We start from the raw sequence: 57,671 nt of genomic DNA, 5'->3' as shown, positions 1-57,671 counted from the left end.
GCCGGGCAGCGGGTCGGCCCGCCGGGCGGCGGTCTCCTCGTTCGGCATCTCCGGCACCAACGCCCACGTCATCCTGGAACTGCCCGCCGAGGCGGTCGCCGAGGCGGACACCGCCCGGCCCGGCCTGCTCGCCGCCGGCGTGACCGCCTGGCCGGTGTCGGCGCGGACCCGCGACGGGCTCGCCCGGCAGGCCCAGCGGCTGTCCCGGCACCTGCACGCCGACCCGGCCGACCCGGCCGTGGTGGCGTGGTCCCTCGCGACCACCCGGTCGGCGTTCGACCAGCGGGCGGTCGTGGTCGGCTCGTCGGTCGAGGAGCTGCTGTCGGGTCTGGACGCGCTCACGTCCGGCGCGCCCGCCGGCAACGCGGTGTCCGGCGCGGTCGCGTCACACGGCGCCGGTCCGGTGTTCGTCTTCCCGGGTCAGGGTGCGCAGTCGGCGCGGATGGCTTCTGGTCTGGTGGGTCGGTCGCCGGTGTTCGACGCGGCGCTGACCGAGTGCCAGACCGCGCTAGCGCCGTATCTGGACGTGGATCTGGTGTCGGTGTTGACCGGTGACGACGAGTCGTGGTTGGAGCGGGTGGAGGTGGTGCAGCCGGTCCTGTGGGCGGTCGGTGTCGCCTTGGCCGCGGTGTGGCGGCACGTGGGTGTCAATCCGCAGGCGGTGATCGGGCATTCGCAGGGTGAGATCGGCGCGGCGTGTGTGGCCGGGATCCTGTCCCTCGACGACGCCGCGAAGACGGTAGCCCTGCGGTCGCGGGCGTTGTCGGCGTTGCGGGGGACCGGGACGATGGCGTCGGTCGATCTGTCGGCTGATGAGGTCGCCGCGCGGCTGGCGCTGGCGACGTCGGCCGGCTGCGGGCCGGCGAGCGACGGGACCGCGCCGGTCCCGGCCGGCGGCGACACCGGTCCGGCCGCGGACGGATCACGGTTCGCGGGTGTGGGGATCGCGGCGGTCAATGGTCCGGCGACCGTGGTCGTCTCCGGTCCGCCGCAGGCGGTCGCCGATCTGGTGCAGGCGTGTCAGGCCGAGGGCATCCGGGCCCGGTTGATTCCGGTGGACTACGCCTCCCACTCGGTGGCCGTGGAGGAGGTCGCGCAGCAGTTGCGCACCGACCTGGCGGATGTGACGCCGCAGCCGGGGCATACCCGGCTGGTGTCGACGTTGACCGGTGACTGGGTGGACCCGGCGACCATGACGGCCGACTACTGGTACGACAACCTCCGGCAGACCGTCCGCTTCGACACGGCGGTGCGTACGGCGATCGAGGCGGGTCACACGACGTTCGTGGAGATCAGTCCGCATCCGGTGCTGGCGATGCCGGTGACGGCGATCCTGGACGACACCGGCACCGCCGGGCACACGCTGTCCACGCTGCGTCGGGGTGAGGACGACCCGACCCGGCTGCTGACCAACCTCGCCACCGCGCACACCATCGGCCTGCCCGTCGACCTCACCACCGTGCTCGCCGAGACCGACACCATCGCGCTGCCCACCTACGCGTTCGACCGGGCCCGCTACTGGCCCCGCGCCGGCGCCGCCACGCCCGCCGCCGCCGACGGCCCGACCGGCGTCGACGCCGCCTTCTGGGCCGCCGTCGACAACGAGGACCTCGCCGCGCTCGCCGACCTCACCGCCGCCGACGCCGCCGAATCCCTCGACCGGCTCGGCGCGGCGCTGCCGCTGCTCGCCGACTGGCGGCGCCGGCACCGCGACCGGTCCACCCTCGACGACCTGCGCTACCGGGCCGTCTGGCAGCCGTACGGCGGCGTCCCGGTCGGGTACCTCACCGGCCTCTGGTGGGTCGTCGCCGACGAGGCCGTCCGCGCCGAGGCGGAGACGGCGGTGGCCGAACTGACCCGACGCGGCGCGGACGCCCGGCTGGTGCTGCTGCCCGCCGACGCCACCGACCGCGCCGCCGTCGCCGCCCGGCTCACCGCCGCCGGCCCCGACCCGGCCGACCGGGTGCTCTCCCTGCTCGCGCTCGCCGACGGCCCGGTCGACGCCACCGAGCCGGTGCCGCCGTTCCTGGCCCGCTCGCTCGCCCTGGTGCAGGCGCTCGGTGACCTCGACGTCGCCGCGCCGCTGTGGTGCCTCACCCGGGGCGCCGCCGGCACCACCCGCGACGGCGGCGCCGGGCGGCCCGAGCAGGCCCTGCTCTGGGGTCTCGGCCGGGTCGTCGCGCTGGAACACCCGGAACGCTGGGGTGGCCTGGTCGACGTGCCGGCCACGCTCGACGACCACGGCTGGGACCTGCTCTGCGCCGCGCTCACCGGGCCCGACGGGGAGGACCAGCTCGCCGTCGACGGCGTCACGCTGCTGGTCCGCCGGCTCGTCCGCGCCCCCGGCGGCGGCACCGACCCGGACCCCGACCACCCCGGCACCACGCTGGTCACCGGTGGCACCGGCGCGCTCGGCGGGCAGGTGGCCCGCTGGCTCGCCGACCGGGGCGCGGCGCACCTGCTGCTGGTCAGCCGGCGCGGCGCCGACGCGCCCGGCGCCGCCGACCTGGTCCGCGACCTCACCGAGCGGGGCGCCCGGGTCACGGTCGCGGCGTGCGACGTCGCCGACCGGGCCGCGCTGGCCAAGCTCCTCGACGAGGTGCCCGCCGACGCGCCGCTGACCGGCGTCGTGCACACCGCCGGCGTCCTCGACGACGGGGTGCTCGACGGCCTCACCGCCGACCGGATCGCCGACGTGCTGCGACCCAAGGTGCTCGGCGCGCTGCACCTGCACGAGCTGACCGCCGAACGGGACCTGCGCGCCTTCGTGCTCTTCTCCGCCCTGCCCGGGCAGCTCGGCGCCGCCGGGCAGGGCAGCTACGCCGCCGCGAACGCCTACCTCGACGCGCTGGCCGAGCAGCGGCACCGGAGGGGCTTGCCGGCCACCTCCGTCGCCTGGGGACCGTGGGCCACCGGCGGCATGGCCGACGCCGACCCCGCCGTCGCGGAACGCCGCCGGCGCAGCGGCGTCGCAAGGCTCGACAGCGACCTCGCGCTCACCGCGCTCGCCGGCTGCCTCGCCCGCCGTGAACCGGTCACCCTGGTCGCCGGCATCGACTGGGCCCGGTACGTGCCCGGCTTCACCGCGGTCCGGCCCAGCCCGCTGCTCACCGGCATCCCGGAGGCCCGCCGCGCCACCGCCGAGCGGGCCGACGACGCCGGCCCCACCGCCGAGTCGCTCGCCGCCCTGCTCGCCGGGCAGAGCGAGGCGGAACGGCGCAAGACCCTGCTGGACCTCGTCCGGGGCCAGGCCGCGGCGGTGCTCGGACACGCCTCGGACACCGCCGTCGAACCCGACCGGGCGTTCCGGGACCTCGGCTTCGACTCGCTGACCGCGGTGGAGCTGCGCAACCGGCTCACCGCCGCCACCGGTGTCCGGCTGGCCGCCACGGTGGTGTTCGACTACCCGACCGCCGCGCTGCTCGCCGACCACGTCCGCGCCGCCGTGGTGGACGGGGGAGCGACCGGCGCCGCGCCGGTCTTCGGCGAACTCGAACGGCTGGAGGCGGCGCTGTCCGGCGCCGCCCCCGACCGTGGCGCGCGACTGCGGATCACCGAACGGCTCCGGACGCTGCTGGCCTCGCTCAACGAGGAGGACGCCCCGGCGGACGGCGACGGTGTCGCCGGCAAGCTCCAGGACGCCACCCCGGACGAGGTCTTCGACTTCATCGACCGCGAGCTGGGGGTGTCCTGACGTGACCGCTGCCGGCTCGGGGCAACACAGGGAATGGGCGGACCATGGCTGACGAGGCGAAGCTTCTCGACTACCTCAAGCGGGTCACCGCCGACCTGCACCAGGTGCGGCAACGGCTGCGCGAGGTGGAGGCGGGCGAGCAGGAGCCGGTCGCGATCGTCGGCATGAGCTGCCGCTTCCCCGGCGGCATCCGCACCCCGGAGCAGCTCTGGGAGGTGGTGGCGTCCGGCCGGGACGTGATCACCGAGTTCCCCACCGACCGGGGCTGGGACCTCGACGCGCTGCACGCCGGCGACCCCGAGCAGAACGGCACCTCGTACGCGCGCCACGGCGGCTTCGTCACCGACCTCGCCGACTTCGACCCCGGCTTCTTCGCCATCTCGCCGCGCGAGGCGCTGGCCATGGACCCGCAGCAGCGGTGGCTGCTGGAGACCACCTGGGAGGTCTTCGAGTCCGCCGGCATCGACCCGCACACGCTGCGCGGCACCCGCACCGGCGTGTTCGCCGGCAGCACCGGCCAGGACTACGGCACCGTGCTGATGACCGCCGCCGCGCAGGGCCTGGAGGGGCACCTGATGACCGGCAACGCCGGCAGCGTGGTGTCCGGCCGGATCGCCTACACGTTCGGCCTGGAGGGACCGGCGGTCACCGTCGACACCGCCTGCTCGTCGTCGCTGGTGGCGATGCACCTGGCCGGGCAGGCGCTGCGGCAGCGGGAGTGCACGCTCGCCGTCGTCGCCGGCGTCACCGCCATGTGTACGCCGGGCGCGTTCGTGGAGTTCTCCCGCCAGCGCGGGCTGGCCGCCGACGGCCGGTGCAAGGCGTTCGCCGCCGCCGCCGACGGCACCGGCTGGTCCGAGGGTGTCGGCGTGCTGCTGTTGGAACGCGTCTCCGACGCCCGCCGCAACGGCCACCCGATCCTCGCCGTGCTGCGCGGCAGCGCCGTCAACCAGGACGGCGCGTCGAACGGGCTGAGCGCCCCGAACGGCCCGTCGCAGCAGCGGGTGATCCAGCAGGCGCTGTCCAACGCCGGGCTCGCCGCCGGCGGCGTGGACGTGGTGGAGGCGCACGGCACCGGCACCCGGCTCGGCGACCCGATCGAGGCGCAGGCGCTGCTCGCCACGTACGGGCAGGACCGGGGTGACGCCGCGCCGCTGCTGCTCGGCTCGGTCAAGTCGAACCTGGGGCACACGCAGGCCGCGGCCGGCGTCGCCGGAGTCATCAAGATGGTGCAGGCGATGCGGCACGGGCTCGTCCCGCCCACCCTGCACGTGGACGCGCCGACGCCGCAGGTCGACTGGGACACCGGCGCGGTCGAGCTGGTCACCGAGGCCACCCCGTGGCCGGCGGTGGACCGGCCCCGCCGCTCGGCGATCTCCTCGTTCGGCGTGTCCGGCACCAACGCGCACACCATCCTCGAACAGGCGCCGCCGGACGAGCCCGCCCCGGCCGCCGACGCGGCGCCGGCGCGCACTCGTCCGGTCGTACCGGTGCTGGTGTCGGCCCGCGACGACGCCGCGCTCGCCGACCAGGCGCGCCGCTGGGCCGCGCGGCTGGCCGCCGACCCGGCGGCGACCGCGCTCGACGTGGCGTTCTCGTCGGCCACCGGGCGGGCGGCGCTGGACCGGCGGGCCGTGCTCGCCGTCACCGGCCGCGACGACCTGCTCGCCGGGCTGCGGGCCCTCGCCGCCGGAACGCCGCCGGCCGGTACGACAACCGGCGCGGCGACCGACCGGCAGGCCGTGGCGGTGCTGTTCTCCGGGCAGGGCGCGCAGCGCGCCGGCATGGGTCGGGAGTTGTCCGAGGCGTTTCCGGTGTTCTCGTCCACGTTGGACGAGGTGTGCGCGCAGCTCGACCCGCTGCTGTCGCAGCCGTTGAAGCCGGTGCTGTTCGGTGACGGTGACCTGCTGGATCGGACGGAGTTCACCCAGGCGGGGTTGTTCGCGGTCGAGGTGGCGTTGTTCCGCCTGGTGGAGTCGTTCGGGGTGATCCCGGACTTCGTGGGTGGCCATTCGATCGGGGAGATCACCGCAGCGCACGTGGCCGGTGTGCTGTCCCTGGCCGACGCGTGTGCGCTGGTGGCGGCGCGGGGCCGGTTGATGCAGGCGCTGCCTGACGGCGGCGGGATGCTGGCGGTCGCCGCGCCGGAGGCCGAGGTGGCCGCTTCGATCGCGAGCGCGAACCACGCGAACACCGCGAACCACGCGGGCCACGCGGACCTCGGGATCGCGGCGGTCAACGGGCCGTCGTCGGTGGTGGTGTCCGGGCCGGTCGACGCGCTGGACGAGGTGGAGCACGCCTGGCGGGAGCGCGGCGTGCGGGTTCGCCGGTTGACGGTGTCGCACGCGTTCCACAGTCCGCTGATGGAGCCGATGCTCGCCGAGTTCCGCACGGTCCTCGACGGGTTGACGTTCGCCGCGCCGAGCCTGCCGGTCGTGTCCAACGTGACCGGCGCGCTCGCCGGGGACGAGATCACCACCGCCGACTACTGGGTGCGGCACGTCCGGGAGGCGGTCCGGTACGCCGACGGCGTGACCGCACTGCACGCCGCTGGGGCGGACACGTTCCTGGAGATCGGCCCGCAGAGCGTGCTCACCGCGCTGACCGCCGAGATCCTGCCCGACGACGAGACGGTGGTGGCGGTCGCCGCGCAGCGCCGGGACCGGGACGAGACCGAGGCGCTGCTGGCCGGGCTGGCCGAGCTGCACGTGCACGGCGTCCGCATCGACTGGACGCCCTGGTTCGCCGGCACCGGCGCCACCCGCGTCGACCTGCCCACCTACGCGTTCCAGCACCAGCGCTACTGGCCGGAGGCCGGCGGCGGGTGGACCGGCGACGTCACCGCGGTCGGCCTGCGCCCCGCCCGGCACCCGCTGCTCGGCGCCGCCGTCGGCGTGGCCCACGCCGAGGGCTTCCTGTTCACCGGCCGGCTGTCCCGGCGTACCCACCCGTGGATCGCCGACCACGTCGTCTTCGACACCGTGCTGCTGCCCGGCACCGGCTTCGTCGAGCTGGCGCTTCAGGCCGGCGCGCACGTCGGCGCCGACCACGTCCGCGAGCTGACCCTCGAAGCGCCGCTGATCCTGCCCGAGACCGGCGGCGTCGACATCCAGCTCTGGATCGGCCCGGCCGACGAGACCGGCTGCCGGTCCGTGTCGCTGCACTCCGCGCCCGACGACGACCGGCCCGGCGACGAGCAGGCCGGCGACGCCACCGACGGGGACCGGCGCGCCTGGACCCGCAACGCCAGCGGCGTCCTCGCCGACCGACCGGCGCAACCCGGCGTGCCCGGCTGGTCCGACCTCGCCGCCTGGCCGCCGCCGGACGCCACCGAGGTGCCCACCGACCAGCTCTATCCGCACCTCGCCGCCCAGGGCTACGACTACGGCCCGTCGTTCATCGCGCTGCGCACCGCCTGGCGGCGCGGCGACGACCTCTTCGCCGACCTGACGCTGCCCGAGGCGCCGGCCGCCGAGGCCGGCGGCTACGGCGTGCACCCGGCGCTGCTCGACGCCGCGCTGCACACGCTCGGCCTCACCAGCGCCACCGGCGGGTCGACCGGCCCCGGACTGCCCCCCGGCCACGGCCGGCTGCCGTTCTCCTGGAACGACATCGCGCTGCACGCCGCCGGCGCCGCCGCCGCCCGGGTCCGCGTCCGGCACACCGGCCCGGACAGCGTCTCGCTGCTCCTCGCCGGCGTCGACGGCGCCCCGATCGCCTCGGTCGGCTCGCTCGTGCTGCGGCCGGTCACCGCCGACCAGCTCCGGACCGCCGGCGGCGGCGGACCCGAGTCGCTGTACCGGATCGACTGGACCCCGCTCCCGCTGGCCGCCGGACCCGCCGAGGGCGCCTGGGCGGTGCTCGACACCGACGCCGACCTCACCGACGCGGTGGCCGCCACCGGAACGGCCGTCACCGCGTACCCGGATCTCGCAGCGCTGACCACCGCGCTGGACGACGGCGCCGACGCGCCCGCGGTGCTGGTGGCGCCGTTCCTCGAACCGCGCGGCGAGCGGGACGTGCCGCGCTGGGTCGCCGAGGTGACCCACCGGGCGCTCGACGTGCTCCAGCGGTTCCTCGCCGACGACCGCCACGAGGCCACCAGGCTGGTCGTGCTCACCCGCGGCGCGGTCGCCACCGACCCGGACGCCGACCTCACCGACCTGGCCGGCGCCGCCGTCATCGGCCTGGTGCGCTCCGCCCAGTCGGAGAACCCGGGCCGGTTCGTGCTGGTCGACGTGGACGACCCGGCCGGCGCCGCCGCCGCGCTGGTGCCGGCGCTGGACACCGACGAACCACAGCTCGCGATCCGGGCCGGCGTCGCGGCCGGCGCCCGGCTCACCCGGGTGCCCGCGCCCGCCGACCCGGCCGAGGCGGCGTTCGACGCCGACGGCACGGTGCTGATCACCGGCGCCACCGGCACGCTCGGCCAGCTCATGAGCCGGCACCTGGTGACCCGGCACGGCGTGCGGCACCTGGTGCTCACCAGCCGGCGCGGCCGGGACGCCGCCGGCATTCCGCAACTCTGCGACGAGCTGACCGCGCTCGGTGCCACCGTCACGGTCGCCGCCTGCGACGTCGCCGACCGCGACGCGGTCGCCGCGCTGCTCGCCGACCTCCCCGCCGACCACCCGCTCACCGCCGTGATCCACGCCGCCGGGGTACGCGACGACGGCGTCATCTCCTCGCTCACCCCGGACCGGGTCGACGGCGTGCTGCGTCCCAAGGTCGACGCCGCCTGGCACCTGCACGAGCTGACCGCCGGCCTCGACCTCACCGCGTTCGTCTCGTACTCCTCGCTCGCGGCCACCGCCGGCGGCCCCGGCCAGGGCAACTACGCCGCCGCCAACGCCTTCCTCGACGGGCTCGCCCACCACCGCCGCGCCCGCGGCCTCGCCGCGCTCACCCTCGCCTGGGGCCTCTGGGCCGACCGCAGCGGCATGACCACCGAACTGGACGACGTCCACCTCAACCGCATCTCCCGCTCCGGCGTGGCCGCGATGGAGGCGGAGGAGGGGCTGGCGCTGTTCGACGCCGCCTGCCGCGTCCCGGCCGCCGCGCTGGTGCCGGCCCACCTCGACCTGGCCGCCATGCGGGCCCAGTTCGCCGGCGCCGTCCCGCCGCTGTACCGGGCGCTGATCCGCGCCGGCCGGGGCGCCGCCGCCGCGCCGGCCACCGGGGCGTCGCTGGTGCAGCAGCTCGCCGCGCTCGCCGACGCCGACCGGCGGGCCGCGCTGCTGGAGATCGTCCGGGGGCAGGCCGCCGCCGTGCTCGGCTACCCCGACCCGGCTGCCGTCGACCCGCGCCGGGCGTTCAGCGACCTCGGCTTCGACTCGCTCACCGCCGTCGAGATGCGCAACCGGCTCGGCAACGCGTTCGGCCTGCGGCTGCCCGCCACGCTGGTCTTCGACTACCCGAGCCCGCAGGAACTCGCCGCCCACCTGGACACCGAGATCGCCGGCGTGCCGGTCCCGGCCCGGCCGGCGACCGCCCCGGTCACCGTCGGCGACGACGAGCCGCTGGCCATCATCGGCATGGCCTGCCGGCTGCCCGGCGGCGTGTCCACCCCGGACGACCTGTGGCGGCTGGTCGCCGAGGGCGTCGACGCGATCACCGACCTGCCCGGCGACCGGGGCTGGGACCTGGACACCCTCTACAGCCCCGACCCGGACGCCACCGGCACGTTCTACGCCCGCGGCGGCGGTTTCCTCGCCGACGTCGACCGCTTCGACCCCGGCTTCTTCGGCATCAGCCCGCGCGAGGCCCTCGCCATGGACCCGCAGCAGCGGCTGCTGCTGGAGACCACCTGGGAGACGTTCGAGTCCGCCGGCATCGACCCGACCGGGGTACGCGGCAGCAGCACCGGCGTGTTCGTCGGCACCAGCGGCCAGGACTACGGCTCGCTGCTCGCGTTCGCCCCCGAGGAGACCTCCGGGTACGCGCTCACCGGCATGACCAGCAGCGTCATCTCCGGCCGGGTCGCCTACACGTACGGCCTGGAAGGGCCGGCGGTGTCGCTGGACACGGCCTGCTCGTCGTCGCTGGTCGCGCTGCACTGGGCCGGGCAGGCGCTGCGCCGCGGCGAGTGCGACATGGCGCTGGCCGGCGGCGTCATCGTGATGGCCACCCCGACCGCGTTCGTGGAGTTCTCCCGCCAGCGCGGCCTGGCCGCCGACGGCCGGTGCAAGTCGTTCGCCGCCGCCGCCGACGGCACCGGCTGGTCCGAGGGCGTCGGCCTGCTGCTGGTGCAGCGCCTCTCCGACGCCCGCCGGCAGGGCCGGCACGTGCTCGCGATCGTGCGCGGCAGCGCGGTCAACTCCGACGGCGCGTCCAACGGTCTGACCGCCCCGAACGGCCCCTCGCAGCAGCGGGTCATCCGGGCGGCGCTGGCCGCGGCGCGGCTGTCCCCGGCCGACGTGGACGTGGTCGAGGCGCACGGCACCGGCACCACGCTCGGCGACCCGATCGAGGCGCAGGCGCTGCTCGCCACGTACGGGCAGGACCGGCCCGCCGGCCGGCCGCTGCTGCTCGGCTCGATCAAGTCGAACATCGGCCACGCCCAGGCCGCCGCCGGCGTCGCCGGCGTCATCAAGATGGTGCAGGCCATGCGGCACGGCACCGTGCCCCGCACGCTGCACGTGGACGAGCCGTCCCCGCACATCGACTGGGACGCCGGCGCGGTGGAGTTGGCCACCGAGGCGCGGCCCTGGCCGGCGGGCGACCGCCCGCGCCGGGCGGCGGTGTCGTCGTTCGGCATCTCCGGCACCAACGCGCACGTCATCGTGGAACAGGGCGACGAACCGGCCGCCCCGGCCGCGGCCGGCGCCGGCCTGCTGGACACCGCCGCGACGGTGTGGGCGGTGTCCGCGCGGTCCCGCGCGGCGCTGGCCGGGCAGGCCGCCCGCCTGGCCGAGCACGTCCGCTCGGGTGGCGACGGTGACGCCGCCGCGCTCGCCTGGTCGCTGGCCGCCACCCGGTCCGCGTTCGACAATCGGGCCGCCGTGGTCGGGTCGTCGGTGCAGGAGTTGCTGTCCGGACTGGACGCGCTCGCGTCCGGCGCGCCGGCCGGCAACGTGGTGTCCGGATCGGTCGCGTCACACGGCGCGGGTCCGGTGTTCGTGTTCCCGGGTCAGGGTGCGCAGTCGGCGCGGATGGCTTCTGGTCTGGTCGGTCGGTCGCCGGTGTTCGACGCGGCGTTGGCCGAGTGTCAGGTGGCGCTTTCTCCCTACCTCGATGTCGACCTGGTGTCGGTGTTGACCGGCGACGACGAGTCGTGGTTGGAGCGGGTGGAGGTGGTGCAGCCGGTCCTGTGGGCGGTCGGTGTCGCCCTGGCCGCGGTGTGGCGGCACGTGGGGGTGAGCCCGCAGGCGGTGATCGGGCATTCGCAGGGTGAGATCGGTGCGGCGTGTGTGGCGGGGATCCTGTCCCTGGACGACGCGGCGAGGACGGTGGCCCTGCGGTCGCGGGCGCTGTCCGCGTTGCGGGGGACCGGGACGATGGCGTCGGTCGATCTGTCGGCCGACGAGGTCGCCGCGCGGCTGGCGCTGGCGACGTCGGCCGGCTCCGGGCCGGCGAGCGACGGGACCGCGCCGGTCCGGGGCGGCGGTGACACCGGTCCGGCCGCGGACGGATCACGGTTCGCGGGTGTGGGGATCGCGGCGGTCAACGGTCCGGCGACCGTGGTCGTCTCCGGTCCACCGCAGGCGGTCGCCGATCTGGTCGACGCCTGTCAGGCCGACGGCATCCGGGCCCGGTTGATTCCGGTGGACTACGCCTCCCACTCGGTGGCCGTGGAGGAGGTCGCGCAGCAGTTGCGCACCGACCTGGCCGGTGTCACCCCGCTGGCCGGTCACACCCGGCTGGTGTCCACCCTCACCGGTGACTGGGTGGACCCGGCCACGATGACGGCCGACTACTGGTACGACAACCTCCGGCAGACCGTCCGCTTCGACACCGCCGTGCGTACGGCGATCGAGGCGGGTCACACGACGTTCGTGGAGATCAGTCCGCATCCGGTGCTGGCCATGCCGGTCACCGCGATCCTGGACGACACCGCCACCGCCGGACACACGCTGTCCACGCTGCGTCGGGGTGAGGACGACCCGACCCGGCTGCTGACCAACCTCGCCACCGCCCACACCATCGGCCTGCCCGTCGACCTCACCGCCGTGCTCGCCGAGACCGGCACCGTCGCGCTGCCCACCTACGCGTTCGAGCAGCAGCGGTTCTGGCTCGACCCGCCCGCCCACCGCGCCCAGGACGTCGCCTCCGCCGGCCTCCAGGACGCCGGCCACCCGCTACTCAGCGCCGCCGTCACGTTCCCCGACAGCGAACGGCTGGTCTTCACCGGCCGGCTCTCCGTACGCACCCACCCGTGGCTCGGCGAGCACCGGGTGATGAACGCGATCCTGCTGCCCGGCACCGCGTTCGTCGAACTGGCCGCGCACGCCGGCGAGCAGGCCGGCGCCCCGGTGGTCGAGGAACTCACCCTGCTCGCCCCACTCGTCCTGCCCGAACTCGGGTCGCTCCAGATCCAGCTCACCGTCGGCGAGCGCGACGACACCGGCCGCCGCCCGGTGCAGTTGCACTCCCGCCCGTACCGCGACGGGTCCGACGAGATCCTCGCCGACGTGGCCTGGACCTGCCACGCCACCGGCCTGCTCGCCCCGCGCGGCGCCGACGCGCCCGCGTTCGACCTCGGCGTGTGGCCGCCACCCGGCGCCACGCCCGTCGCCTCCGACTCCTTCTACGCCGGCCTGGAGTCCACCGTCTTCGGCTACGGCCCGGTCTTCCGCGGGCTGCGTGCCGCCTGGACCCGGGGCGACGAGGTCTTCGCCGAGGTGGCGCTCCCCGCCGAGCACCACGCCGAAGCCGGCCGGTTCGGGCTGCACCCGGCGCTGCTCGACGGCGCGCTCCAGGCCATGTCCATCGGCGGCTTCCTCGGCCGGATGGGCGACGGCGCCGACGCCACCGCGCCCCGCCTGCCGTTCGCCTGGACCGGCGTCACGCTGCTCGCCGCCGGGGCCACCGCGCTGCGGGTCCGCGTCGCCGCGGCCGGCGACGTCGGCGTCACGTTCCAGGTCGCCGACGCCACCGGCGCCCCCGTCCTGCACGCCGAATCCCTGATCATGCGCCGGGTCACCGGCGACGCGCTCGGCGCGGCCCGCTCCGGCCGGCACGAGTCGCTGTTCCAGGTGGACTGGCCGGTCCTGCCGGTGACCGCCGGACCGTCGCCGGCCGCCGGCCGCTGGGTGGTGCTCGGCGACGACCTCGCGCTCAACGCCGCCGCCGAGGCCGCCGGCGCCCGGGTCCGCCCCGACCTCGCCCCGGAAGCCTTCGCCGACCTGCTGGCCGGCGGCGAACCCGCCCCCGGGACGCTGATCCTGCCGATCGCCGGCACCGGCGACGGCACCGGCCCCGAACTGGCCGCGCAGGCCCGCGCCACCACCCACCGCCTGCTCGGCACGCTCCAAGCGTGGCTCGCCGACGACCGGTTCGCCGACACCCGGCTGGTGCTGGTCACCCGCGGCGCGGTGGCCACCGGCGACCCGGCCCGGGTCGACCTGCGCGCCGCGCCCGCCTGGGGACTCGTCCGCACCGCCCAGCTCGAACACCCCGACCGGATCCAGCTCGTCGACCTGGACGCCGACCCGGCCGGCGCCGCGCTGCTCGCCGCCGCGATCGGCACCGGCGAACCGCAGCTCGCCGTGCACGACGGCCAGGTGCGCGCGCCGCGCCTGGCCCGCGTACCGGCCGCGCTGGAGCCCCGGCCCGGCGGCGTCGACCCGGACGGCACCGTGCTGATCACCGGCGGCACCGGCGTGCTCGGCCGGCTCCTGGCCCGCCACCTCGCCACCACCCACGGCGTCCGGCACCTGCTGCTCGCCGGGCGGCGCGGCGCGACCGCCGACGGCATCGACGCCCTGGTCACCGAGCTGGCCGAGGCCGGCGCCGAGGTCACGGTCGCCGCCTGCGACGCCGCCGACCCGGACGCGCTGGCCGCGCTGCTCGACGGCATCCCCGCCGAGCACCCGCTCACCGCCGTGGTGCACGCCGCCGGCGTGCTCGACGACGGCGTGCTGGAGTCGCTCACCCCGGACCGGATCGACGCGGTCGCCGTCGGAAAGATCGACGCCGCGTGGCACCTGCACCGGCTCGCCGCCGGCCGCGACCTCGGCGCGTTCGTGCTGTTCTCGTCCGCCGCCGCCACGCTCGGCAGCGCCGGCCAGGCCAACTACGGCGCGGCCAACGCGTTCCTCGACGCGCTCGCCGCGCACCGGCGGGCCCAGGGGCTGCCCGGCATCTCCCTCGCCTGGGGCCTCTGGGAGCAGGCCAGCGGCATGACCGGCCACCTCGCCGACGCCGACGTGCGGCGGATGGCCGAGCAGGGCGCCGCCGGGCTCTCCACCGAGCAGGCGCTGCACCTGTTCGACGCCGCCTGGCGGCTGGACACCGCCGCCGTCGTACCGATGCGGTTGGACGTGGCGGCGCTGCGCGGCCAGGCCGAGGCCGGCGTGCTCGCCCCGCTGCTGCGCGGCCTGGTCCGGGTACCGCTGCGCCGCTCGGTCGACGCGGGCGGTGCCGGCGCCGGCGGCGTGTCGCTCGGCCAGCGGCTCGCCGGCCTGGCCGACCCGGAGCGGCGCAAGGTGCTGCTGGACGTGGTCCGGGCGAACGTGGCCGCCGTGCTCGGCCACGCCGGGCCGGAGGCCGTCGACCCCGGCCGCCTCTTCACCGACCTGGGTTTCGACTCGCTGACCGCGGTCGACCTGCGCAACCGGCTCAACACGCTGTCCGGGCTGCGGCTGCCCGCCACGCTGGTCTTCGACTACCCGACGCCGCACGCCCTCGCCGAGAAGCTGGCCGGTGAGATCGCCGCCGACGCGGCGCCCTCCACCCAACCGCTGTTCCAGGGCATCGACGCGGTCGAGTCGCTGCTCACCACGCTGGCGCTCGACCCGGCCACCCGGGACCGGTTCGCCACCCGGATGCGTGACCTGCTCGCCAAGGCCACCGACCTGGCCGGCCCGGCCGACGAACCGGAGCGACCCGACCTCGACGCGGCCAGCGACGACGAGATCTTCGACTTCATCAGCAAAGAGTTTGGAATCTCCTGACATGACCACCGCGGATCAAGGCAGGGACGCGATGAGCGACGACGACAAGCTGCGGTACTTCCTCAAGCGGGTGACCGCCGACCTGCACGACACGAAGCGCAAGCTGCAGACCGTCGAGGCGCGCGACCAGGAACCGCTGGCGATCGTGTCGATGAGCTGTCGGTTCCCCGGCGGCGTCCGGTCCCCGGAGGAGCTGTGGGACCTCGTCGCCGGCGGGCGTGACGCGCTCACCGAGTTCCCCGCCGACCGGGGCTGGGACCTCGACGGGCTCTACGACCCCGACCCGGACAAGCCCGGCAAGAGCTACACCCGCGTCGGCGGGTTCCTCGACCGCGCCGGCGACTTCGACCCGGCCCTGTTCGGCATCTCGCCCCGCGAGGCGCTCGCCATGGACCCGCAGCAGCGGCTGCTGCTGGAGACGTCCTGGGAGGCGATCGAGCGGGCCGGCATCGACCCGCTGTCGCTGCGCGGCAGCGCCACCGGCGTCTTCGTCGGGCTGAGCACGTCCAACTACGGGATGGGCCTGCCGTACGTGCCGGACGGCGTCGACATGTACCTCGGCACCGGCAACACCACGAGCGTCGCCTCCGGCCGGATCTCGTTCACGCTCGGCCTCAACGGCCCCGCCGTCACCGTCGACACCGCCTGCTCGTCGTCGCTCGTCGCCCTGCACCTGGCCGGTCAGGCGCTGCGCCGCGGCGAGTGCGACCTGGCGGTCGCCGGTGGCGTCACCGTGATGGCCACCCCGGGTGTGTTCATCGTCTTCTCCCGCCAGCGCGGCATGTCCGTCGACGGGCGGTGCCGCGCGTTCGCGGCCGGCGCCGACGGCACCGGCTGGGGCGAGGGCGGCGGCGTCGTCGTGGTGGAGCGGCTCGCCGACGCCGAACGCAACGGCCACCCGATCCTCGCGGTGATCCGCGGCAGCGCGCTCAACCAGGACGGCGCGTCCAACGGCCTCACCGCCCCGAACGGCCCCTCGCAGCAGCGGGTGATCCGGGCCGCGCTGGCCGACGCCCGGCTCGGCCCGGCCGACGTCGACCTGGTCGAGGCGCACGGCACCGGCACCACCCTCGGCGACCCGATCGAGGCGCAGGCGCTGCTCGCCACGTACGGGCAGGACCGTCCCGCGGACCGGCCGCTGCTGCTCGGCTCGGTGAAGTCGAACATCGGCCACACGCAGAGCGCCGCCGGCGTGGCCGGCCTGGTCAAGATGGTGATGGCGCTGCGGCACGGGACGCTGCCGGCGACGCTGCACGTGGACGCCCCGTCCCCGCACGTCGACTGGGACGCCGGCGCGGTCGAGCTGATCACCGAGAACCAACCGTGGCCGGAGCTGGGCCGGCCCCGCCGCGGCGGCGTCTCCTCGTTCGGGGTCAGCGGCACCAACGCCCACGTCATCGTCGAGGAGTACCGCCCGTCCGTCGCCGAGCCGGCCGAGGCGCCCGCCGACGACGCCCCCGCGCCGCGCCGCGCCGGCCTGCTCGCCGCCGCCGTCACCGCCTGGCCGGTCTCGGCCCGGACCCGGGGCGCGCTCGCCGGGCAGGCCGCCCGGCTGGCCGCGCACCTGCGCGCGCACCCGGCCGACCCGGCGGCGGTGGCGTGGTCCCTCGCGACCACCCGGTCCACGCTCGACCAGCGCGCTGTGGTCGTCGGCGCGGACCCCGCCGAGCTGCTCGCCGGCCTGGACGCGCTCGCCGCCGGCCTGCCCGCCGGCAACCTGGTCACCGGCACGGCGTCGGCGGCCGGCGCCGGCCCGGTCCTCGTCTTCCCCGGCCAGGGCGCCCAGTCCGCTCAGATGGCCGCCGGCCTGGTCGGCCGCTGCCCGGTCTTCGACACCGCGCTGGCCGAGTGTCGGACCGCGCTGGCCCCGCACCTGGACGTGGATCTCGTGTCGGTTCTGACCGGCGACGACGAGTCGTGGCTGGACCGGGTGGAGGTGGTGCAGCCGGTCCTGTGGGCGGTCGGTGTCGCGCTCGCCGCCGTCTGGCGCGCGGCCGGCGTGACGCCCGACGCGGTGATCGGGCACTCGCAGGGCGAGATCGGCGCCGCCTGTGTGGCGGGGATCCTGTCCCTGGACGACGCGGCGAGGACGGTGGCGTTGCGGTCGCGGGCGTTGTCCGCGTTGCGGGGGACCGGCACCATGGCGTCGGTCGACCTGCCGGCCGATGAGGTGACGGCCCGCCTGAACGGCTTCGAGGGTGTCGGCGTCGCGGCGGTCAACGGTCCGGCGACCGTGGTCGTCTCCGGTCCGCCGCAGGCGGTCGCCGATCTGGTGGAGGCGTGTCAGTCCGAGGGCATCCGGGCCCGGTTGATTCCGGTGGACTACGCCTCCCACTCGGTGGCCGTGGAGGAGGTCGCGCAGCAGTTGCGCACCGACCTGGCCGGTGTCACCCCGCAGCCGGGGCATACCCGGCTGGTGTCGACGTTGACCGGTGACTGGGTGGACCCGGCGACGATGACGGCCGACTACTGGTACGACAACCTGCGGCAGACCGTCCGCTTCGACACCGCCGTGCGGACGGCGATCGAGGCGGGTCACACGACGTTCGTGGAGATCAGTCCGCATCCGGTGCTGGCGATGCCGGTGACGGCGATCCTGGACGACACCGGCACCGCCGGGCACACGCTGTCCACGCTGCGTCGGGGTGAGGACGACCCGACCCGGCTGCTGACCAACCTCGCCGCCGCCCACACCATCGGCCTGCCCGTCGACCTCACCACCGTGCTCGCCGAGACCGACACCGTCGCGCTGCCCACCTACGCCTTCGACCACCAGCGCCTCTGGCTCGACGGCAGCGGCGGCCCCGAGCGGGACGACCAGACGGCCGACCACGCCGGCCCGGACGACAGCGGCTTCTGGGCCGCCGTCGAACGCGGCGACCTGCCCGGCCTCGCCGACGTGCTCGCCGGCGACGACACCCCCGCCGAACACGCCCTCGACGCGCTCACCCCCGCGCTGCCGGTGCTGCGCCGCTGGCGGCGACAGCAGCGCCGCCAGTCCGACATCGACGGCTGGCGCTACCAGGACACCTGGAAGCCGCTCACCGGCATCACCAACCGGGGGATGGCCGGCACCTGGCTCGTCGTACTGCCCACCGGCGACATCGTCGAGCCCTGGCAGGAGGCCTGCGTCGACGCGGTCACCGCCGCCGGGGCCACCGTCGTGCCCCTGCCCGTCAGCACCACCGACGTCGACCGGGACCTGCTCGGCAAGCTGCTGCGCGAGGCGCTCGCCACCGACGCCGACGGCACCCTCGCCGAGGTGACCGGCGTGGTGTCCCTGCTCGCGTTCGACGAGCTGGTCCACCCGATGCACCCGTCCGTGCCCGGCGGCTTCGCCGCCACCGTCGCGCTGGTCCAGTCGCTCGGCGACATCGGCCTCGCCGCCCCGATGTGGGCGGTCACCTCCGGCGCCGTCTCCGTCGGCCGCGGCGAACTGCTCCGCTCGCCCGGCCAGGCGATGGTCTGGGGCTTCGGCCGGGTCGCCGCGCTGGAACACCCGCAACGCTGGGGCGGACTCGTCGACCTGCCGGAGGCGGTCGACGAGCGCAGCGCCGGCCTGCTGGTCGCGGCGCTCACCGCCGCCGGCGACGAGGACCAGATCGCGGTACGCCCCGGCGGACTGCTCGGCCGGCGTCTCACCCGCGTCCCGCTCGGCGACAGCCGGCCCGCGCACCCGTGGCAGCCCTCCGGCACCGCGCTGGTCACCGGCGGCACCGGCGCGCTCGGCGGGCACGCCGCCCGCTGGCTCGCCCGCAGCGGGGTGGAGAACATCGTGGTGGCCAGCCGGCGCGGCATGGACGCCCCCGGCGCCGCCGAACTCGTCGCCGAGCTGACCGCGCTCGGCGCCACCGCCAGCGTGGTCACCTGCGACGCCGCCGACCGGGACGCGCTCGCCGCGCTGATCGACGGCATCCCCGCCGACCGGCCGCTGAAGGCCGTGGTGCACGCCAGCGCGGTGCTCGACGACGCCCTCATCAACGACCTGCGCATCGACCAGATCGAGCGGGTCCTCGCGGCCAAGGTGGACGTCGCGTACCACCTGCACGAGCTGACGCTCGACCTGGACCTCGGCGCGTTCGTGCTGTTCTCCTCGTTCGCCGGCTCGGTGGGCAGCTCCGGCGTCGGCAACTACGCCCCGAGCAACGCGTTCCTCGACGCGCTCGCCCAGCACCGGCGAGGGCTCGGCCTGCCCGGCACGTCCATCGCCTGGGGCGCCTGGGCCGGCGGCGGCATGGCCGACGGGCCGTTCGGCGAGCTGCTGCACCGGCACGGCGTACCCGAGATGCCGCCGGAGGCCGCGATCACCGCGCTGCACCAGGCCGTCGACCACGGCGAGGCGTTCCTCACCGTCGCCGACATCGCCTGGGAACGGTTCTCCGTCGCGTTCACCGCCACCCGCCCCGGCCCGCTGATCAGCGACCTGCCGGACGTGCGCCGCCTGCGCACGACGGAGCGGACCACGGCCGGCGAGGTGCCCGACGGCCCGGAGTCGCTGCGTGACCGGCTCGCCGGGCTGCCCGCCGCCGACCGGATGGCGGTGCTGCTCGCGCTGGTCCGCGGCCAGGTCGCGGCCGTGCTCAACTACCCGTCCGGGGAGTCGGTGGACGAGCACCGCGCGTTCCGCGAGCTGGGCTTCGACTCGGTCACCGCGGTCGAGCTGCGCAACCGGCTCGGCCTGGCGACCGGCGTGGGGCTGCCGGTCACCCTGGTCTTCGACTACCCGACGCCGACCACGCTGGCCGAGTACCTCTACGCCGAGGTGGCCCAGGAGGACGTGGTCACCCCGACCGCGCTGCTGGACGACCTCGACCGGATCGCCGACGGGCTCGACGTGGTGGCCCGCGACGAGGCCGCCCGGGTCCGAGCCACCGTCCGCCTCCAGGCCATGCTCACCCGGCTCGGCCAGGGCGGCGGAGGTGACGACCTCGGCCGCCACCTCGGCGACGCCAGCGACGACGAGCTGTTCGCCATGGTGGACCGCGACCTCGGTCTGTCCTGACCCGCACCGGCTCACTCCCGTCCCCTGCGAGGAAGCGGCTCCCGATGGCCAATGAAGACAAGCTCCGCGACTACCTCAAGCGGGTCATGGCGGACCTGCACGACACCCGCCGCCGGCTCAGCGAGGCCCAGTCCCAGGAACTGGAGCCGGTGGCGATCGTCGCGATGAGCTGCCGGCTGCCCGGCGGCGTACGCGACCCGCGGGACCTGTGGGAGCTGCTGACCGAGGGCCGGGACGCGGTCGCCCCGTTCCCCGACGACCGGGGCTGGGACCTCGACCGGCTCTACCACCCCGACCCCGACCACCCCGGCACCTCGTACGCCCGCGAGGGCGGCTTCCTCGACGGAGCCGGGGACTTCGACGCCGCGTTCTTCGGCATCAGCCCCCGCGAGGCGCTGACCATGGACCCGCAGCAGCGGCTGCTGCTGGAGACCGCCTGGGAGGCCGTCGAGTCCGCCGGCCTCGACCCCGCCTCGCTGCGCGGCAGCCGCACCGGGGTGTTCGTCGGCACCAACGGGCAGGACTACGGCACGTTGCTGATGATGTCGCCCGACGGCGACGAGGGCCACTCGATGACCGGCGGGGCGGCGGCGGTCGCCTCCGGCCGGGTGTCCTACACGCTCGGCCTGGAGGGCCCGGCCGTCTCCATCGACACCGCCTGCTCCTCCTCGCTGGTCGCGCTGCACCTGGCCGCGCAGGCGCTGCGGGCGGGGGAGTGCGAGCTGGCGCTCGCCGGCGGCGTCACCGTGATGGCCACCCCCGGCCTCTACATCGGGTCGAGCCGGCAGCGGGCGCTGTCCCCGGACGGGCGGTGCCGCTCGTTCGCCGCCGCCGCCGACGGCGCCGGGTTCTCCGAGGGCGTCGGTTGGCTGCTGGTGGAGCGGCTCTCCGACGCCCGCCGCCACGGGCACCCGGTGCTCGCCGTGGTGCGCGGCAGCGCGGTCAACCAGGACGGCGCGTCGAACGGGCTCACCGCCCCCAACGGTCCCGCCCAGCAACGCGTGATCAGCCAGGCGCTCACCGCGGCCCGGCTGGCCACCGCCGACGTGGACGTGATCGAGGCGCACGGCACCGGCACCAACCTCGGCGACCCGATCGAGGCGCAGGCGCTGCTCGCCACGTACGGGCAGGACCGGGGTGACGCCGGGCCGGCGCTGCTGGGCTCGGTGAAGTCGAACATCGGGCACGCCCAGGCCGCCGCCGGGGTGGCCGGGGTGATCAAGGTGGTGCTGGCCATCCGGCACGGGCTGGTGCCGGCGACGCTGCACGTGGACGAGCCGTCCCCGCACATCGACTGGTCGTCCGGCGCACTGGAGCTGGTGACCTCGGCGCGGCCCTGGCCGGAGCGCGACCGCCCGCGCCGGGCGGCGGTGTCGTCGTTCGGCATCTCCGGCACCAACGCGCACGTCATCGTGGAACAGGCGCCGGAGGCGCCGGCCGAGGCCGTCGCCGTCCCCGCCCCGGGGCTGCTCGCCGTCGCCGTCACCGCCTGGCCGGTGTCGGCCCGTACCCGGGGCGGGCTCGCCGGGCAAGCCACCCGGCTGGCCGCGCACCTGCGCGCGCACCCGGCCGACCCGGGTGTGGTGGCGTGGTCCCTCGCGACCACCCGGTCGGCGTTCGACAGGCGGGCGGTGGTGCTCGGGTCGTCGGTCGAGGACCTGCTGTCGGGTCTGGACGCGCTCGCGGCCGGCACGCCGTCGCCGGCGGTGGTGACCGGCACGGCGGAGCGGCCCGCCGGCCCGGTGTTCGTGTTCCCTGGTCAGGGCGCGCAGTCGGCGCGGATGGCTTCTGGTCTGGTGGGCCGATGCGCGCCGTTCGACGCGGCGTTGGCCGAGTGCCAGGTGGCCCTGGCTGCTCACCTCGACGTCGACCTGGTGTCGGTGCTGACCGGCGACGACGAGTCGTGGCTGGACCGGGTGGAGGTGGTGCAGCCGGTCCTGTGGGCCGTCGGTGTCGCCCTGGCCGCGGTGTGGCGGCACGTGGGTGTCAATCCGCAGGCGGTGATCGGGCATTCGCAGGGCGAGATCGGCGCCGCGTGTGTGGCGGGGATCCTGTCCCTCGACGACGCCGCGAGGACGGTAGCCCTGCGGTCGCGGGCGTTGTCGGCGCTGCGGGGGACCGGGACGATGGCGTCGATCGACCTGTCCGCCGACGACGTCGCCGCGCGGCTGGCGGGGAGCGCGCACGCCGGCGCGGGGTCGGCCGGCGGCGACACCGGTCCGGCCGCGGACGGATCACGGTTCGCGGGTGTGGGGATCGCGGCGGTCAATGGTCCGGCGACGGTCGTCGTCTCCGGTCCGCCGCGGGCGGTCGCCGATCTGGTCGACGCGTGTCAGGCCGACGGGATCCGGGCCCGGTTGATCCCGGTGGACTACGCGTCGCACTCGGCGGCGGTGGAGGAGGTCGCGCAGCAGTTGCGCACCGACCTGGCGGATGTGACGCCGCAGCCGGGGCATACCCGTCTGGTGTCGACGTTGACCGGTGACTGGGTGGACCCGGTGACCATGACGGCCGACTACTGGTACGACAACCTCCGGCAGACCGTCCGCTTCGACACCGCCGTGCGCACGGCGATCGAGGCGGGTCACACGACGTTCGTGGAGATCAGTCCGCATCCGGTGCTGGCGATGCCGGTGACGGCGATCCTGGACGACACCGGCACCGCCGGGCACACGCTGTCCACGCTGCGTCGGGGTGAGGACGACCCGACCCGGCTGCTGACCAACCTCGCCACCGCGCACACCATCGGCCTGCCCGTCGACCTCACCGCCGTGCTCGCCGAGACCGACACCGTCGCGCTACCCACCTACGCCTTCGACCACCAGCGGTACTGGCCCGCCCCGCCGCGCTTCGTCACCGAGCGCGACGGCGAACCCGACCCCGACCGCTGGCACTACCGGGTCACCTGGACGCCGCTGCCCGACCTGCCGCTGACCCGGCTCACCGGCGCCTGGCTGATCCCGGTACCCGCCGACCTGGCCGACGACCCGCTCGTCACCGGTGTGCTCGGCGCGCTCGGCAACGTCGGCGCCGACGCCGTACCCGTGCCCGTCGACCCGGCCGACGACCCGGCCGCGCTCGCCGACCGGCTGCGCGCCGCGCTGCCCGCCGGCGGACCCGCCGCCGTGCTCTCCCTGCTCGGCCTCGACGGGCGCGCCCACCCCGAACACCCGGCCACCACGCTCGGCGTGACCGGCACCGCCCACCTGGTCCAGGCGCTCGGCGCGCTCGGCGTCGAGGCGCCACTGTGGTGCGCCACCCGCCGCGCCGTCACCACCGGCGACACCGACCCGGCCCCCGACCCGGCCGCCGCCGCCGTCTGGGGCCTCGGCCGGGCCGTCGCGCTGGAACACCCGGCCCGCTGGCGCGGCCTGGTCGACCTGCCCGACCAGCTCGACGCCACCACCGCCGCGCTGCTCGGCGCGGTGCTCGGCGCCGACCACGGCGAGGACCAGATCGCCGTCCGGGACACCGGCGCCCACGCCCGCCGGCTCACCCGGAACACCGACCTCGCCGACGACACGGTCCGGCTCCGCGACACCGTGCTGATCACCGGCGGCACCGGCGGCCTCGGCGGGCACCTGGCCCGCTGGGCCGCCCGCGCCGGCGCCGCGCACGTGCTGCTGGCCAGCCGCCGCGGCCCCGACGCCCCCGGCGCCGGCGACCTCGCCGCCGAGCTGACCGACCTCGGGGTACGCGTCACCGTGGCCCGCTGCGACGTCACCGACCGCGACCAGCTCGCCGCGTTGCTCGCCGACCTGCCCGACGACGCGCCGCTGCGGGCCGTGCTGCACACCGCCGCCGTGCTCGACGACGGCATCGTGGACACCGTCACCCCGGCCCGCCTGCACACCGTCGCCGCGCCCAAGAGCGCCGCCGCCGACCACCTCGACGCGCTCACCCGCGACCACGAGCTGGACGCGTTCGTGCTCTTCTCCTCCGTCGCCGGCACCACCGGCAACGCCGGCCAGGGCGCGTACGGCGCGGCCAACGCCCACCTCGACGCGCTCGCGCACCGGCGCCGCGCCGCCGGGCTGCCGGCGCTCTCCGTGGCGTGGGGCGCCTGGGCCGGCGCCGGCCTGCCCGCCGACAACGAACGCGCCCAGCAGCGGCTGCGCCGCGGCGGCATGGTCGCCATGGACCCGGAGTCGGCCGTCGCCGCGATGGCCCGGGCGCTGGGCCGCGACGAACCCACAGCCGTCGTCGCCGACGTCGACTGGAGCCGCTTCGCGCCCGCGTTCGCGCTGGTCCGCCCCAGCCCGCTGCTCGGTGACCTGCCCGAGGTCACCGACGCGCTGCGGCCCCCGGAGACGCCGGCCGTGCCCGAACCGGCCGACCAGCCCGGCTCGGCGCTGGCCCGGCAGCTCGCCGGCCGGACCGCCGCCGAACGCACCGAGACGCTGCGCGACCTGGTCCGCCAGTGCGCCGCCACCGCGCTCGGCTACGGCGACGCCGACGACGTGCCGGTCACCCGCCCGTTCCGCGACCTCGGCCTCGACTCGCTGACCGCGGTGGACCTGCGCAACCTGCTCGCCACCGCCACCGAGCTGCGGCTGCCCGCCACGCTCGCGTTCGACTACCCGAACCCGGCGGTGCTGGCCGGGCACCTCGACGAGCTGCTCACCGGCGCCGGCGCGCCGGTCGACTCGCCGGCCGCCGTGGCCACCCCCGACGAGCCGCTGGCCGTGGTGGCGATGAGCTGCCGATTCCCCGGTGGCGCGGACGACCCGGAACGGCTGTGGCAACTGCTCGCCGCCGGCGGCGACGCCATCGGTGACTTCCCCACCGACCGGGGCTGGGACCTCGACCGGCTCTTCGACACCGACCCCGCCGTCGAGGGCACCAGCTACGCCCGCCAGGGCGGGTTCCTGCCCGACGTCGCCGACTTCGACCCCGGCTTCTTCGGCATCAGTCCCCGCGAGGCGCTCGCGATGGACCCGCAGCAGCGGCTGCTGCTGGAGACGTCCTGGGAGGCGATCGAACGCGCCGGCATCGACCCGCGCACGCTGCGCGGCACCCCCACCGGTGTCTTCGTCGGCACCAACTACCAGGACTACCGCAACCTCATGCTCACCGCGGAGGGCGCCGAGGGGCACCTGATGACCGGCAACGCCGGCAGCGTGCTGTCCGGCCGGGTGTCCTACACGCTCGGGCTGGAAGGGCCGGCCGTGTCCGTCGACACCGCCTGCTCGTCGTCGCTGGTCGCGCTGCACTGGGCCGGCCAGGCGCTGCGCGCCGCCGAGTGTTCCCTGGCCCTGGTCGCCGGCGTCACCGTGATGGCCACCCCCGGCGTGTTCGTCGGCTTCAGCCGGCAACGTGGACTGTCCCCGGACAGCCGGGTCAAGGCGTTCGCGGCCGGCGCCGACGGCACGAGCTGGGGCGAGGGCGTCGGTGTGCTGCTGGTCGAGCGGCTCTCCGACGCCCGTCGCAACGGCCACCCGGTGCTCGCCGTGGTGCGGGGCAGCGCGGTCAACCAGGACGGCGCCTCGAACGGGCTCACCGCGCCCAACGGGCCGGCCCAGCAGCGGGTCATCCGCGCGGCGCTGGCCCACGCCCGGCTCGACCCGGGCGACGTGGACGCGGTCGAGGCGCACGGCACCGGCACCCGCCTCGGCGACCCGATCGAGGCGCAGGCGCTGCTCGCCACGTACGGGCAGGGGCGGCCGGACGACCGTCCGCTGCTGCTCGGCTCGATCAAGTCGAACATCGGCCACACCCAGGCCGCCGCCGGCGTAGCCGGGGTGATCAAGATGATCCTCGCGCTGCGCCACGGCTACCTGCCGCCGACGCTGCACGTCGACGCGCCCAGCGACCAGGTGGACTGGACGACCGGCTCGGTGGACCTGCTCACCGAGGGGCGGCCCTGGCCGCTGACCGGCCGGCCGCGCCGCGCCGCCGTCTCCTCCTTCGGGATCAGCGGCACCAACGCCCACACCATCCTGGAGCAGGCCCCCGAACCGCCGGTGCCGGCCGGGGAGCCGGCCGCGCCGCCGGTGGTGCCGGTGCTGCTGTCCGCCCGTACCGCCGACTCGCTGACCGCCCAGGCCACGCCGTGGGCCGACCGGCTCGCCGGGCCGACCGCGCCGCCGCTGGTCGACGTCGGCTGGTCCTCGGCGGTGGCCCGGGCCGCGCTGGACCACCGCGCGGTGGTGCTCGCCGGCGACCGGCGGGCGCTGCGCGCCGGACTCCGCGCGCTCGCCACCGGCGACGACTCGCCCGCGCTGGTCACCGGCGCGGTGACCGGCCGGCCCCGGGTGGCGTACCTGTTCTCCGGGCAGGGCGCGCAACGCCCCGGCATGGGCCGCGAGCTGGCCGCCGCGTACCCGGTGTTCGCCGACGCGCTCGCCGAGGCGTGCGCGGCGCTCGACCCGCACCTGCCCCGGCCGCTGCGCCCGCTGCTCGACGCCGACCCCGGCACCGACACCGCGGCGCTGCTGGACCGCACCGAGTTCACCCAGCCGGCGCTGTTCGCCGTCGAGGTGGCGCTGTTCCGGCTGCTCACCGCGTGGGGCCTGCGCCCGGACGCGGTGGCCGGGCACTCCATCGGCGAGTTCGCCGCCGCCCACGCCGCCGGCGTGCTCACCCTGGCCGACGTCGCCGAACTCGTCGCCACCCGCGGCCGGCTCATGCAGGCGCTGCCCGACGGCGGCGCCATGCTCGCGGTCGCCGCGAGCGAGGACGACGTCCGCGCCGCGCTCGGCGACGGGCTTGCCGTCGCCGCCGTCAACGGCCCGGCCGCCGTCGTGCTCGCCGGTCCCACCGACGCCGTGGACGCCGCCGCCGCCGACTGGACCGCCCGAGGGGTACGCACCCGACGGCTCACCGTCAGCCACGCGTTCCACAGCCCGCTGATGGAACCGGTGCTCGACGAGCTGGCCGCGCTCGCCGCCCGGCTGCCGCACCACCCGCCGACCGTGCCGCTGATCTCCACCGTCACCGGCGCGCCGGTCGACGTGGCCGGCATCGGCGCGCCCGGCTACTGGGCCCGGCACGCCCGCGACACCGTCCGCTTCGCCGACGCGGTCACCGCGCTGCGCGAGCACGGCTGCACCGCGTACCTCGAGGTCGGCCCGGACACGGTGCTCACCGCGGCAGCCCAGGGCGTGCTGGCCGGCCACGGTCCGGTCCCACCGGTGCTGCCCACGCTGCGCCGGGACCGGCCGGAACCGCACACCCTGCTGCGCGCGGTCGCCGCGCTGCACGTGCACGGTGTGGGCGTGGACTGGCCCGCCCTCTACGCCGACGCCGATCCGCAGCCGGCCGACCTGCCGACCCACGTGTTCGACCGGCAGCGCTACTGGCCGCAGCCGCCGGCCTGGCTGACCGCACCGCCCGCCGAGGACACCGCCGTGGAACGCCGGTTCTGGGCCGCGGTCGAGGCCGAGGACCTGGACGGCCTGCTCACCGAGCTGGACGTGGTCCCGGACCAGCCGTTCGACGCGGTCCTGCCGGCGCTGTCGGCGTGGCGGCGACGCGGCCGGGAACGGTCGGTGGTGGACGGCAGCCGTTACCGGGTGCGCTGGGAACCGGTCGACGTCACCGCCGGGCCCGCACCGGACGGGCCGGCCCGCTGGCTGGTGCTGCTGCCCGCCGATCGGGCCGCCGAACCGGACCTGGCCGCGCTGGCCGACGCGCTCGGCCCGGCGGCCACCACCGCCCCGGTGGACACCGCCGCCGACGCCGACGCGCTGGGCGACCGGCTCGCCGACCTGGTCGGCGCCGCCACCGCCGACGGGCCGGTACGCGTCCTGTCCCTGCTCGGGCTGGACGAGACGCCGCACGCCGAACACCCGACGCTGCCGCGCGGCCTGGCCGTCACCGTCGCACTGCTCCAGACGCTCGGCGACCTGGACGCGCCGGCCCGGCTCTGGTGCGCCACCCGGGGCGCGGTCGCCGTCGCCGGCGACGACACCCCGCCTTCCCCCCGCCAGGCGGCGCTGTGGGGCCTCGGCCGGGTCGCCGCGCTGGAACAACCCGCCCGCTGGGCCGGCCTGGTCGACCTGCCCGCCACCGGGGACGACGACGTCGCCCGGCGGCTCGCCACGCTGCTGGCCGCCACCACCGAGGACCAACTCGCGGTGCGCGCCGACGGGACGTACGCCCGGCGGCTCGCCACCGCCGCGACCGACGGCGAGCGCCCGCCGTGGCAGCCACGCGGCACGGTCCTGATCACCGGCGGCACCGGCGCGCTCGGCGGGCACGTGGCCCGCTGGGCGGCCGGCGCCGGCGCCGAACGGATCGTGCTGACCAGCCGGCGCGGCGAGGGCACGCCGGGCGCGGACGCCCTGCTGGCCGAGCTGGCCGCCACCGGCGTCGAGTGCCGGGTGGCCCGCGGCGACGCCGCCGACCGGGCCGCCATGGCCGCGCTGATCGCCGAGCTGCGCGCCGACGGGCCGCCGCTGCGCGCGGTGGTGCACGCCGCCGGCGTCAGCGAGGTGGTGCCGCTCGCCGAGACCACGCTGGAGGACCTGGCGTACGTCATCGGCCCGAAACTGGCCGGCGCGGAGCTGCTCGACGAACTGCTCGACGGCGTGGAGCTGGACGGGTTCGTGCTCTTCTCCTCGATCGCCGCCACCTGGGGCAGCGGCGGGCAGGGCGGGTACGCGGCCGGCAACGCCGCGCTGGACGCGCTCGCCGAACGCCGGCGGGCCCGGGGGCTGCCCGCCACGTCGGTGGCCTGGGGGCCGTGGACCGAGTCCGGCATGTTCGACGACGACGCGCCGGAGCAACTGCGCCGGCGCGGCCTGCGGGTGCTGCCGCCCGAGCCGGCGATGGCCGGGCTGCGGCACGCGCTCGCCGCCGGCGACACGTGCGTCACCGTCGCCGACGTCGACTGGGCCACCTTCCACCCGCTGTTCACCGCGCTGCGGCCCAGCCCGCTGCTGGCCGACCTGCCGGCCGTACGGGCGCTCGCCACCGCCGCCGCCGAACCGGCGGCCACCGGGACGGAGGGCCGGGACCGGCTCGCCGAGCTGCGCGCGCTGACCGCCGACGACCGCCGCGACGCGCTGCTGGACCTGGTCCGCACCGACGCGGCGAAGGTGCTCGGCCACCCCTCGGTCGACGCGGTCGAGCCGGAACGCGGCTTTCTCGACCTCGGGTTCGACTCACTGACCGCGGTGGAGCTGCGCAACCTGCTCACCGCCGCGACCGGGCGGGAACTGCCCACCACCGTGGTGTTCGACTACCCCACCCCGGCCGGGCTGGCCGCGTACCTCGACGACGAGCTGTTCCCCGGCGGCGCCGAGCCGGCCGGCGGCGGCGCCGACGAGGAGACGGTCCGGCGGGTGCTCGCGGCCATCCCGCTGGACCGGCTGCGCCAGGCCGGCCTGCTCGACGAGCTGCTGCGCCTCGGCCACGACACCGCCGCGCCGGCCACCGACCCGGCACCGGACGCGCCGGCGGCCGAGATCCACGACCTCGACGTCGCCGGGCTGGTCCGGATGGCGCTCGAAGGATCCGACTCGTGACCCGGCCGGCCGCAGGGAGGGCCCGATGAGCGTCTCGCTGGACGAGGTGGTCGGCGCGCTGCGCGCGTCGCTGCTGGACAACCAGAAACTCAAGCAGCAGAACCAGCAGCTCGCCGACCGGCTCACCGAGCCGGTGGCGATCATCGGGATGAGCTGCCGCTTCCCCGGCGGCGTGCGCTCACCCGGGCAGCTCTGGGAGCTGGTCGACGCCGGCCGCGACGCGATGGCGCCGTTCCCCGCCGACCGGGGCTGGGACCTCGACGCGCTCTACGACACCGACCCGGCCAGCCGGGGCACCTCCTACGTCCGCGACGGCGGCTTCCTGCCCGAGGCCGGCGACTTCGACCCGGCGTTCTTCGGCATCAGCCCCCGTGAGGCGCTCGCCATGGACCCGCAGCAGCGGCTGCTGCTGGAGACCGCGTGGGAGGCGTTCGAGTCCGCCGGCGTCGACCCCACCGCCCTGCGCGGCGCGCCCACCGGCGTGTACGCGGCCACCAGCAGCCAGGGCGACTACGCGGCGCTGCTCACCGGCGTCGGCGGCGGCGTCGAGGGCTACCTCGGCACCGGCAGCGCGGCGGCGGTGGCCAGCGGCCGGATCGCGTACGCGCTGGGCCTGGAGGGGCCGGCGGTCACCGTGGACACCGCCTGCTCGTCGTCGCTCGTCGCGCTGCACCTCGCCTGCCAGGCGCTGCGGCTGGGGGAGTGCACGCTGGCGCTGGCCGGCGGCGTGTCCGTGATGGCCACCCCCACCGTGTTCGTGGAGTTCTCCCGGCAGCGCGGCCTGTCCACCGACGGCCGGTGCAAGTCGTTCGCCGCCGCCGCCGACGGCACCGGCTGGTCCGAGGGCGTCGGCATGCTGCTCGTCGAACGGCTCTCCGACGCCCGCCGCCACGGCCACCCGGTGCTCGCCGTGGTCCGCGGCACCGCGGTCAACCAGGACGGCGCCAGCAGCGGCCTCACCGCCCCCAACGGCCCCGCCCAGCGGAAGGTCATCCGGGCCGCGCTGGCCAACGCCGGGCTCACCGCAGCCGACGTGGACGCGGTGGAGGCGCACGGCACCGGCACCACGCTCGGTGACCCGATCGAGGCGCAGGCGCTGCTCGCCACGTACGGGCAGGAGCGGTCCACGCCGCTGCTGCTCGGGTCGGTGAAGTCGAACATCGGCCACACCCAGGCCGCCGCCGGTGTCGCCGGGATCATCAAGATGGTCCTCGCCATGCGGCACGGCCGGCTCCCGGCCACGCTGCACGTCGACCGGCCCACCCCGCACGTCGACTGGGCGGCCGGCGCGGTGGAGCTGCTGACCGAGGCACGGGAGTGGCCGGCGACCGGCCGCCCCCGCCGGGCCGGCGTGTCCGCGTTCGGCGTCTCCGGCACCAACGCGCACGCCGTCATCGAACAGGTCGAGGAGCCGCCGGGCCCGGTCGCCGGACACCCCGCCCCGCCGGTGCCGTGGGTGGTCTCCGCGCGCTCCGGGGCGGCGCTCGCCGGGCAGGCCCGCCGGCTGCTGGAGCACCTCGACGCCCACCCCGACCTGCGCCCGGCCGACGTGGCGTACGCGCTGCTCACCACGCGGGCCGCGCTGCCGCACCGGGCCGCGGTCACCGGCGACGACCCGGCCGGGCTCGTCGCCGGGCTGCGCGCGGTCGCCGAGGAACGCCCCGCCCCCGGCGTGGTCCGCGGCGTGGCCCGCGCCGCCGGCAAGCTCGCCGTCCTCTTCCCCGGGCAGGGCGCCCAGCGGCCCGGCGCGGGTGCCGAACTGCACCGCCGGTTCCCGGTCTTCGCCGCCGCGTTCGACGAGGTGGCCGCCGAACTCGACAGGCACCTGAGCCGCCCGCTGCGCGAGGTGGCGTTCGCCGCGCCGGGCACCGGTGAGGCGGCGCTGCTGGACCGCACCGAGTGGACCCAGCCCGCGCTCTTCGCCTACCAGGTGGCCGCGTACCGGCTGGTCACCGCGCTCGGCCTGCGCCCGGCGCACCTGCTCGGCCACTCCGTCGGCGAACTGGCCGCCGCGCACGTCGCCGGCGTGCTGTCGCTGCCGGACGCGGCCACGCTGGTGGCCGCGCGGGCCCGGCTCATGCAGGCGCTGCCGGCCGGCGGCGCGATGCTCGCGGTCCGCGCCTCCGCCGCCGAGGTGACGCCGCTGCTCGACGCGCGGGTCGCGCTGGCCGCGGTGAACGGCCCCGAGTCGGTGGTGCTCTCCGGCGACGAGGACGCGGTGCTCGCCGCCGGCGAGCGGCTCGCCGCGCAGGGCCGCCGGACCCGCCGGCTCCGGGTCGGCCACGCGTTCCACTCGGCCCGGATGGACGACATGCTGGCCGACTTCCGGGTGGTCGCGGAGAAACTCACCTGGCAGCCGCCGAGCGTGCCGCTGGTCTCCGACCGCACCGGCCGGCCGCTCACCGACGCGCAGGCCACCGACCCGGGCTACTGGGTCGAGCACGTGCGCGACACGGTGCGCTTCTCCACGGCGGTGGCCACGCTCGCCGCCGCCGGAACCGGCACCTTCCTGGACCTCGGCCCGGACGCCGCGCTGACCGCGCTGGCCCGCGAGTGCCTGCCCGACGCCGAGCCGGCCGCGTTCGTACCGGCCGCCCGGCGCGAGCTGTCCGAACCGGCCGGCCTGCTCGCCGCGCTCGCCGCCGTGGACCTGCGCGGCGCGGCCGTACGCTGGCCCGCGCTGTTCGCCGGCACCGACGCCACCCGGGTCGACCTGCCCACGTACGCGTTCCAGCACGAGCGGTTCTGGCCCGACCCGATCCGGTTCGACCTGGCCCCGCGCCCCGCCGACCCGGCGGACGGCGAGTTCTGGTCCACCGCCGAGGGCGGCGACCCGGCCGCCCTGGCCGCCCTGCTCGGCCTCGACGGCGACGCCGCCACCGGCCCGCTCGGCGACCTGCTGCCGGCGCTCACCGGCTACCGCGACCGCCGCCGCCGGACCGCCACCCTGGACGGGCTGCGCTACCGGACCGGCTGGACCCCGGTCGAGCCGCCGGCCGGCGCCGCGCCGACCGGGCCGTGCCTGATCGTGGGTACGCCCGGCGACCTGCTCGACACCGTCGCCGACGCGGTACGCGCCGAGGGCCTGGACCCGGTGCCGGTGGCGACCGGCGCGCTGCGGGAGCGCCTCGACACGGTCACCCCGGTCCGGGTGATCTCACTGCTGCCCGCCGTCGCCGCCGTCCACGAGCCGGCGGACACCGGTGCGACGGCGGCCGGCGCGCACGTCCTCGCCGGCACCGTCGCCCTGGTGCGGGCGCTCACCGACGCCGGAGTCACCGCGCCGCTGTGGTGCGTCACCCGGGGCGCGGTCGCGGTCGACGCCGACGACCCGGCACCCGACCCGGCGGTCGCGACCGGGTGGGGACTCGGCCGGGTGCTCGCCCTGGAACACCCCCGGCTCTGGGGCGGCCTGCTGGACCTGCCCGCCGCACCCGCCGGCCCGGACGCCGCCCTGCTCGCCCGCGTGGTGGCCGGGGACGGCGTGGAGGACCAGCTCGCGATCCGGGCCGGCGGCCTGCGCGCCCGCCGGCTGGAACGCGCACCGGCCGGCGCCGTGGAGCCGTGGCGGCCGGCGGGCGCGGTGCTGGTGCACGGCGACGCCCCGGTCCGCCGCCCGCACCTGCTGCGCCGGCTCGCCGAGTCGGGCGCGACCCACCTGCTGCTGGCCGGGCCACCCCTGCCGGCCGGCGCCGGCCGGGCCGACCCGGATGGCGTCGAACGGGCCACCGTCGACGGCACCGACCGGGCCGACCAGGACGGCGTCGAACGGGCCACCGTCGACGGCGTCGAGCGGACCATGCTGGACGGCGTCGAGCGGACCACCGTGTGCGGCGTCGAGGTGACCACCGTGGACGGCCCGGACGCGCTGGCCGCCGCGTTGGCGCGGCTGGCCGCGGCCGGCACGCCGGTGCGTACCGTGCTGCACGTGGCCGACGCCGGCGGGGCCGGTGAGCCGGTCGCGGCGGCCGACCCGGACCGGCTGGCCGAGGCCGTCGGCGCGCACCTGGCCGCGGTGGCAAGCCTCGACGCCGCCTGCGCCGACCATCCGGTCGACGAGTTCCTGATCTTCGTCTCCACGGCCGCCACCTGGGGCAGCGGCGGCGCCGCGGTCACCGCCGCGACCGGCGCCGGCCTGGCCGCCCTCGCCGCCCGCCGCCGCGCCGCCGGCCGGCCGGCCACGGTGCTGGCGTGGGCGCCGTGGCACGGCGAGGCCACCGACCCGGAGCAGTTGCGCCGCCGGGGCGTCCGCCCGCTGGACCCCGGCGTGGCCCTCGACGCGCTGGACCGGGCCGTCGCCGCCGGCGGCGGCGAGGTCGCCGTCGCGGACGTCGACTGGCCGGCGTTCGTGCCCGCGTTCACCGCGGTCCGCCCGGCCCCGCTGCTGCGGGGCGTGCCCGACGCCGCCGGGACCGACCCGGCCGCGCCGGCCGGCGGGACCGGCTCCGACCCGGCGACCGCGCTGCGCGACCGACTGGCCGCCGTGCCCGCCGGTGACCGGCAGCGGATCCTGCTGGACCTGGTCCGGGCGCAGGCGGCCACCGTCCTCGGGCACGCCGGCCCGGGCGCGGTCGAGCCGGACCGCGACTTCCTGGAGCTGGGCTTCGACTCGCTCACCGCGCTGGAACTGCGCGACGCGCTGCGCCAGGAGACCGGCGCCGAGCTGTCCGCCACGCTGCTCTTCGACCACCCCACCCCGGTCGCGCTGGCCGGGCACCTGCTCGGCGCGATCCTCGGCGGTCAGGCCGCCGACGCGCCCGCCGACGCGGCGACGCCGGACGGCGCGGGCGGCCTGCTCGGCGGGCTGTTCCGCCAGCCCAAGGCGCGCGCCGACGCGGCCGGATACGCCGAGCTGCTGGTGAAACTGGCGCAGTTCCGGCCCAGCTTCACCGGTCCGGAGGAGCTGACCCGGCCGGCCGGCATCATGCGGCTGGCCGACGGCCCGGCCACGCCGGTGGTCTGCTGCTGCACCATGTCGCTGCTCTCCGGCGCGCACGAGTACGCCCGGGTCGCCGCCGGCATGCGTGGCCGGCGGGACGTGTGGGCGCTGCCCAACCCCGGTTTCGGCGTCGGCGAGGAGTTGCCCGCCGACCTCGACGCGCTGCTGCGGGTGCACGCGGACACCGTGCTGCGCGCGGTCGGGTCCGGCGACTTCGTGCTGGCCGGCCACTCCGGCGGCGCCATGGTGGCCAACCTGCTCGCCGCCGAGCTGGACCGGCAGGGCCGGCCGCCGGCCGCGGTGGTGCTGATGGACACCTACCCGGCCGGCAGCGAGGTGCTCGGCGGCTGGACCGCGCAGTTGCTCGACGGGATGGTCGAGCGGGACAGCGCGTACACCCCGATGGACGACCACCGGGCCACCGCGTGGGCCGGCTACCTGCCACTGTTCCTGGACTGGAACCCCACGCCGATGGCCGCGCCGACGCTGCTCGTACGCGCCGGCGAGCCGCTGGGGGAGTGGACCGGGGAACCCGGCGGGTGGAAGTCGGTGTGGCCGTACCCGCACGAGACCCGGGACGCGGCCGGGGACCACTTCACCATGGTCGGCGAACGCGGCCCGGAACTCGCCGCCACGGTCGACGGATGGCTCGCGGAGCGCGGGCTGTGAGGCCGCCCCTTGGCTGCCCCTAACGCCCCCTATCGCGGTGGCGGACAACTGTCTTACCAGGAACCAGGACGGGAGCATGACGACGTGGACGAGGCAGTGGTGGTCGACGGGCTGGTCAAGAGATACCGGCCCGACATGCCGCCGGCGGTGGACGGACTGAGTTTCTCGGTCGCCGCGGGCGAGGTCTTCGGTCTGCTCGGGCCGAACGGCGCGGGCAAGACCACGACGATCGGGGTGCTGACGACCCGGGTGCGGGCCACCTCCGGTCGCGCCCTGGTCTGCGGCGCGGACGTGTCCCGCGCGCCGGCCGTGGCCCGGCAACTGCTCGCGGTGGTGCCGCAGCGGGTCAACCTGGACCGGTCGCTCACCGTCCGGCAGAACCTGCTGTTCCACTCCGCGTACCACCGGATGTCCCGGTCCCGCCGCACCCGCCGGGCCGACGAGCTGCTGGAACAGATGGGCCTGAAGGACTTCGCGAAGGCCCGCACCGACTTCCTCTCCGGCGGCCTGGCCCAGCGCGCCATGATCGCCCGGGCGTTGATGCACGCCCCCCGGGTGCTCTTCCTCGACGAGCCGTCCGCCGGCCTCGACCCGCAGTCCCGGCTGTTCGTGCACGAGCGGATCGCCGACCTGAAGCGGTCCGGGGTCACCGTCGTGGTGACCACGCACGACATGGAGGAGGCGGAGAAGCTCTGCGACCGGGTCGGCATCGTCGACCACGGCAAGCTGCTCACCCTGGACACGCCGACCGCGCTGACCCGGACGCTGCCCGGCAGCAGCACGCTGACCCTGGCGGTCGCGCCCGGCGCCCCGGCCGAGGCGGTCCAGACCGCGCTGACCGACGTGCCGGACGTGGAACGCGTCGAACGGCTGCGCGCGGGCGGTGCGGAGATGCCGATGTTCCCCGGCATGCCGCCGATGCCGACGCCGGAGGACCCGGACGCGCCGCTGTCGTTCCGGGTCTACACCGCCGGCGCGCCGGCCAACGCCGTGCCGATGGCGTTGAAGGTCCTCACCGACCTCGGCTGCGAGGTCCGTGACCTCAGCGTCGGCCAGCCCAGCCTGGAGGACGTCTTCATCCACCTGACCGGAAGGGACCTTCGGTGACCGTCACCGCCCCCGCCGTGCCGGCGCCGCCGGCCGTCACCGCACCCCCGCCGGTACGCCTGCGCGACCAGCTCACCACGTTCCGGGCGGTGTTGTGGCGCGACATGTTCGTCACCAGCCGGGAGCTGGGCGGGTTCCTGGCCCAGGTGTTCCTCCAGCCGCTGTTCATGCTGTTGATCTTCGGCAAGGTGCTCAAGGACCTCGGCTACGCCAGCGACGACTTCGCCAACGTGCTGCTGCCCGGCGTCATCGCGCTCAACGCGTTCCTGATCGGGCTGGAGAACACCGCGCTGCCGATGGTGATGGACTTCTCCTTCACCCGGGAGATCGAGGACCGGCTGCTGTCGCCGATGGCGATCCCGCTGGTCGCGTTCGAGAAGATCGTCTTCGGTGCGATCCGGGGGCTGGTCGCCGGCCTGGTGCTCATCCCGGTCGGGATGCTGATCCTCGGCGTCACCTGGCCGCTGTCCACGTTGCTGCCGGTGATCGGCGTGCTGGCCGCCGGCGCGATGGTCGGCGCCGCCCTCGGCCTGACGTTCGGCACCCTGGTCCCGCCGCACCGGATCCAGATCATGTTCACGGTCACGCTGACGCCGCTGATGTTCACCGGCGCCACCCAGTTCCCGCTGCGGGCGCTGGACTCGCTGCCCTGGTTCCAGGTCGTCTGCGCGGTCAACCCGCTCACCTACGTCAGCGAGGCCACCCGTTCGCTGGTCGCGCCGCCCGGCGTCCAGTCGGTGCCGCTCTGGCTGGACCTGGTCGTGCTCGCCGGGGTGTTCGTGGTGTTCACCGCCGTCGGCATCCGCGGCTTCATGCGCCGGGCGATGGACTAGGGGCCGGCCGCGATGAACCCCGACGACGGACCGCTGCTGCTGGTCAGCTCCGGCAGCGCCGGGCTGTTCAACCCGCTGCTCACGCTGGCCGGTGAGCTGAAGCGCCGCGCCACCCGACCGGTCCGGTTCGCCTGCACCGACGAGCGACGGGCCGAGATCGAGGCCCTGCCCGGCGACGGTGACGTGCGGTTCGTCTCGCTCGGCCCGCCCCGGGTGGAGGTCCGCCCGGAGCACTGGGACGACGAGACGCACCGCCGGATGTCCACCGGCTCCCGGGTGGTGAACTTCGCCAGCTACGTCGACGCCTCCACCGACTTCGACCACCTGCACGAGCTGTACGAGCGGTGCCTGGCGGTCATCGACGAGGTGCGGCCGGCGCGGGCGGTGGTGGACTCGTTCGCCTCGTTCGGCCTGGACGCGGCCACCACCCGCGGGGTGCCGTTCGTCATCAGTGTCACGGTGCCACCGTCGAACTTCCTCCAGGACAGCCTGCCGCCGGCGTACCCGATGTCGTTGTCCGGGCTCCCGCTGGCGATGAACCCCAGCCAGCGGGCGGCGAACGACCGCTACCGCGCCGCGCTGGTGGCCACGCTCACCGAGCCGGAGCGGCTGGCCCGCAGCACCGCCGCCGCCGCGCGGCGCGCGGACGCCGGCATCCGCAACGTGGAGCTGCGCCCCTCGCAGTACGCCGAGGCGGCGGAGGCGTTGCTCGCCTACACCGTGTTCGGGCTGGAGTACCCGTTCGACACCGCGCCGGCGACGCTGCGCATGGTGGGCTCGATGGTGCCCCGGGAGATCGTGCCGAGCCCGGACGGCGCCGAGCTGCGCGCCTGGCTCGACGCCCACGAGTCGGTGGTCTACGTCGGCTTCGGCACCATCATGCGCCCGACCGCCGCGCAGGTGGCGGCGCTGGTCGAGGTGGCCGCCCGGCTCGGGCCGGAGCACCAGGTGCTGTGGAAGCTGCCGGCCGCCCGGCACGGGTTGCTGCCGCCGGCCGGCGAGCTGCCGGCCAACCTGCGCGTCGAGTCGTGGCTGCCGTCGCAGGTGGAGGTGCTGGCGCACCCGCACGTGCGGGTCTTCTTCAACCACGCCGCCGCGAACGCGATCCACGAGGCGGCCTGGTTCGGGGTGCCGCAGCTCGTGATGCCGTTCTGGTTCGACTGCTACGACGGGGCGGTGCGGGTGGTCGACGCCGGCGTGGCGCTGGCGGTCGAGCACGAGGACCCGCTCGACGTCGACGACGTCGTCGGCAAGCTGCGCCGGCTGCTGGCCGAGCCGTCGTTCCGCGACCGTGCCGCCCGCTGGCGCGACTGCCTGCGCCGCGCCGGCGGGGTCACCGCCGCCGCCGACCTCGTGCTGAGCTAGAAGGCGGGGGCCCTTCTTAACGCTTTCGGTAGAGGCGGGGGCCCTTGTTAACACCTCGGTGTTAACAAGGGCCCCCGCCTTACACGTGGGTGGTCAGGACGCGGCGGGCTGGATCTCCTCGCCCAGCGGCTCGGCGAAGGCCACCAGCCGGGCCGGCAGGTCCGAACGGCGCTTGACGTCGAGCTTGCGGTAGACCCGGGTCAGGTGCTGCTCCACGGTGCTCACCGTGATGAACAACTTGCTGGAGATCTGCCGGTTGGTGTGGCCCTGCGCGGCGAGCGCCGCCACCCGGCGTTCGGCCTCGCTGAGGCCGTCCTCCGGCTCCGGCGCCTCGGCCGGCGGACCCGCCGGCACGCCGCCCGGCTCGCGCCGGACCAGCCGCTGCGCCAGCACCGAGGCGCCGCAGTCCTGGGCCAGTTGGTATGCCCGGCGGACCAGCAGCCGCGCCTGCGCCGAGTCGCCCGCCCGTTGCAGCGTCTGCCCGGTGTCGCCGAGCGCCCGGACCAGTTCGAGCCGGTCACCGCAGCCCTGCAACAGGTTCACCGCCTCGGAGAGCAGCTTGCGCCGGTGGTCCGGCGCGGCGGTGCCGGCGAGCAGCCGCAGCGCCCGGCCCCGGGTACGGTCGTCCACCCCGTGCGGCGCCCGCAACTGCTCCTGCAGCAGTTGGGTGGCGTGCGCCTTGTTGCCCACGGCGAGCTGCACCCGGGCCAGCTCCAGCCGCCAGGGCACCAGCCCGGCCACGTCCACGCCCCAGGCGCGCATCAGTTCGCCGCACCGGCGCAGGTCGGTGGTGGCCGCGTGGGCCCGCCCGAGCGCCAGGTGGTGGCGGGCCCGTGCGGCCAGGTAGTGCAGCCCGAGCGGGGTGCGGAAGGCGCCGGCCGGGACGCTCTGCGCCAGCCAGCGGTCCGCCTCGGCGTGCCGCCCGGACTCGGTGGCGCAGGCGATCAGCGTGGCCAGCGGACCCGCCGCGGCGACTCCCCAGGCGGCCACCGGCAGGTCGTCGAGCGCGGTACGGGCCTGCTGCTCGGCCACGGTCAGGTCGCCCAGCCGCAGCGCCGCCTCGGCGCGCAGCGCCCGCAGCACGGCCCGCCAGATCGGGGCGTGCCGCGCGGCCGGCCGCTCCAGCAGGACCGCCGTCCAGGCGGCCACCCGGTCGGCGCGACCGGCCCAGAGCAGCGCCAGCAGCGGCGCGGTCAGCAGCGGGAGCATGCCGTCGTCGGCGTGGTGGCGGTGCAGCAGGTGGTCGGCGGCGGCCACCGTGTCGTGGTCGCCGGTCGGCGTCAGCGCCGCGCCGACCAGGCCCAGCGCCTGGGCGGGCGAGGATCCGCCGGCCAGCAGCGCGGTCCGGGGCGCGGCCGCCGCCTCCCGTACGGCGGCCAGGTGCTCCGGGTGGGAGAGCCCCAGCAGCAGGTGCATCATCCGCCGGCGACCGGCGGCGTGGGCCTGCTCGTCGTCGCCGGCGCAGCCGGTGATCGCCTCCTCGACCTCCTCGGCCCGTCCCTGCCACAGCAGGTACGGCACGGCGGACAGGGCGGCGTGGGTCGGCCAGCCACCGGACCGGGCCGCGTCGACGAGCTGGTCGAGCTGGCCGTTGACGGCCAGGGGGTTGATCTGCCAGCGGGCGCTGACCTGCATGGCGGTGATGGCGACCCGCTGGTCGTCGTCCACCTCGGCGCGCCCGACCAGGCGCAGGCAGCCGGCGGCCACGTCGGGCCGGCCGGCGGCGAGCGCCTGGGCGGCGGCGTCGTGCAGCACCGGCACCGTCCACCCGGCCTCCGCCCAGCCGGCGGCGACCAGGTGCTCGGCCACGTCACCCGGCTCGACGCCGTGCTCGTGCAGCACCTCGGCGGCCCGCTGGTGCAGGCCGCGTCGTTCGTCGACGGACATGTCGGCCAGGATGGACCGCCGGATCCGCGGGTGCCGCAGCCGGTCCTGGTCCAACAGGCCGGTGGTGCGCAGCATGCTGACCATCGGGGTGACCGACTCCGGCACCACGTCGAGCAGGTGGCCGAGCAGGTCCGCCGGTCCGCCCGGCCGGTCCAGCACCGCCATCGCCTGCGCGACCCGGCGCACGCCCGGCTCGTGCCGGTACAGGCAGCCGAGCACCGCCTGGTCGAACGCGTCGCCGAGGGCCGCGTCCGCGGTCGGTTCCTCGTCCGTCGCCGACCGGGGCCGTTCCTCGATCAGCGCCCGGGTGAGCAGCGGGTTGCCGCCGGTCATCCGCAGGCACCGCTCGGCGGCCTCGCGGGCCGCCGGTTCGACGTCGTCGTCGACCAGCCGGGCGATCGCCTCGACGGTCAGCGGCGGCAGGGTGATCCGGGTGAAGTGGGGCTGGCTGAACAGCTCGGCCCGGAAGTGCGGGTGCGACGGGCGCAGCGTGCGGGCCTCGGCCAGCACCACCATGATCGGGATGTGCCGCAGCCGGCGGGCGACGTAGAGCAGGCAGTGCAGCGACGCCGGGTCGGCGTGGTGCACGTCGTCGACGGTCAGCACGAGCGGCTCCGACTCGGCCAGGTCGAGCAGCGTGCTGAACAGGCCGTGCAGCACCGGCGCCCACACCTGGTCGGCGGGGTCCTCGCCGCCGTCGCGCCCGGCCTCCGGCGAGGCGGCCGGGGAGTCGCGCAGCAGGCGCTCCACCCGGATCCCGGTGTCGGGGTCGAACCGTGGCCCCTGCAGGAGCTGGCCCAGCACCCCCAGGTGCAGTCCGCGTTCGGTCCGCGACGCGGTCGCGCTGAGCACCCGGCCGCCGGCGGTGGCCGCCCAGTCGCCGAACGACTCCAGCACGCTCGTCTTGCCGCTGCCCACCGCGCCGGTGACGAGCGAGACGTGTCCCTTCCGCTGCCGTTCGCAGTTCTGGAAGGTCTCGCGCAGCAGGGTGAGCTGTTCCTCTCGCTGTACCAGCACGTGTCCTGTCAGCCCTTCTCGTCGGCGGTGCCACGACGGGGTCACCGCCGTCGGCTGGCCGCTCCGCCCGGTGCCGTCGGCGGCCCCTCCACCACACCCGTCCCGGTCGCGGGACAGGGGTGGAGCGCGCCGGGCCGCCGGCCGGGTGGACTCGGAATCCTCCCCACCGGAGCATGTCGTCGGACGAGACGTTCCGGCTGAAGGCGAGTCTGGCACCGGCTCTGGCGTGCGACAACGGTCCCGGGACCCCACGGTTTCAGCGGTAAACCTGCGGTGCCGACCGGCCGTTAGGGGTTGCGCGGTCGTCCGGAAGGGGGGTGCCGTCAGACCGGATGACGATCGGGTTTCGCCTCTATGGACAACAGGTGACGGCCGATCAGCAGATGAAACCACACTCCGGCCAGGTTCGCGCGGGCCGAGTGGCCGGGCACGACGAACCGTCAGGGGGTACGGGGATGGCCGGCCGGCCCGCTCAGGGGTCGAGCCGCAACCGGGCGGCCAGTTCGCTGCGGGAGTTGACGTCGAGCTTGCGGTAGATCCGGGTCAGGCGCTGTTCGATGGCGCTGACGGTGAGGAACATGCGCTCGGCGATCTCCCGGTTGGTGTGCCCCTGCGCGGCGAGCGCGGCGACCCGGGACTCGGCGTCGTTGAGGCCGGTGAGCAGGATCCCGGTGTCGGAGTCCGGATCGGGGGCGGCGCTCCGGCCGGCCGCGGTGGCCCGGCCCGTGGCGGTGGGGCGCAGCAACGGGATCCCGCACTCCTCGGCGAGTTCCCGGGCGGCCCGCGTCGTGCTGCGCGCCTCGCGCAGGTCACCGGCCTGCTGTTGGGCTTGGCCGAGGTCGCCGAGGGCACGGGCCAGCTCCACCCGGTCCCCGCACTCGCCCAACAGCCGGACCGCGCACCGCAGGTGCCGGATCCGTTCCGGTCCCTCGTGGACGGCGCCGAGTACCCGCAGCGCGGCGCCCCGGTTGCGCAGGTCGGCCGGGCGGAGCCGGTCCAGCTCCTCCCGGACCACCTTCTCGGCCTGCTGCCGGCGGCCCAGCCGCAGCAGCGCCCGCGCCGTCTCGGTGCGCCAGGGCACCAGCGCCGCCTGGTCGAGCCGCCACGAGGTCATCAACTGCCCGCACAGTTGGAAGTCGGCCAGCGCCGCCTCCGGGCTGCCCGCGGCGAGCGCGTGCGCCCCCCGGGCGTGCAGGTAGTGCAGGCCGAACGGGGTCTCGAACAGCGCCGGTGGCACCGGCGTACGCAGGCAGGCCGCCGCCTCGTCCCACTCCTCGAGGCAGGTCAGCGTCCACAGTCGAACGGCGAGCGGCGCGCCGATGACGACACCCCACCCCTTCGGGGACAGCCGGTGGAGCGCCGAGTCGGCGAGTTCGCGGGCCCGGCGCAGGTCGCCGCGTCGGCCCGCGACGGTGGCGGCGACCGCGGTGAGCAGGGCGCGTGGCGTCCGGTGCCGGCGGGCGGAGGCGATCCGGTCCAGCCGGTCGCACCACTCGCCGGCCAGGTCGAGCCGGTCGGCGTAGATCATGGCGATCACCGCGCAGACCACGTTCCACATGCTCGGCTCGTCTTCCAGCCCGAGCGTCCCCAGCGTGCGTTCGGCGTTCTCCAGCGCGCCGAGGTCGCCACGGCCCAGCACCGCGTCGAGTAGGAGGACGCCGCGCAGCCGGTGCTTGACCCGGGCCAGCGCGAGCGGGTCCCGGGTGGTGCCGGCCGGAGCGGCGCCGTCGAGCGGAACCCCGGGGTAGAGCGTGGCCATCCACCCCTTGATGATCATCAGGTCGGCGGTCGAGTGGGCGTCGACGCCGTCGGCGCGCTCGCCGAGATGGTGGATGAGGTCCACGGCCCGGTCGATCTGGCCGTGCCAGAGCAGGTACTGGATCGGCCCGGCGGCCTGCCGGGTGCCCAGGTGCCCGGCGCGCACGGCGGTGGCGACGCCGAGCAGGTGGGGGACCGCACCCTGCGGGTCCAGACGCCACTCGGCGCGGGCCAGGGCGGAGCGGATCCGGGCTCGCAGGCACTCGTCGGTGCAGTCCCGGTTGGCGCGGCGCAGGTAACGGAGGCCGATGTCCACGTCGCCCTCGGCCAGCGCGTGCTCGCCGGCGTCGAGCAGGGTCGGCGCCATCCACGGCTCGGTCAGCTCGTCGGAGGTCAGCAGGTGCGGCGCGATCCGCGGTGGCGGGGCGCCGTCGTCGTGCAGCACCTGGGCGGCGGCGCGGTGCAACCGGGCGCGTTCCTCCACCGTCGTGCCGTCCAGCACCGCCCGCCGTACCGCCGGGTGCCGGAGGCCGTCGGTGTCGACGAGACCCGCGCTGGTGGCCGCGTCGACGGCGTGCAGGTTCAGCTCGGACGGGAGGTCGACCAGGTGGGGCAGGAGCGGGCCGTGCAACGGCTCCTCGGTCACCGCCAACGCGCGGGCGGTCGTGAGCACCAGGTGTTCGCAGCGGTAGAGGCAGCTCAGCACCGCCTCCCGGAACGCCTCGCCGGGCGTCGGCGTCTCGGCGCCGGCCGTGTGGTCGTCGGCCAGCGCGTGCACCAGCAGCGGGTTGCCGCCGCTGATCCGGTACGCCTCGTCGGCGACCCGCCGCGCCACCGGCGCGCCCAGCCGGTCGGCCAGGATGCGGTACGTCCCGTCCGCGGTGAGCAGCGGCAGCCGGACCCGGTGCAGCCGGGCGGGCTGGAGCAGTTCGGCGTAGGCGGTGGGGTGCCACGGCCGGGTGCGCGGCGCCTCGGTCAGCACGATCAGCACCGGCAGGCCGACGACCCGACGGACCAGGTGGTCGAGGCACCGCAGCGACGGCGCGTCGGCGTGCTGGACGTCGTCGACCGCGACCACGGCGGGTGCCCGGGCGGCGAGTTCGAGCAGTTCGCCACCGATCGCGGCGGTCAGCAGGGCGAGCGCCTCCTCGTCGGCGGTCTCGCCCCAGCGCAGCACGGCCCGGTCCAGCAACTGGCCGACCCGGTCGCGGTCGGCGTCGTCCACGGTGGCCCGCCGGACGAGCTGCCGGACCACCTCCAGCGGCACCGTGCGTTCGCTGCGCGACGCGCTGGCGCCGAGGAACGTGACCCCGGCCTCGGCGCACCGCCGGGCGAAGGCCTGCAGGAGCGTGGTCTTGCCGGCGCCGACCGGCCCGGTGATCAGCGTGATGGGGCCGGGGCCCGGGCCGGGTGCGGGCTCGCCCGGGTGGAGCAGATCGGCGAGCCGATCGGTCAGGACGTCGAGATGCCGGTCCCGTTCGGCCATCGTCATCGGGCGGGCCTCCGCCCCGCGGCGGCCCGTCGGCGGGCCGCACGCCGTGGTCTCCGGTGACACCCGTAGCAGTCAGAGACCCACAAATCCTTGACCCATTCCAATTAGCGAATACCGGCAACGATGGTACGACGTGAGCGTTTCATCGGAACGTCGCGCCTGGTCTCGTGCGTCGAAAATACGCCGCCACCTGCGGTCCCGCAATTCAGGGGCGGTTCGACGCGGTCCGCCTCTATCGATCCCGATTCATGGGGTGGAGTATGTCAGCCTGGCAATTGGGCGGCAAGTCTGAGGATGTAAAGGATGAGCAAACATGGCATCTTCTCGCCGCCGGTCGGTGAGGGCGCCCCGGCCGGCCGTGACAGCGGAAAGTCATCCCGCTCTTCCGGAACGTGACGCCGACGGTCCGATCGGTCGGTTGGTAACGTTTTCCGACCCTTGCCGCTAATGCGCGGGGAGAACGGCGGTCCGGTCGTCGGGCGCGGTGGCTCCGGCCGGTCGGCCCGGTCCGAGGCGCCGGTGCGGCGACGGGGGTCGGCCGCGCGCCGCGTCCCGTTCCTTGAGAGCGTTCTCGCTGTTCATCCGTCACCGGGCGGCCCGGGTACCGGCGCGCCGCGACAGGCGGTGGGCGGCCGGTGGGCGATCCGCCGGCGCGCCGCCTGGCCGGTCGCCGCGCCCGACGTGCCCGGTGCGGCGGGTCCGGCACTTTTGCTCGATTGTCGCCCGGCGGTCGCGGACCGATTCCGGGTGCCGTCACCGCACTTTCGGCCCTCGCCCAACTTGCCCGTTTCAGTCCGTCTGGAAGCCCTTTGCCGCAACTTGTTGTTAAAGAAGAAATTCGCGGCCCGGCGGCCAGTGGAACGGTGTGGGCAAAGAAAGCGGATCCTTCGGTAACTGCGGAAGAATGAAATCGGAATCGTTATTTCCCGCTTCCCCCTGATGGTGTCGCGGCCGACCTGGAACGATTCGACGACCCGATTCCGGGCAGGCCCCCGGGCGCTTCGGCGCCGCCCGCCGATCAACGCGAACCAGTTTCATGCCACGCTCGCCCTCCGCCCCTCACCTGCCGCTCCGGGCCGGTGACCCGGCGTCCGGGCCCGCCGTCGGGCACCCGGGGTAGGGGTTGTCTGCAGTCGATCAGCCGCCTAATTTTGGACCGTCCGCCGTGGTCGGCGGACGACAATCCGCCGCACGACGGGGGATCGGCCACGGGCCGGCGCGCCCGTGACGTGAAGGGTTCGCGCGTGATCTGCCAACCACCGCCGAGACACCGGGCCCCGGCTCGATGACGCTCCTGCCCGGGCTGCGGGGGTCCGGGGCGGACCGTTCCGACGCGCTCCGTGTCGCCGGCCGGACGCTCTCCGCCGAGGCGCTGCTGGGCTGCGCGAACGCGGTCGCCGACCGGATCCGGGGCGCCCGGGCGGTCGCGGTCGAGGCCGAGCCGCACCTGGAGACGATGGTCGGGATCGTCGGCGCCGTCCAGGCCGGTGTGCCGGTGGTGCCGCTGCCGCCCGGCGCCGAAGCGGCCGAGCGGCACCGCATCCTGCGCGAGTCCCGCGCCGACGTGCTGCTCGGCCCCACCACCTGCGACGCCACCCTGCCGCTCGTCCCGGTCGACCTGCGGGACCGGTCCTGGGCCACGCACCCCGACCCGCTGCCGGCCAGCGACGCGGTGATCCTCTACACCGGCGGCGTCGGGGGCCTCTCCCGCGGCGTGCGCATCTCGCACCGGGCCATCGCGGCCGACCTGGACCTGCTCGCCGCCGCCTGGCGGTGGAGCGCCGAGGACGTGCTCGTCCAGGGCGCGCCGCTGTTCCGGGCGTACGGGCTGGTGGTCGGCCTGCTCGGCGCGCTGCGGGTGGGCAGCCGCTTCGTCCACCTCGACCGGCACGCCACCGCCGGCCCGCCCGGCACCATCTACCTGGCGTTGCCCCGCCAGTGGGCGCGCATCGCCGGCGACGCGGCCCGGGCCCGGACGCTGTCCCGGGCGCGCATGCTGGTCTCCGGCGACGCCCCGCTGGCGCCCGCCGTGGGGGAGCGGCTGCGGGTGCTGACCTCGCACCACCCGGTGGAGGGGTACGGCACCACGGAGACGCTCGTCGTCCTCACCGGCCCGGCCGGCGCCCCGGGCACCCCGCTGCCCGGCGTGCAGACCCGGGTGCTGGACCACACCGGCCGGCCGGTGGCCGCCGACGGCGACGCGGTCGGCGAGCTGAGCGTCCGGAGCCCGACGACGTTCAGCGGGTACGCCGACCGGCCCGGCTCGGCGCCGCCGGCCGACGGTTGGCACCCCACCGGCGACCTGGCCACCGTGGACCCGGCCGGCCGCCACCGGATCCTCGGCCCGGGCGGCACCGGCGTGGTGCGCTGCGGCGGTCGGCACGTGCCGACCGGGCAGGTCGAGGAGGTGCTGCTGGCCCACCCGGGCGTGCACGAGGTGGCGGTGGTCGGCGCGCCGCACCGCACGCTCGGCGAGCAGGTCGTCGCCTACGTCGTCGCGGCGGCCGGGCTCACCGCCCAGGCGCTCGTCGACCACGTCGGCCGACTGCTCTCGGCGGCGGCCCGCCCCCGCCGGGTGCACTTCGTCGACGAGTTGCCGCGCAGCGCGCAGGGCCGGGTCCGCAAGTCGCTGCTGATCCGGCGCAGCGCCCATGCCCCCGTACCCGACCCCTGACCGTCGGCCGCGGGCCGGACAGGCCGGCGGACACGCCCTACCATCCGGGGCGTGATCGAGCGGATCCTGCCGCCGGCCGTGGTGGTGGAGGAGTGCTTCACCGACCCGGCCGGGCTGGCCCTGCACCCGGCCGAGGAGCACGTCGTCGCGAACTCGGTGCCGAAGCGCCGGCGGGAGTTCACCACCGTCCGGCACTGCGCCCGGCGGGCGCTGGCCCGGCTGGGCCTGCCGCCCGCGCCGATCCTGCCCGGCGTCCGGGGCGCGCCCGGCTGGCCGGCCGGCGTCGTGGGCAGCATGACCCACTGCGACGGCTACCGCGGCGCCGCCCTCGCCCGCGCCGGGACCCTCGGCAGCGTCGGCGTGGACGCCGAGCCGCACGCGCCGCTGCCCGACGGGGTGCTGGACGCGGTCGCGCTGCCGGCCGAGCGCACCCGGACCGCCGCGCTGCGCGCCACCCACCCCGGCATCTGCTGGGACCGGCTGCTGTTCAGCGCGAAGGAGGCGGTCTACAAGGCCTGGTTCCCGCTGACCGGTCGCTGGCTGGACTTCGCCGAGGCGGACATCGTCGTCGACCCGGCCGGCACGTTCACCGCCCGGCTGCTGGTGCCCGGCCCGCGCCTCGACGGCGTGGAGCTGACCGCGTTCGACGGCCGGTTCCTGGTGGAGCGGGGCCTGGTGCTCACCGCCGTCACCGTGCCGGCGGCGTCGGGAGGCTAGGTCAGCCGACTCTTCTGCACCTTGCCCATGGCGTTGCGGGGCAGCGCGTCGACCAGCCGCACCTGCCGGGGCCGCTTGTGCACGGAGAGCTGCCGGGCCACGAAGTCGATCAGCTCGGCCTCGCCCAGCCCGTCCCCGACCACGTACGCGGTGACCTGCTGGCCCAGATCCGGGTGCGGCGTGCCGACCACCGCCGCCTCCCGTACGCCGGGGTGTGCCAGCAGCGCGTCCTCCACCTCGCCCGCGCCGATCCGGTACCCGCCGCTCTTGATCAGGTCGGTGGCGGCCCGGCCGACGATCCGGTGGGCGCCGTCCGGGCCCACCGTCGCCACGTCGCCGGTGCGGAACCAGCCGTCCGCGCTCCGGGCGGCCGCGTCGGCGTCCGGCCGGTTCAGGTAGCCGTCGAAGAGCGTGTCCCCGCGGACCTGGAGTTCCCCCATGCTCTCCCCGTCGGCGGGCAGCGGCGTGCCCCGCTCGTCGACCACCCGGGTGCGCACGCCGGGCAGCGGCACGCCGACCGTGCCCGCCCGTCGCGGCCCGTCCGCCCGCGCGCTCACCGTGATCAGGGTCTCGGTCATCCCGTACCGCTCGACCGGGCGGTGGCCGGTCAGGTCGGCGAGCGCGGTGAAGACCGGCTCGGGGAGCGCGGCGCTGCCGGAGACCAGTAGCCGGGCGCCGCGCAGCGCCCGCGCCGCCGCCGGCTCCGCCGCGATCCGCGACCAGATCGTGGGTACGCCGAAGTAGAGCGAGCCGCCGGCGCCCGCGTACCGGTCGGGGCGGGGCCGGCCGACGTGGTGCAGCCGGCCGCCGATCCGCAGCGGGCCGAGCACGCCGAGCACCAGCCCGTGCACGTGGAACAGCGGCAGCCCGTGCGCCAGCACGTCGTCCGGCGTCCAGGCCCAGGCGTCGGCGAGCCCGTCGAGGCAGGCGGCGACCGCGCGGCGGGACAGCACCGCGCCCTTCGGCGCGCCGGTGGTGCCACTGGTGTAGAGGATCAGCGCGGTGCCCGCCGGGTCCGGCTCGGGGTGCCGGGTGTCCGAGCGGCGGGTCAGGTCCACCGGCAGGGTCGGCGGCGCGGCGGGACCGTCGACGGCGGGTGTCCCGGGCGTCGCCAGCAGCACCTCGGCGGCGGAGTCGCGCAGCACGTGGTCGCGTTCCACCGGCCCGGCGTCCGGGGGCACCGGCACCACCGCCGCGCCGGCCAGCAGCCCGCCGACCACACCGACCACGGTCTCCAGGCTCGACGTGGCGGGCACCGCGACCCGGCGTACCCCGTGCAGCTCGTCGGCGATCGCGGCGGCCGCGCGACGCAGCTCCACCAAGGACAGTGACCGGTCGTCGACCCGGACCGCGTCCGGCCGTTCGTCGGTGGACCGGTCCAGCCAGCTCAGCAGCGGCACGGGCGCCCCTCTCACGATGCGCCGCCGGCGGCGGCGAACCGACCGTAACCGGGTCGCCCGGGAGCGGACCACCCCTGCGGCCGGCGACGCCCGGCGACACGCCGGGTGACCGGCTGACACCCCTGGCGATCGGCCGTACACCCCGATTCGTCGGCCGATGGGTTGAACCGCGCCTCGGTTGCCCGGATGATGGGCGGCGTCGGCCCGCCGCGTGGGTCGTCCCTGCCCGCACCCGACGCCGCGACACGCCGGCGGCACCCGGACCCCGACGGAGGAACCCGCCAGATGCCGGTCATCGAAGTCGAGCACCTGCACAAGAGGTACGGCGACAAGGTGGCGGTCGACGACGTCTCGTTCACCGTGGAGCAGGGCGAGATCTTCGGCGTGCTCGGCCGCAACGGCGCCGGCAAGACCACCACCGTGGAGTGCGTGCAGGGCCTGCGCCGCGCCGACGGCGGCACGGTGCGGGTGCTCGGGCTCGACCCGATCCGCGACCGCACCGAGGTGCGCCAGCGCGTCGGCGCCCAGCTCCAGGAGAGCCAGCTCCCCGACAAGCTGCGGGTACGCGAGGCGCTGGACCTCTACCGGTCCTTCTACCGCAACCGCGCCGACATCGACGAGCTGCTGGCCGACCTGGGGCTGGCCGAGCAGCGCGACACCGCGTTCCACAAGCTCTCCGGCGGCCAGAAGCAGCGCCTGTCGGTGGCGCTGGCGCTGGTCGGCCGCCCCGAGATCGCGATCCTCGACGAGCTGACCACCGGGCTGGACCCGAAGGGCCGCCGCGACACCTGGGACCTGGTCGAGCGGATCCGCGACCGCGGCGTGACGGTCGTGCTGGTCACCCACTTCATGGCCGAGGCCGAGCGGCTCTGCGACCGGCTCGCGCTCATCGACGCCGGTCGGGTGGTCGCCATCGACACGCCGGCCGGGCTGATGTCCCGGGTGGACGCCGAGCACCGGGTGCACCTCCGCCCGCTCGACCACCTCGACGACGCCCTGCTGACCGCGCTGCCCGAGGTCAGCTCGGTCCGCCGCGACGGCGACGAGGTCACCGTCACCGGCGGTGAGGAGGTGCTGCAGGCGGTGCTGTCGGCGCTGACCGAACGCAAGATCCGCTACGCCGGCCTCCGGGTCGACCAGCCCACCCTGGACGACGCGTTCGTCTCCCTCACCGGCCACCCGGCCACCCCGCCGGCGCTCGACGGAAGGTCATCGTGAACGCCCTGTCCAAGCTCGTCGCCGTCGAGGCCAAGCTGTTCCTGCGGGAGCCGGTCTCGCTGTTCTTCGTCTTCGCGCTGCCGCTCGGCCTGATGCTGGTGTTCGGCCTGCCGCAGCGCGGCGCCCGCCAGGAGGCGACCCCCGGGCAGCACGGCGAGCTGACCTTCCTGCCGTCCATCGCGCTGTCCCTCACCATCGGGATGCTGGCGCTCTTCACGCTGCCCATGGCGCTGGGCATCTACCGGGAACGCAAGGTGCTGCGCCGGCTGGCCACCACCCCGGTCAGCCCGGCGCTGCTGCTCATCGCCCAGGTGGTGGTCAACCTGGCGATGGGTGTGGCCGGCGCGGTGGTCACCGCGATCGGCGTACGCCTGCTGCTGGACCAGCCGGCGCCGGCCAACGTGCCCGGTTTCGTGCTGGCGTTCCTGCTCGGGGTGGCCTGCCTGTTCTCGATCGGCCTGCTCATCGCCGCGCTCGCCCCCTCGGCGCGGTCGGCGCAGTCCATCGGCCCGACCCTGTTCTTCCCGCTGCTGTTCCTGGCCGGGGCGTGGCTGCCCCGCGACCAGATGCCCACCGTGCTGGCCCGCGTCGGGGAATACTCGCCGCTCGGCGCCACCGTGGACACCATCTCCGCCGCGTGGGCCGGGCAGAACCCGGCCGTGTCGCAGTTGCTCGTGCTGGCCGGCACCGCCGTCCTGGGCTGCCTGCTCGCCACCCGGCTGTTCCGCTGGGAGTAGGCCCCGGTAGGGGGCGGCTAAGGGTACTTCGGTGGTGTGATCCGGATTACGTTCGAGTCGCACGGGAGATCGCCTCGGGTTCCGTCCCGGCGGAACCGGCGGTGATCCGCCCGCGCTCGCGCGTGGCGCCTGCGGCGCGCGCACGGCGAGGCGGAACGACGAACGACGGAGGTCGTGCCATGACAGCTTCTTCCGATCCCGCCCCGGCCGTCCGGACGGCGACGTCCTTCGTCAACGATGACGACCGGACCACCTGGCCGCTGACGGCCCACCAGATAGGCGCGGACGCCACCGGCATCGTCGAGGCGGTGCTGGAGGGCGGCCCGGCGACGTTGCCGGTCGAGCTGCGCAACCACCGGGTGTCCCCGGTGGAATCCAAGATCAAGGTACGGCACTACGGGGGCTACGAGCACTTCGAGCGGGATCCGGCCGGCGTCGTCGACGGCGCGCCCGCGGTGTTCCGCTGGACCGGCCGTACCCGTATCGCGGAGTGAACGAGAGGCGGTAACGCGATGGGCGTCGGGGATCCGCGCAACGGTGCGCACCTGACGGTGACCGACGTGGCCACGGTGACCGCGTTCTACGCGGCGGTCTTCGAGGCGGTGCCGGTGCAGCGGGAGTGCCTGCTGGACGGCCGCGTCCTGCACGCCGAACTGGTGGTCGACGGCCACCTGCTGACGGTCAGCGAGTGGTCCGACGGCCCGGGTGACCCGGGCGGTCCGGGTGGCCCGCTGCCGCTCGCCCCGGCCGATCCGCACCTGCTCGTGCAGCGGGCGCTGGCGGCCGGCGCGACGCTCGAACCCCCGAACGGCGCCCCGCCGGTCGGGGTGGTGTTCCGGGACCCGGCCGGCCTGCGCTGGGCGGTGCCCGGCCCCTAGGCGCCCGACGACGTGAAACGGCCCCGCCACCGATCCCGGTGGCGGGGCCGTTCGTCGTGCCCGCGAGGGTCAGCGGCGCAGCGTCGACCCGAGACCGCCGCCGCTGCGCCGCCGGTGCTGCCAGTAGAGGTCGCGCCGGGCGCCCTGCGGGAAGCCGGGCTGCCAGGGCTTCACCGGGCCGGCGGTGTGGATGATCGACGAGTCGGTGAGCTTGCCGCCGAACACCGGCTCCCGCCGCCAGGCCATCAGGTCGTTCCACCGGTACGGCAGCCGCAGCCAGTTGCCGTGCACCGCGAAGTTGAGCGCGTCCTGGTCCGGGTAGCGGGACTCGTGCGCGTGCCGGCGCAGGTAGTCCAGCGACACCTCGGTCACCTCGCACTCCTTCCAGCGCGGCACGTCGATCAGCAGCACCCCCGAGTTGAAGTAGTGCGCGTACGGGTCGAGGTGGTCGTAGCCGGCCAGGCCCGGGATGCCGCCCATGTCCAGCAGCCGGCGGTTGAACGGGTCCCGCACCCCGCCCAGCGGCACGCCGCCCATGTCCACCTCGAACAGCGGCTTCAGGCTGTTCAGGCACATCGTGTCGCAGTCCAGGTAGAGCAACCGGTGCACGTCCGCCGGCAACGCCGCCGGGACCAGCAGCCGCAGGTACATCGCCGGCGACAGGTACGCCATCAGCGGGTCGCTGCCCTTGGACAGGTTCACCTGGGCGGCGTCCACCCGGAGGAACTCCACCGTGGCGTTCGGCCCGGCGATGCGGGTGAGCGTGGTGCGGGCGCTCGCCGGCACGTCGTCGGCGGCGACCAGCCAGTACCGGAGCTTCTCGCCCGGGTTCGACTCGGCGACTGTCGACATGACGACCGCGGCGTGCGCCGCGTACGCGTTGTCAAAGGTCAGGGTGAGGTCCACGGGTGCTCTCCTTCGCGGCGGTGCGTGAGCGCAACGTCGAGAAAAGTAGCCGCGGAATTGTCGGCCCGGCAAGGAATGCGCTATTGCTCAGGGGGTTCGGCGAACAACCCCTGACTTGCCCCTCAATTCCGGTTAGGCTGCGTCCATGACCGTCGATTCCCTGCCGGGCCGTCCTCCGCTGGCCCGCACCATCGCGGTGGCGCAGGTGGCGCTGGTGGTCGCGTTCCTCGCGGTGGCCGCGCTCTGGTGGGGCCGGATGGTGTCGGCCGACGCGGGCCCGGCGGAATTGCGCACCGGCGCGTACGACCCGAAGGATCTGGTGCCGTTCGGCATGCACGGCTGGAATCCGTTCATGTGGCTCTACGGCCTCACCGCGCTGCTCTATCTCGCCGGGCTGGCCAGCCCGCTGTTGGCCGGCTACGGCGTGATGCTGCTGGCCCGGGAGCGGCGGTCGCTGCCGCGCGGGCTGCGGACGCTGCTGCTGGCCGGCGTCGTCGCCGGCGTCGTGGCGACGCTGCTGCGCTTCACGCCGGCGGGGGCGGACATGCAGGCGTGGTGGCTGGACTGAGCGGCGTCGCCCCGACCGTCTCGACGAGGCGGAAGCGCTCCAGCACGGCCGGCGTGTCGTCGTCGATAGTGAACGCCGGATCGCCGAGCCACCCCCGATAGTCGTCGCCGTGCCAGTAGTCCTCGTGACCGGAACGCCAGGCGGCGACCGACGCGTAGCCCTCGCCCTCGTCCCGGGCGTGGTCCAGGTCGACGTCGCCGATCCGGGCGACGCGGACCTCGACCAGCTCGATCACGGCCACCGCCCGGCCGACGGAGTCGATCACCGAGAACCGGGTACCGACCTCCGGCAGCGGCTCGCCGTCGATCTCGTAGTCCTGGAGCAGCCCGGTGGTGCTGGTCTTGGTGCCGTCGAGCACGGCGGCGACCAGTTGGTCGCGCAGCGGACCGGGGAAGGCGAACTCGAACGTGGGCAGCTCGGCGGCGGTCATGGCCGGGAGCGTAGCGGCGGCGCCGGCCGCCGGCGACGCGTTTACCGGGCCGGCGGCAGCCGCCGGTCGAGCCAGTCGAGCAGGACGGCTTCGTAGTGCGGGCTGACGCCGGCCAGATCCTCGCGCCCGTCGAGCGTGGGCGCGTGGTCGCAGCCGGCCAGCCGGGCCACGGTCAGCTCGGCCTCGCGGGCCGTCCGCCGCCACACCGCCAGGCTCTCCTCGATCGGGATCCACCCGTCGGTCTCGCCGTAGCAGAGCAGCACCGGGCCGGTCAGCCGGGCGAACACCGGCGCCGGGTCGAAGTCCATGTCCGCCCAGGTGCCGGGTGTCGCCGGCAGCTCGTCGGGCAGGAACGCCAGCGGGAACCACGGCCGCCGCCGCGCGGCGTCCAGCTCCGCCTGCGCCACCGGGCGGGGCACGTCACCGCGCAGGAAGCCCTCGGCGACCTCGCGCAGCCGGGCCAGCTCGGCCACGTCGGCCGGCCCGTGGCCGTGCCGGCGTAACTGCTCGGCGGTGCCGTGGCGCATCTGCGCGGCCGGGCTGACGCCGCTGCACCCGACCAGGACCAGGAAGTCGACCGGGTGCGCGGCGGCGGTGACCGCCGCCGCCCAGGCGCCCTGGCTGAACCCCCACAACCCGACCGGCGCCGCGCCGACGTGCCGGCGCAGCGCGGTCACCGCGGCGGCGGCGTCCTCGGCTTGGTCGGCCAGCGGCACGTCGTGGCCGCCGACGCGCCGGCGGCGGTCGTAGCGCAGCACCGCCACGCCGGCCGGGGGCAGCAGCCGCGCCAGGTGCTGGTAGAGGTAGAAGGACCGCTGGTCGGCGTGCGAGCCGTGCAACACCACCAGCCCGCCCCGGACCGGCCCGCCCGGCAGGTCGAGCGTCGCCGGCAGGTCGAGCGCCCCGACGGTGGCCTCCATGCCGGGCAGTCAACCACGTCCCGCCGGTCCCGGCCGTCCCGTGCCGACGCCGCGACCCGGCCTGCGTACGCTGACCCGGTACGCCGTCCCGACCGTGGAGAGCGCCATGACCAGCCCCGCCTTCCGTACCGCCCGGCCCGCCGACGTGCCCGCCCTGGTCGACCTGATCGAGTCGGCCTACCGGGGCGACCGTGCCCGGGCCGGCTGGACCCACGAGGCGGACCTGCTCGACGGGCAGCGCACCGACCCGGAGATGGTGACCGCGGCGGTGACCGCGCCGGCGGGTGTGGTGCTGGTGGCGGAGCGCGACGGCGGGCTGGTCGCCTGCTGCCAGGTGGAGCGCCGCGACGACCACGCCTACTTCGGCATGTTCGCGGTCGACCCGGGCCACCAGGGCGGCGGCCTGGGCCGGGAATTGCTCGCCGAGGCCGAGCGGTACGCCCGGGAGACCTGGCACGCCGGCGAGCTGCGGATGACCGTGATCGTCCAGCGCGAGGACCTGATCGCCTGGTACGAGCGGCGCGGCTACGCCCGCACCGGCGAGCGGAGCCCGTTCCCCTACGGCGACGAGCGCTTCGGCCTGCCGCGCCGGACGGACCTGGCGTTCGAGACGCTGTGCAAGAAGCTCGGTTGACCGGGCCGGCGGCTCACCCCGGCCGGTCGACGCGGGCGGCCAGCTTCTTCGGCGCCAGCACACAGTAGCTCTCGGTCAGCAGCTCGGCCACCTCGGCCCAGTCGGTCGTGTCGTCGAGCGCCATGCCCACCACGTCCGCGCCCCAGTCCGGCTTGAAGAACGGCGGGCCGGCGGCGAGCAGGCCGGCGATCTCGTCGCCGGGGCAGCGGAACGTCAGCACGCAGATCGGCCCGTCGGTCCCCGCGGCGCGCGCGTACGCCGCCTGGTGGTCGGGGTCGACGGTGCACACGTGGGCGAACGTGCGCCTGCGGATCCGCCAGCGGGTCCCCACCCAGGCCGGTTCCTCGTAGGTCTCGGGCAGGTCGAGGCAGACCGGCCGCAGCCGGTCGAGGTACGCCTGTGGAACGTCTCCGGGCCCGGTCATGCGCGCAGGCTAGCGGCCCCCACCGACAACCGGACTCCCCGGCGCGGCGGCCTTGCCGCCACCGGCGCGGACGCCGATTGTCGTACCCGGGGAGTACGACAGCGATGAGTTTCGGCGCGGCGCACGGTCGGACCTGGAGAACGGTCGAACGGAGGACGAGACGTGACATCAACACGAGTACTTGTCGGCACGCGCAAGGGCGCGTTCATCCTGACGTCGGACGCGCGGCGCGCCGACTGGACGGTCGACGGGCCGCACTTCGGCGGCTGGGAGGTCTACCACCTGACCGGCTCCCCGGTCGAGCCGGACCGGCTCTACGCGTCCCAGTCCGGTGGCTGGTTCGGGCAGCTCATCCAGCGCTCGGACGACGGCGGCCGGAACTGGACGACGGTGGGCAACGACTTCGCCTACACCGGCGAGGTCGGCGACCACCTCTGGTACGACGGCACTCCCCGGCCCTGGGAGTTCAAGCGGATCTGGCACCTGGAGCCGTCCCGGCACGACGTGGACACCGTCTACGCCGGCGGTGAGGACGCCGCCCTCTACCGCTCCACCGACGGCGGCCAGAAGTGGTCCGAGCTGACCGCCTTGCGCCAGCACCCGACCGGCCCGAGCTGGCAGCCCGGCGCCGGCGGGATGTGCCTGCACACCATCATCCTCGACCCGGCCGACCGCGACCGGATCTACGTGGCGATCTCGGCGGCCGGCGCGTTCCGCAGCGACGACGGCGGCGCGAGCTGGCTGCCGATCAACAAGGGGCTGCGCTCGGGGGAGATCCCCGACCAGGATTCCGAGGTCGGGCACTGCGTGCACCGCCTGGCCCAGCACCCGTCCCGGCCGGACACGCTGTTCATGCAGAAGCACTGGGACGTGATGCGCACCGACGACGCCGGGGCGAACTGGCGGGAGGTCAGCGGCGACCTGCCGACCGACTTCGGTTTCCCGATCGCGGTGCACGCGCACGAGCCGGAGACGATCTACGTGGTGCCGATCACCAGCGACTCGCTGCACTACCCGCCGGACGGCAAGCTGCGCGTCTACCGCAGCCGCACCGGCGGCGAGCAGTGGGAGCCGCTGACCAACGGGCTGCCGCAGTCGCACTGCTACGTCAACGTGCTGCGCGACGCGATGGCGGTCGACACGCACGAGGAGTGCGGGATCTACTTCGGCACCACCGGCGGGCAGGTCTACCACTCCGCCGACGGCGGCGACAACTGGGCGCCCATCGTGCGTGACCTGCCCGCGGTGCTCTCCGTCGAGGTCCAGGTGCTGCCGTGATCCGGGTCGTGCTGCCGGCCCACCTGAAGAACCTGGCGCACGTCACCGGCGAGGTCCGCGTCGAGGTGGCCGGGCCGCCCACCCAGCGCGAGGTGCTCGACGCGTTGGAGACCGCGTACCCGATGCTGCTGGGCACGATCCGCGACCGGCACAGCGGCGAGCGCCGCCCGTTCGTCCGCTTCTACGCCTGCGAGCTGGACCTGTCGAACGAGCCGCCGGACGAGCCGCTGCCCGAGGAGGTGGTCGCCGGCAAGGAGCCGTTCATCGTGCTCGGCGCGATGGCCGGCGGCTGAGTCCCCGGCGGGGGAACCGCGCCCGGCGCGGCCACGTCTGACGGTCCATGACTGGTGGTAGATCCCGGACCGTCGGCTGGACGACGGTCGCCGCGTTGACCCTGGCCGGCTGCACCGCGCAACCGCCCGCCCCGCCGGCGCCCCCGGACCGGGGCGGGCCGACCGCCGGCCTGCGGCTGGTCGCGTTCGACTCCTGCGACGACGCGCTGCGGCAGCTCCGCACGGCGGCGAAGGCGGCGGTGGGCCC

Annotated in this window: 26 protein-coding genes (2 of these 26 running past the window's edge); 19 read left to right on the top strand and 7 right to left on the bottom strand. The window is 75.9% G+C overall.

What is annotated here, in order from left to right; all coding sequences use genetic code 11:
• The 8 genes from H1D33_RS10540 to H1D33_RS10505 form a co-directional block, all read left to right on the top strand.
• Positions 1–3,694, top strand: the final stretch of a protein-coding gene (locus H1D33_RS10540; RefSeq protein WP_181568238.1) for a type I polyketide synthase. 10,469 nt of this gene lie to the left of the window's left edge; only the last 3,694 of its 14,163 coding nucleotides appear in the window; the start codon falls outside the window, past its left edge; it ends in the stop codon at positions 3,692–3,694.
• Between the two features lie 44 nt (positions 3,695–3,738).
• Positions 3,739–14,808, top strand: a complete 11,070-nt coding sequence (locus tag H1D33_RS10535; RefSeq protein WP_181568239.1) for a type I polyketide synthase — start codon at positions 3,739–3,741, stop codon at positions 14,806–14,808.
• Between the two features lies 1 nt (position 14,809).
• Complete coding sequence (locus H1D33_RS10530) at positions 14,810–19,810, top strand: type I polyketide synthase (protein ID WP_479686833.1); 5,001 nt, start codon at positions 14,810–14,812, stop codon at positions 19,808–19,810.
• Between the two features lie 44 nt (positions 19,811–19,854).
• Entirely contained in the window at positions 19,855–29,280 is a 9,426-nt protein-coding gene (locus H1D33_RS10525; protein WP_181568241.1) for a type I polyketide synthase, read from the top strand.
• Positions 29,281–29,305: 25 nt separating this feature from the next.
• On the top strand, positions 29,306–34,888 hold the full coding sequence (locus H1D33_RS10520) for a type I polyketide synthase (RefSeq protein ID WP_181568242.1): 5,583 nt from the start codon (positions 29,306–29,308) through the stop codon (positions 34,886–34,888).
• Positions 34,889–34,972: 84 nt separating this feature from the next.
• Positions 34,973–35,995 carry an ABC transporter ATP-binding protein gene (locus H1D33_RS10515; protein WP_181568243.1) on the top strand — a complete coding sequence of 341 codons (1,023 nt, stop codon included), beginning with the start codon at positions 34,973–34,975 and terminating at the stop codon, positions 35,993–35,995.
• Complete coding sequence (locus H1D33_RS10510) at positions 35,992–36,828, top strand: ABC transporter permease (protein ID WP_181568244.1); 837 nt, start codon at positions 35,992–35,994, stop codon at positions 36,826–36,828. The genes H1D33_RS10515 and H1D33_RS10510 overlap by 4 nt, the downstream gene beginning before the upstream one ends.
• Positions 36,829–36,840: 12 nt before the next feature.
• A complete protein-coding gene (locus tag H1D33_RS10505) occupies positions 36,841–38,193 on the top strand; it encodes a glycosyltransferase (protein WP_181568245.1) in 1,353 nt (450 codons plus the stop codon).
• Between the two features lie 93 nt (positions 38,194–38,286).
• On the opposite strand, the gene H1D33_RS10500 is transcribed toward H1D33_RS10505, so the two are convergent.
• Entirely contained in the window at positions 38,287–41,097 is a 2,811-nt protein-coding gene (locus tag H1D33_RS10500) for an AAA family ATPase (RefSeq protein WP_181568246.1), read from the bottom strand.
• Positions 41,098–41,569: 472 nt separating this feature from the next.
• Positions 41,570–44,347 (bottom strand): AAA family ATPase, encoded by a 2,778-nt coding sequence (locus H1D33_RS10495; RefSeq protein ID WP_181568247.1) that lies wholly within the window; start codon positions 44,345–44,347, stop codon positions 41,570–41,572.
• Between the two features lie 1,285 nt (positions 44,348–45,632).
• Here H1D33_RS10495 and H1D33_RS10490 point away from each other — a divergent pair.
• Both H1D33_RS10490 and H1D33_RS10485 read left to right on the top strand, forming a co-directional pair.
• Positions 45,633–47,021, top strand: a complete 1,389-nt coding sequence (locus tag H1D33_RS10490; RefSeq protein WP_181568248.1) for an AMP-binding protein — start codon at positions 45,633–45,635, stop codon at positions 47,019–47,021.
• Positions 47,022–47,072: 51 nt separating this feature from the next.
• A complete protein-coding gene (locus H1D33_RS10485; protein WP_181568249.1) occupies positions 47,073–47,738 on the top strand; it encodes a 4'-phosphopantetheinyl transferase family protein in 666 nt (221 codons plus the stop codon).
• Here the strand turns inward: H1D33_RS10485 and H1D33_RS10480 are convergent.
• Complete coding sequence (locus H1D33_RS10480) at positions 47,735–49,138, bottom strand: acyl-CoA synthetase (protein WP_181568250.1); 1,404 nt, start codon at positions 49,136–49,138, stop codon at positions 47,735–47,737. The genes H1D33_RS10485 and H1D33_RS10480 overlap by 4 nt on opposite strands.
• 285 nt (positions 49,139–49,423) lie before the next feature.
• Between H1D33_RS10480 and H1D33_RS10475 the strand changes: the two genes are divergently transcribed.
• The 4 genes from H1D33_RS10475 (at position 49,424) to H1D33_RS10460 (ending at position 51,971) form a co-directional block, all read left to right on the top strand.
• Positions 49,424–50,356: an ABC transporter ATP-binding protein gene (locus H1D33_RS10475; protein ID WP_181568251.1), complete on the top strand. Its 933-nt coding sequence runs from the start codon at positions 49,424–49,426 to the stop codon at positions 50,354–50,356.
• Complete coding sequence (locus H1D33_RS10470; RefSeq protein WP_181568252.1) at positions 50,353–51,093, top strand: ABC transporter permease; 741 nt, start codon at positions 50,353–50,355, stop codon at positions 51,091–51,093. Before H1D33_RS10475 ends, H1D33_RS10470 begins: the two co-directional genes overlap by 4 nt.
• Before the next feature lie 179 nt (positions 51,094–51,272).
• Positions 51,273–51,587: a DUF5988 family protein gene (locus tag H1D33_RS10465; RefSeq protein ID WP_220138676.1), complete on the top strand. Its 315-nt coding sequence runs from the start codon at positions 51,273–51,275 to the stop codon at positions 51,585–51,587.
• Positions 51,588–51,605: 18 nt separating this feature from the next.
• On the top strand, positions 51,606–51,971 hold the full coding sequence (locus H1D33_RS10460) for a VOC family protein (protein WP_181568253.1): 366 nt from the start codon (positions 51,606–51,608) through the stop codon (positions 51,969–51,971).
• A 69-nt stretch (positions 51,972–52,040) separates the two neighbouring features.
• Here H1D33_RS10460 and H1D33_RS10455 read toward each other — a convergent pair whose 3' ends face one another.
• Positions 52,041–52,877, bottom strand: a complete 837-nt coding sequence (locus H1D33_RS10455) for a glycosyltransferase family 8 protein (RefSeq protein WP_181568254.1) — start codon at positions 52,875–52,877, stop codon at positions 52,041–52,043.
• A gap of 145 nt (positions 52,878–53,022) precedes the next feature.
• Here H1D33_RS10455 and H1D33_RS10450 point away from each other — a divergent pair, with 145 nt between their 5' ends.
• Positions 53,023–53,445 (top strand): hypothetical protein, encoded by a 423-nt coding sequence (locus tag H1D33_RS10450; protein ID WP_181568255.1) that lies wholly within the window; start codon positions 53,023–53,025, stop codon positions 53,443–53,445.
• On the opposite strand, the gene H1D33_RS10445 is transcribed toward H1D33_RS10450, so the two are convergent.
• Together H1D33_RS10445 and H1D33_RS10440 are read right to left on the bottom strand one after the other, a co-directional pair.
• Positions 53,402–53,875 (bottom strand): ASCH domain-containing protein, encoded by a 474-nt coding sequence (locus H1D33_RS10445; RefSeq protein ID WP_181568256.1) that lies wholly within the window; start codon positions 53,873–53,875, stop codon positions 53,402–53,404. The genes H1D33_RS10450 and H1D33_RS10445 overlap by 44 nt on opposite strands.
• Before the next feature lie 41 nt (positions 53,876–53,916).
• A complete protein-coding gene (locus H1D33_RS10440) occupies positions 53,917–54,795 on the bottom strand; it encodes an alpha/beta hydrolase family protein (protein WP_181568257.1) in 879 nt (292 codons plus the stop codon).
• 106 nt (positions 54,796–54,901) lie between these two features.
• Here H1D33_RS10440 and H1D33_RS10435 point away from each other — a divergent pair, with 106 nt between their 5' ends.
• Positions 54,902–55,429, top strand: coding sequence for a GNAT family N-acetyltransferase (locus H1D33_RS10435; protein WP_181568258.1), 528 nt, complete (start codon positions 54,902–54,904; stop codon positions 55,427–55,429).
• A gap of 13 nt (positions 55,430–55,442) precedes the next feature.
• On the opposite strand, the gene H1D33_RS10430 is transcribed toward H1D33_RS10435, so the two are convergent.
• Positions 55,443–55,853, bottom strand: coding sequence for an MmcQ/YjbR family DNA-binding protein (locus H1D33_RS10430; protein WP_181568259.1), 411 nt, complete (start codon positions 55,851–55,853; stop codon positions 55,443–55,445).
• Positions 55,854–56,015: 162 nt separating this feature from the next.
• On the opposite strand from H1D33_RS10430, the gene H1D33_RS10425 reads away from it, so the two are divergent.
• The 3 genes in view from H1D33_RS10425 to H1D33_RS10415 are tightly spaced (at most 47 nt apart) and all read left to right on the top strand, a layout consistent with a single transcriptional unit that may run on beyond the window.
• Positions 56,016–57,131: a WD40/YVTN/BNR-like repeat-containing protein gene (locus H1D33_RS10425; protein WP_181568260.1), complete on the top strand. Its 1,116-nt coding sequence runs from the start codon at positions 56,016–56,018 to the stop codon at positions 57,129–57,131.
• Positions 57,128–57,424 carry a MoaD/ThiS family protein gene (locus tag H1D33_RS10420; protein ID WP_181568261.1) on the top strand — a complete coding sequence of 99 codons (297 nt, stop codon included), beginning with the start codon at positions 57,128–57,130 and terminating at the stop codon, positions 57,422–57,424. Before H1D33_RS10425 ends, H1D33_RS10420 begins: the two co-directional genes overlap by 4 nt.
• Before the next feature lie 47 nt (positions 57,425–57,471).
• On the top strand, positions 57,472–57,671 hold the start of the coding sequence (locus H1D33_RS10415) for a beta-propeller domain-containing protein (RefSeq protein ID WP_181568262.1). The gene runs 1,750 nt beyond the window's last position; the window shows 200 of its 1,950 coding nt (coding positions 1–200); the start codon lies at positions 57,472–57,474; its stop codon lies off the right edge, out of view.

Source organism: Micromonospora ferruginea, assembly GCF_013694245.2.
Classification (GTDB): Bacteria; Actinomycetota; Actinomycetes; order Mycobacteriales; family Micromonosporaceae; genus Micromonospora; species Micromonospora robiginosa.
This window is presented reverse-complemented; position numbering and strand designations above follow the sequence as displayed.

Bases quoted from the DNA above. Each gene is read 5' to 3' on its own strand.
- H1D33_RS10445 (WP_181568256.1), bottom strand. From the start codon at position 53,875: ATGACCGCCGCCGAGCTGCCCACGTTCGAGTTCGCCTTCCCCGGTCCG.
- H1D33_RS10520 (WP_181568242.1), top strand. From the start codon at position 29,306: ATGAGCGTCTCGCTGGACGAGGTGGTCGGCGCGCTGCGCGCGTCGCTG.
- H1D33_RS10435 (WP_181568258.1), top strand. From the start codon at position 54,902: ATGACCAGCCCCGCCTTCCGTACCGCCCGGCCCGCCGACGTGCCCGCC.
- H1D33_RS10460 (WP_181568253.1), top strand. From the start codon at position 51,606: ATGGGCGTCGGGGATCCGCGCAACGGTGCGCACCTGACGGTGACCGAC.
- H1D33_RS10475 (WP_181568251.1), top strand. From the start codon at position 49,424: ATGCCGGTCATCGAAGTCGAGCACCTGCACAAGAGGTACGGCGACAAG.
- H1D33_RS10530 (WP_479686833.1), top strand. From the start codon at position 14,810: ATGACCACCGCGGATCAAGGCAGGGACGCGATGAGCGACGACGACAAG.
- H1D33_RS10440 (WP_181568257.1), bottom strand. From the start codon at position 54,795: ATGGAGGCCACCGTCGGGGCGCTCGACCTGCCGGCGACGCTCGACCTG.
- H1D33_RS10505 (WP_181568245.1), top strand. From the start codon at position 36,841: ATGAACCCCGACGACGGACCGCTGCTGCTGGTCAGCTCCGGCAGCGCC.
- H1D33_RS10490 (WP_181568248.1), top strand. From the start codon at position 45,633: ATGACGCTCCTGCCCGGGCTGCGGGGGTCCGGGGCGGACCGTTCCGAC.
- H1D33_RS10465 (WP_220138676.1), top strand. From the start codon at position 51,273: ATGACAGCTTCTTCCGATCCCGCCCCGGCCGTCCGGACGGCGACGTCC.
- H1D33_RS10430 (WP_181568259.1), bottom strand. From the start codon at position 55,853: ATGACCGGGCCCGGAGACGTTCCACAGGCGTACCTCGACCGGCTGCGG.
- H1D33_RS10525 (WP_181568241.1), top strand. From the start codon at position 19,855: ATGGCCAATGAAGACAAGCTCCGCGACTACCTCAAGCGGGTCATGGCG.
- H1D33_RS10535 (WP_181568239.1), top strand. From the start codon at position 3,739: ATGGCTGACGAGGCGAAGCTTCTCGACTACCTCAAGCGGGTCACCGCC.
- H1D33_RS10450 (WP_181568255.1), top strand. From the start codon at position 53,023: ATGACCGTCGATTCCCTGCCGGGCCGTCCTCCGCTGGCCCGCACCATC.
- H1D33_RS10495 (WP_181568247.1), bottom strand. From the start codon at position 44,347: ATGACGATGGCCGAACGGGACCGGCATCTCGACGTCCTGACCGATCGG.